The organism is Acinetobacter parvus DSM 16617 = CIP 108168 (assembly GCF_000368025.1).
GTDB lineage: Bacteria > Pseudomonadota > Gammaproteobacteria > Pseudomonadales > Moraxellaceae > Acinetobacter > Acinetobacter parvus.
The window spans coordinates 126,377-168,373 of the sequence record NZ_KB849212.1 but is presented as its reverse complement, the minus strand read 5'-3'; the positions used below and the strand labels follow the sequence as shown (position 1 = coordinate 168,373).

Genomic DNA, 41,997 nt, shown 5'->3' with positions numbered 1-41,997 from the left:
TGGGAAAAAAGAAGAGTTTAAGGAAATTTTGGCAATTTTAAGAAAGCAGAATCCTGATAGGATAAGGGTTCTGTGAAATTTGTCGTGTACAGAGAAAAATTTATTATGACTGGATGACAGTGAATAATCGACACTTTCCATTATTTGCTGTAGATGCTAGACAAAAAGATGATGTTTTATTGATCATTGAAGCGCTGATTGCTTCATTAGAAGTGCAATCTGTGACAACAGAAATTGAATAAGGTGATTTATGCTCGCGTTAAATAATCAGCGCCAAATTCCACAAGAACTGACAGATCAAGCATTTAAACAAACCCATGAATTATTAAACATGGTGAGTGGTGTGGACTTTGTTATGCTGTGCTCATCCGATGGTTTTGAACTTGCATTGGCCAGTAAAAAAAATCTGGGTAACAGCGGTAAGATTGCTGCAGTGAGTAGTTCTATCTTAGCAATGGTTTCTGCATTTATTTCAGAAATTCATTTGGCTGGATGTAAAACCATTACTTTAGATGCAGACAACGGCAAGGTGATTCTCACTGCGGTTGAGCATCCACAACATCCAATGGTGTTAGTTGCTGTGGCATCTAAAGATGTGCTCATTGGTCAGTTGCTCTATGCCATTAAGAAAACAGCAGAAACATTGGCTCAAGCTTAATCATAGGCGAATTGTACAAATAATAGGGTGCTTTTCATCTTCTTGTTCAAGAATTTAGATGGGTTTAATCGTGATGAAAAATGCATTAAATGTGGCAATTTTTGGTTTAAATTTAGAAACGCTAGACCAAATGAAAAACCAATTATTGCTTTCAGTACCAACAGACGTAAATGTGCAATGGGTGAATATCTCAAGTAATGAGATTGATCTATTACTCGTGAATGATATGTTTTTTGATTCACCGAACATTCAGCGTGTGGTTCAGCAGCAAAAGTCATATTTGCGTTTGGTCAAAGATGTAAACCAAGCGGGTAGTATTATTGGCGATAAACTTTTTTACCCATTCACTTGTATGAATCAACTCGTAGAGTGGTTACAACAGCGTTATTTTAGTTACGCAAGCCGTCCGAGCCATAGTTTTGAAAGTCGTACAGTCGTAAATACACCACAATATTCTGTGGCGGAATACTCGCACACAAAGGTAGAAAATCAGGTAGTGTTTAATGAAATTTTCACACCACGAAATGGCTATATTCAATTGTATGACCACACGGGTTTTTTAGCGCTGATTGATACCCGCACAGAACGCGTTTGGTTTGCAGATGATCAGGTGCTGTATGGTTTGAGAAACAGCATTAATCAAACCTATGCAAAAAATTCTTTTGTGCAAGACATGATTAAGGATAAAACACCTTACGATTTAAGAGCTTGGTTATGGCAAGCTATCTCGCATTCAGGTGATTTAGATTTGCCAGAGGTAGATGCTGACCATGTTTTTAAATTGAATATTTGGCCACAATTTGAAAAAAGTTTAGATCGTAAAGATAACTTAAAGATCGCAGCTTGTTTTGCCTTAGGTGCAAAAGTGCAAGATGTAGAACAATATTTAGGTTTGTCTTCAGAACGAATTAAAAAATTTGTAGCAATGGCTCAAACCTTAAGACTAGGTGAGTTGATTGATGCAGATCAAGCGAAATTCAGTATTGAACAGAAGCAAGATAATTCTGGTCAAGTGAATAAATTACGTAGTTTCTTTGGGAAACTGCGGAAAAAACTAGGGTTATAAATTAAATTCTAATGGGGAAACCCCTTAACTTGAGGTATGAGAAATGGCGCGTATTAGTTTAGATACTTTAACGAGCATTGATGGATTCGTTGCAGCAGCTTTAGTTGACAGCGAAAGTGGTTTGGCTTTAGCTACTCAAGGTAGCGGCATAGATTTAGAACTTGCTGCTGCAGGTAACACTGAAGTTGTTCGTGCTAAGCGTAAAGTGGCTAAAGCTTTACAACTTAACGATAGCATTGAAGATATTCTAATTACTTTAGGTAAGCAATATCACTTAATCCGTCCATTGGACAGTAACGAAAACCTATTCTTGTATTTGGTTTTAGACCGTTCTAAGTCTAACCTTGCAATGGCTCGTTATGAATTAAAAGCATTTGAAAAAGAATTAGATTTTACTTAATTGCTAGTACTACTTATTCAATTTGAAAAGTGGTTTGAGTCAAAAAAATACCAGCATTTTTGCTGGTATTTTTTGATGCTAATTTTTAAAATTATGAGTTACATGGAATTTGTATAGTAAACTTGATGCGCTATTTTTATGGTTTCCACATGCAGCTGTACTAAAGGTTCAAGTGCCTGATAACCCCCAGCAAGTACAAACATTAAAGGAATACCGTGTTTTTTTGCTAATGAAAATACCATACGCTCGCAGTGCTGAATATATTCTGTTTTAAACCAACTTGAACCGCATGGGTCATCTTGGTGACAATCCATCCCTGCCTGATAAATAATTAAATCTGCTTTCCAATCTATTGCAGCTTGAAAGGCTTCATGTATGGCAATGATATATTGCGCAAAAGTCCCTTTATCTTTATGGATATGTCGCGTTTCAGCACGTGGATAGCTTGGACAGCCAAAAGCCAGACCATAAATACTGAAATTAAATAAATTATCAAGGCGCCGTGTAAATTCGGCAGTACCGTTGCCACCGTGTTGATCACAGTCTAGTACAAAAATGCGCTTATCTGGAAATTGTTGGGCAATCAAGGCGAGGCCATTAAAGGTACAGAAGGAATTGCCAAACTCATAAACAGCATGGTGAAAACCTTGGGCAAGATTAGCTGAGATTTGATGTTCCCACGCCAATTCAGCAGCTAAAATTTGACCTGCATTGATTCGTAAAACAGCGTCACGTAGTTGTGTATTCCATGGTTTGAATCCCTGAAAGGTGGCTAGTTTTTCAGGTGTGCCTGTCATAAAAGCATCTACATAGGTTGGGTCATGCAGCTGTTTTAGAATCTGAATATCAATCGGTTGTGGTTCATGCAGCCTTATAAAATTGCAATCATGTAAATCATCTGCAACGGCACTGAGTTTTTCCATACTATTGGTGTGAGTATGGGCAAAATATTCAGGTGAATAGCAAATATTTAACATGACTTTAATTCACTTATTTGTCGCTGTGCCAAATCAACTAATTGCTGCAATTGCGTGCTGCCAGGGCTATATAAACCATTGGCAACCTGTTGTGCATAGTGGGTGCTAAAAGCACGTGCACGATTTTCAGGAGAAATTGCCAAGGTGGTCAGTCTTAAGAACCAAAAGCCTTGAATAGCAGTATAAGGAATGATATGTCCTTTAAAATCTGGACAGGCTGGGAATGTGGAAATTGTGTCTGCATCATAATGTATTGAAAATAGTGCGCCAGCAGGAATACGCACGCCATTCATTAGTAAGGGCTGTAGACTGATGCAGGAATGATCATCTCCCATATTAATTTTTTCTAATAATAAGGGTGTGTTTTGTTCATCTACAATAATATTGATTCGACCTTGTCTAAGAATTTTACCGTGTGCAATTTTTAAGAAAAAATTTTCAGCCATTGGGCAAGAGCCAACTTTAGGTTTTTCTTGCAATGTGTGTAGCTGAGTCAGCATCGTATCATGACAATTGTGGGGTAAAATCACATCTGCAATCAGCTGACTCAGCACTTGGCTTTCTTCAAGTTGAGCATGCTGTGCAATATGACGTAAATTTTTTTGAAAACTGACAGCTTGTTCTAATTGTTCAGCAAAGGATTCGTGGCAGTGTTCCGCTAAAAATGTAACGATCTCTAGGTTTTGATCAAGGTTGTGCCAATCAGTGATATGAATTGGCTGGATGGATTGCTGCTCAAGTAATTGCTTTAAACTTTTAGTATCGAACTGGTTAAAAAGATTTAGATCATTTAACTCCTGCGCATCACGCGGGATATTAATATATTCCCCCAACACCCGTGTTGCTTGCGTATAACCACAACCACGACGTTCAGTTTGATGCGTATAATGCTCATTTAGCATTTCTGTCAATTTATTTGACAGTGGATAGACGTGATTTCTAAATATTTGAATAATTTCATGGTCATTTAACGTGGACACGAATATTTGCTCTTGAATCATTTGTTTTAATTGTGTAAGTGTACTGCTTTTTTGAATTTTTAGTAAGATGTACTAGCTCAAACCTGATCGGACAGTTACCCATTTTTTATTGTGCCTGTCAGGTTAAATTTGGAGACTGTAAATAAAACTGTATTTACACAGAATTATTTACACACTCGATTGCTGCTATTTACAACATGGAATTGATTAAAAAATGATTTTTGCAAGAGGTTTATTGCTTATCATTTTCAAGGTCTGGTCTTGTTTATGAAGCTTTAAATAACTTCATTTTTATTTAATTTATATGTATGATATGAATAGGAAAAATAGTGAAGCTAAACTCTACCATTTTTATAATTATCTTTCACTTTCACATAATGACGTGCTGAGTAGGGCAAAAACTCCAGTTCTTTTTCAGTGAGTGGACGGACTTTTTGAACAGGACTGCCGACATAAAGATAACCGCTTTCCAGACGTTTACGTGGTGGAACAAGACTGCCTGCACCGATCATCACATCATCTTCAATAACCACATCATCCAGAATCACGGTTTTAATACCCACTAGAACACGGTTGCCAATCGTACAACCATGTAGGGTTACATGATGCCCAACCGTCACATCTTCGCCAATTACAAGTGGAGAGCCATTTGGTTTAGATTGATTTTTATGACTGACATGCAACATACAATGATCTTGCACGTTACTATTTTTGCCAATCTGAATTGAGTTGACATCACCACGAATCACGGCAAAAGGCCATACTGAAACATTCTCTGCCAGTTTTACATCACCAATGACCACAGACATTTCATCAATATAACAACTCGTATCAATATCAGGGTAATGATCTAAATAAGGGCGAATGTTTTTAGCCATGAGAAAATACAATAAATAATTTGCATGAATTATAAAATAAAAAGGCACCCAGACTAAAGTGTGTGGGTGCCTGATTTGGCAATTCTAAAATTAGAACAAGTTGCTAAAGAACATCTTGATATGGTCGATCATACGAGCAAAAAAGCCTGCTTCTTCAACAGGTTTTAATGCAACTAGTGGTTTTTCAGCAATCACTTTTCCATCAAGACTCGCAACTAATTTACCTACAACTTGACCTTTAGCCAAAGGTGCATTCAGTTTTGGTTGAACGACGATTTGAGTTTTGATTTTATCTGCTTGACCTTTCGGCATGGTTACGTTGAAGTTTTCAGCTAAACCAATCTGAACATCATCTTCCTTACCAAACCAGACCTTGGCTTTGGCAAGCACCTGATTGGCTGGTTGTACATTAGCCGTTTCAAAGTTTGCAAAACCCCACGCTAAAAGGGTACGTGTCTGGCTGGCACGCTCATTCATGCTTGGAGTACCAAAGATCACGGAAATCAAGCGCATTGGACCACGTTTGCTTGAGGTAGTGAGGCAGTAACCCGCTTCTTCGGTATGTCCTGTCTTGAGGCCATCAACGCTTGGGTCAGTGTAAAGCAGGGCATTACGGTTGCCTTGCTTGATGCCATTAAAGGTAAATTCTTTTTCAGAATAGATTGGGTAGTATTTAGAGCTATCTTTGATAATGTGCTGAGCAAGAACAGCCATATCTTTAGCTGTTGAATAATGACCTTCAGCAGGCATACCTGTTGAATTGATGAAATGTGTATTCACCATACCAACACGTTTTGCTTCTTGGTTCATCATATGGGCAAATGTACCTTCATTGCCTGCAATGTGTTCAGCCATCGCTTTAGAGGCATCATTTCCTGACTGGATAATAATACCACGCAACATCTCTAATACGGTTGCTGTGCCATTTAATGGAACATACATACAGGATTCAGTGCTGCTACCACGGCACCATGCAGATTCATTCATCCGCACCTGTTCATCTTCAGTCAATTCACCCTTTAAAAGTTTCTGCTCTATGATGTAGCTTGTCATCATTTTTGTCATGGAAGCGGGTGCAAGTTTTTCATTTTCATTTTTGGCAGCGAGAATCTGTCCTGTCTCATAATCCATGAGCACATAGGATTTATTATTTAATTCTGGTGGAGCAGATAGGACAGTTGCTGCATATGAAAAGCTTGGCAAAAGTAGTAATGCAGCAAGAGCGCTTTTTTGAGTCATTCTAGGTGGTTCCAATATCTTGTATGAAGCAGAAGAGCCTAGCATTTTAGGACAAAGCAAAGCCGACTGCTATGGGCGAAGTCGGCTTTTTATCATGCTATTGTAGCAAATCGGTTACTTGGAATAATAATTACGGACATCATTACAGATTTGACGGTTATCTTCGTCCGAGGCTGCCTTGGCAATCTCACGGGCTTCTTTCAAGGGTTGCTTATATTCCTTGGTTTGCATGCGTTTGCTGAGAATCTCAACCGCATTTTTTTCATTGGATAAATAGGACTTGACCAGTGTATCGTAGGCCTTGTTGAACTTTAAATCCTTGCCAATTAGGGTTGGGCAGGTTTCAGACAATACATAAATGACCGCAAGTTCCTGTGGAGACACTTCATCAGACATTGGGGTGACTTCAATCTTTTCAGTTTCAGGCTGTTTGTCTGCTGCGAATGCGGTAGGAACAAAAGTGCTGGCAGCGATGAGGAATGATAAACCTAGTGTTTTTACAACATTTTTCTTCATAAGAAATCAAACTCAAAACAAGACTTAAAGAATTTGAACAATTTATAGCATAAAAACAGATAAAAATTTGTATGTTTGCTGTAGGGAATATGGAGAAACTGTGGTTTTAAATATCAATATCTAAAACCATTTTAAGGTCTGAATGGCCTGTTTAGCCCTCAAAATTCAATACCTCTTCACATACCGCTTTCTGTTCAGCCTTATCAACCTCTGTGGCAGCTTGACGGGCATCTTTTAGTAAAGTGTTGAATTCAGCATCTTTTTGCAGGCTTTCAAGCGAAGCAGACTTGTCTGAGTAACTACCCAAATAAGAACCCACCATTTTTTTGATATTCTGGTCAAATTTTGCATTCTTACCGATCAGGTTAGGACACATCTCAATCAGCACTTGTGCATTGGCAATATCATCCTTAATCAATGCATCCGCTTCTTTTACTGAAGCTGCGTCAGCAAAAACTGCTGGTGCCACAAGAAATGTGAAACTAACCGCTAAAACTCGAACAAAACTGGATAAATGTCTCATGGCTGCATAAATTTCTCATACTATGAAGATATAAATATATATAATTCAATGAATATTTCAATTGAAAAAACTGCACAGTAATTTTTGAAGAGACAGAACCTTAGTGAATATATTAATCGCAAATGATGATGGTGTGTTTGCACCTGGACTGCAAGCCTTGGCGCAGGCGTTAAAACCTTTGGGGCGGGTGGTGGTTGTTGCCCCTGAAAGTGAGCGTAGTGGTTATTCAAGCGCCTTAACCCTGGATCGGCCCTTACGTCCCATCCCCATTTCCGAAGATGTCTGGGCTGTCAATGGCACACCTGCGGACTGTGTATACTTATCCATGAATGGCCTGTTTGATTTCGAGTTTGACCTTGTGGTGAGTGGAATCAACAGTGGCGCCAATCTGGGCGATGATGTTCTATATTCAGGTACGGTTGGGGCTGCATTTGAGGGAAGATTGATGAAACATCCAGCAATTGCCGTGTCTTTGGCGGGTGCAAATGTACGTTGCTATGAACATCCGCAGCATTATGCGCAAGCGGCACAATGGGTACATGACTTCATTGCCAAAGGGCTGCCTGTGTTGCCACCGCGTCATATCTTTAATATTAACATTCCCGATGTTGAGCAGATCAAGGGGGCACAGGTGACTTATCAGGGACGCCGTGCGCAGTCCAAGCCAATCAGCAGCCATGTTGATCCGCGTGGTCGTCAGGTGTACTGGATTGGGCTTGCTGGAGAGGCGGTGACTGATCCACAGTCGGCTTCCAGCCATATCCAGTCTGATTTTTTTGCGGTGTCGAATGGCTATGTCAGCATCACCCCAATTCAGATGGATGCGACCAATTATGCGGTACTGGACAATCTACATAGCTATGTGAATGGACCTGAATAAGCACCTAAATGTTATAACTTTGTGAATATGGAAAGTGAGAACTCGTTTTTTCTCACTTTTTTGGTACTCTTAGGCGCAAATAAGTTAAGGTTTTTTCGATGAGGGCGAAGATGCACTTAAATCATGTTTCGATTTTTCTATCACAAAAAATGATGAAAACAATCGTGCTGTCTACGGTGGTAACACTCACAGCGCTGGTTACTGGTTGTGCATCTAAACCGCAGGTGAATGGTGGCGTTCGCAATGTGCAGGCACCAAATTACTATACAGTGCGTTCAGGCGACACCTTGAGTGGAATCGCAAATCGTTATGGCCTGAATTATCTGGATATTGCCGCATTGAATGACATTGCGGCGCCGTACCGCATCTATGTCAACCAGTCTCTACGCTTAAAGGGCTCTGTAGCGCAACGTACCACCTCAACCCAGGTGTTTACCCAGGCGGCTCCAATCCAGCGTCAGAGCATTAATTTGCCAGCGCAGCAGCCAGTGGTTCCAAAACCGCAACCTGTGGTTCCTAGAACTCAGCCTGTTGTTCCAGTGGCTCCCCTAAACCCATCTTCTTCAACTCTGGCATCCAGCCTGCGTTGGGTAAAACCATCAAATGGTGCGGTCATTCAGGGTTTCAATCTCACAGGTAATGTGAAAGGCATTCGCTATGGTGGAAATGAGGGAGATCCTGTATTTGCCGCTGCAAATGGTCAGGTGGTTTATGCTGCGGATGGTCTGAAAGAATATGGAAACTTGGTGCTGATCAAGCATATTGACGGTTACATCACAGCATACGCCCATAACAGCAAGATGCTGGTGAAGAGTGGGGACAATGTCACGGCAGGACAAAAAATCGCGGAGATGGGCTCTTCTGGTGCTAACCGTGTGATGCTGGAGTTTCAGGTTCGTCTGGATGGTAAACCTGTGAATCCAGCGACTGTTTTACCGAATTAATCTATCCCCTTTAACACATTTTCAACAAATTGTTAATAATCTCTAGTTTACAAGTAGACTTCTCTGTATAATAAGCTCCTTTGCTTTTATTAGAACAATAAGCATATTAATAAATTACGAGGGAAGTCTATGTTAGATCAATTGCGTGCAATGGGGGTCTTTGCTTGCGTTGTAGAAAAAAATTCTTTTAGCGGTGCAGCGAGAGAACTGGGCATCACAACCAGTGCGGTCAGTCAACAAATCCGATCTTTAGAACAAGAAATGGATGTCACCTTACTTCATCGTTCAACCCGAAAACTCAGCCTCACCGAGGCGGGTCAGGCATTCTTTTTAAGCTGTCAGGAAATGCTGGCAGCAGCAGAACGTGGCAAAATCCGTATTAACGAATTGCGTGATGATCTGGTGGGAGATTTGCGTATTGCAACCACGCCTGAGCTGGGTGCGCTGCATGTCATTCCAGCCTTGTCACACTGGATGTCTTGGGCTGGCACGTATTTTATACATGGACATCCAGAAAGAGCTGATTAATGGCACACTGGTTGAGGTGTTGCCTGACTGGCACATGCCTGCCTATACCTTGCATGCCTTAACCTCCAAGCGTGAACAGTATCCAATGAAAGTACAGCGCTGTATTGATGCATTGAAACAATACTTTGTGCAGTTACCTGGTGGTCGCTCTTTGCAGGGCGTTGCTTGAACTGATCAATAAAACCAAAAAGCCATGCTTGAGAGAGCATGGCTTTTTTTATGGATTATTTACGTTTTTTAGCTAAGGTATTGAGAGTTTCAACTTCGACTACAGTTTCATCCGCGGCTTTGGCTTCCATTTCATCCTTTTTGCTTTTCTTACGTTTTTTCTTTTTCTTGGGCTGTTCCGTTTCAACGGCTTCACCATCCTCAATGGCTTGCCAATATTCCAACTGTTCCATCACTGCAGCATAAATGGAGTTTTTGCTGTATCGACCTTTTTTATCGAGGGTGCCAACTGGACGGGCCATCAGAATTTCCAGCGCCTGATCAATGGTGTCAATCGCATGGACATGGAACTGACCAGTTTGTACCGCTTCAATCACATCCTGACGGAGCATCAGGTGCTGCATGTTCTGGCGTGGAATAATCACCCCTTGTTTGCCTGTAAAGCCTTGCAACTTACAGGCATCGAAGAAGCCCTCAATTTTGGCATTCACTCCACCAATTGGCTGTACCTGACCCAACTGGTTCATCGAGCCTGTAATAGCCCATGATTGGTCAATTGGAATTTGACAAATGGCAGAAATTAACGCAGAAAGTTCTGCAACAGTGGCACTATCACCATCCACTTGCCCATAGCTTTGCTCAAACGCCAAGGCGGCAGAGAAGTGCAGGATTTGTTCACGGCCAAAGTGTGCTTTTAAGAAGCTCGACATGAGCAATACACCTTTGGCATGCAATGAGCCACCTAGCTCCACACTGCGTTCAATATCTAAAATATCACCGCCGCCTTGATATACAGAAGCTGTTAGACGCGACGGTAATCCAAATTCGACATCAGCATAATGAATCACTGAGAGGGCATTGATTTGACCAAGACGATGCCCAGAAGTTTCAATCAACTGCGTACCGCGAGACAGGTCTTGCCAGTAGAGCTCACGTAAATAGCCTAAGCGATATTGGCGATGGTGCAGGGCCTGGTTGACATGCTGGTCGGTGACAATCTTGTCATCCGCTTTAAAGGCATGGTGATGCGCTTCGCGGATCAGGTCACCAAGGGTTGAGGCATGTAATGATAAAGAGCTTTGATCCTCAGCCTGACGGCTGGAATCAGTAAGCAATGCGGCTAGTGCAGAACGGTCAAACGGAAGTAATTTATCTGCCTGAACATAGTCGGCAATTAACTGCATATAAGCCTGTTCGTTACTGTCATTACGTTGTAATGTATCGGTAAAGTCGGCACGGATTTTAAAGACACTGCCAAGCTCAGGTTCCACTTCCAGAATTTCATAATAAATTTCAGGTTCGGCCAGTAAAACCACTTTAATATCAAGTGGAACGGAAGCGGGTTCAATGGAGATACTGCCTGTGAGGGTGAGCATATGTTCCAGTGAAGAAAGCTTGAGTTGTCCAGATTTCAAGGCACGTTTCAGGCCTTGCCATGCATAAGGTTGCTCCAGCAATTGTTCCGCTTCCAGCATCAAAAAGCCACCATTGGCCCGATGCAGTGAACCAGGACGAATCAGGGTGAAATCAGTGGTGATCGTACCATTGTGAGTCAGTTGCTCCACATGACCCAATAAATTGTAGTGTGTTGGGAAATCTTCAAAAATAACGGGTGCGCCACTATTTGGTTTATTGGCAATAATCACATTGGCCTGATAACGAGAGGGTACGCGGTTGAACAGTGCAGGAGTAAAGTCATCTTCCTCTTGCTCTAAAATCAACTCAACGTTGTCAATAATGTCTTCGGCGTACTGCTTTAAATAGATATCGAGACCTTTAACCTCTTTGTTCTTATTTAAAATCAGTTCAATACGAGGCATCACCACCTGGGTGGCAATATCACGGTTTAAGCTGGACACCTGATCCCGCGCATCATCTTCCAGATCGCCCAGATGTAAACCCAGACGTTCAAGTTTTTTCTCCATATAACGCATATTGGAGTTGATTTCAGCACGTTCCTTGCTAGTTAATGCGTTCAGGTCATTTTGGGTGAGTTCATGATATTCATTGTCTTTCAACTGCATTGGAATAAAGACATGCTTGTCATTACGGGAAATCAATTTTAAATCGAGTTCTTCACCCTCTTTGGTCAGTTCAACCAATGCCTGTTGCTGTACATCACCCGTATCCTGACGGATACGTTCAATACGGTTGTGATAGGTTTCCGCACTAAAACGGCGTTCCAGCTGCTTTAAGATAATTTGCCATGCCTGCTGCAAGGCATTTTGAAATTTGCTGCCTTGTCCCGCTGGGAAGCGCAGAGCAATCGGTTGTCTTGGGTTCTTGAAATTATTGACATAGATCCAGTCATCAGGGGTAGCCATGGTTTTGGCGTGCTGTTGGAGCAAACGCTTGATCATGGTTCGTTTACCAAGACCAGCCGTACCCACGGCAAAAATGTTATAGCCTGAATAGGGTAAAGAAATCCCTGCCTCGACTGAGGCACGGGCGCGGTCCTGTCCTAAAAAATTATTCAGTGGTTTAATGCGTTTGGTTGAACTTGGAATTTCAGCCAAATCTGGCGTATGTGTCAGTTGGTGTGCATGTAATGCCGTTTTAAGTAGAGTTGCCTGGATGTCGGTCTGTTCAAAAGCACTTGGAAATGAATTGATTTTTGCTGTAATCGTGTTTGTTGGTGTCGAGGATAAAGTTGTTGCGGTCATTTGATCGAGTTTTTGGGTCACTATTGCTATCCAACAAAGAAACGAAAGTTAGGTAATTAAAGGTATACAGTTTTAGGTCCAAAGATCAAGCGAACTTGTGTTTTTTATCGACAAAACAAAACAATAATTTTATTTGATTGCATAAAGCAACTTGCAAGCAGGCGCAAGACACGATTGAATAGGCACATTCACGCATGTTCATGGAAAATAATAACCAATGACAACTCAAGCCACTGGCTGGGCATCCGCATTTAAGGCATTTTGGGATCGCCGTGCCCTGATTATGTTATTTCTGGGTTTCTCGGCAGGGATTCCGATTCTGCTGATTTTTTCCAGTTTATCGCTGTGGCTGGGTGAGGCTGGTATTGATAAGAGTGCGGTGACCTTTTTTAGTTGGGCGGCATTGGGTTACTCTTTTAAATTCGTTTGGGCACCATTGATTGATGAATTGCCTGTTCCATTATTAACGAAAAGTTTAGGCCGTCGCCGTGCCTGGTTGTTGATTGCACAGTCTTTGATTATATGTGCAATTTGTATCATGGCATTTTCCGACCCAGCACTTGGACAAAGCTATTTAATTCAAATGGCAGTTGGTGCCGTTTTATTAGGATTCTCGGCAGCGACTCAAGATATTGTCATCGATGCTTATCGTATTGAACTTGCTGAAAGTGAGATGCAAACGGTTTTAGCTTCAACTTACAACGCAGGTTACCGTATTGGGATGATCGTTGCGGGTGCAGGGGCTTTATTTCTTGCTGCTTATTTAGGTACAGCTAAAGGCAATTATATCTATGAAGCATGGAAATATACTTATCTAACCATGGCAGCAGTTATGGTGGTTGGTATTATTACAACTTTATGCATTCGTGAACCTCAAGTAAATCGTGTTTATAAACATTATAAAACTACAGATTACTATCGCTTAGTCTTTGTATTCTTTATTGCTGTTGCAACTTTTGTTGTCAGTTATATTTACTCTGGGAATGTAACAGATGCTACCGCTAAAGCCGCAAATATTAAAGACACCGCAGCTTTATTTGGTTTAGAAGCCCTACGCTTTTTAACTGCTACAGCCACAGCTTTATTGGTTGGTTTGGGTTTAGTTAAAATTGGCGTCGTGAATCAACAAATGGCAAAAGAAACTTGGGTTGCCCCAGTTTTAGAATTCTTCAAACGTTACGGTATTAAACTTGCCTTAGTGCTTTTGCTGCTGATTGGTTTTTTCCGCATCTCAGACATCATTGCAGGAGTGATTTCCAATGTGTTCTATCAAGATCTAAATTTCAGTAAAGAACAAATTGCTGAGGCTGTGAAAATCTATGGTGTGATCTTTAGTTTAGTTGGTGGTTTTCTCGGTGGTTTGTTAGCGCAACGCATGAACATTATGAAACTGATGTTCGTGGGCGCAGTGTTGGCCAGTTCAACCAATTTAATTTTTATCGGCTTGGTCAAATCAGGAAAACCACTTGCTCCAGTTGAGGTTCAGGTCGGAAATAAACATTATCAAGTGCAAACCGATGATGTTGGATATTGGAAATTACAAGTGCCGAATGACGTCTTGGCAAAAACAAATTCGGTACAGGTAAGTACTCAGTACCAAAATCAGAGCGATACCAATGTAACTCTTGCAATACCATATTTAGTAAATGCCCAGCACGCTCAGATTCAATTATTACCAATCAGTGGTGATGATCAATTAACGGAAAAAGAATTGAAGCAAAGTCTAGTCGTTAAAGGGCAATTAGCAGGGCTTAAAAATGAAGATTTAAATCAGGATAAGCCTGTTATTCTTAAATTAGATAATCAAGAGTTTGCTGCGAAACTGGATGATAAAGGAATATTTACTGGTGCTGTAGATGGAAAGCTATTACAAGCATCTCCCACTAAAACCATTAAAGCTTTTGTTAATTTCAAAAATAATAGTGCAAGCCAGTTATTTGCAACAAGATCATATCGTATTAATACTGCATCACATGTTGAAACCACACTCGATGTCGATATTCAGCCAATTGCTGTGGTCGATCCAAGTCAGTCAGGCACAATAGAAATTTCTGGCAAAGTGATAAAAGGCTATAGCTCATTGTGGCTCTATTTTGCCATTATTGTCGATAATTTAGCCTCAGGTTTAGCGGGTGCTGCATTTATTGCCTTTTTATCTAGCTTAACGAGTGTGTCATTTACTGCGGTTCAATATGCGATTTTTAGTTCTTTAATGACGCTCACACCCAAATTATTGGGAGGATATTCAGGAACGATTGTGAGTAATATTGGCTACCCAAATTTCTTTTTAATGACGACTTTAATTGGAATTCCAATTTTGATTCTTGTGGTTTGGGTTGCTAAACTATTACGTGACCATGAAAACCAAACAATTCAACAGACAGGTGAATAACTATGCGCATGTTACATACGATGTTACGAGTAGGTAATTTAGAACAATCTTTAAAGTTCTACACTGAGGTACTTGGTATGAAATTACTACGTCAACGTGATTATGAAGAGGGGCGTTTCACCCTGGCTTTTGTGGGCTATGGTGATGAAGAAAATAACACTGTGCTTGAGCTGACTCATAACTGGGATACAGCAAGCTATGATTTAGGCAATGCTTATGGTCATATTGCGATTGGTGTTGATGATGCCTATAAGGCATGTGAGGAGATCAAGGCACGTGGTGGTAAGGTGGTGCGTGAGGCTGGCCCAATGAAAGGTGGGGTGACCGTGATCGCATTTGTTGAAGATCCAGATGGCTATAAAGTCGAGTTGATTCAGCAGGATTTAAACGCACGTAATAATTAGTATGGTGTATATTGAGTCATATAGGGTTGATTTTTATTAAGCCTTTTACTTAAAAACTGCAATATGATGTTTTTAATCTCATATTGCAGTTTTTTTATTTAATCAGCAAATTAAGTTATTTTGCTAGATATTTATATTCAACATTAACTTTTTGATTCGCTTTAGGAATAGCATTACCAAAGAAGACCACAGAAGTTCCAGTATTACTATAAATTAAATCGAAGCCATTTTGATTACTTACATCACGAGCAACATTCTGTCCTTCAACGGTGACTTTCACTGATGATGGAATTGGTGTTTGTGTAAGGGTAAAACTACTGGCTAGACCAGAAGCAGATTTAATAATCTCATCAAATACAACGGACCAACTTGCTGCATCTGTACAAATAGAAGCAGAGCTGCCGCCTGTCAAACGTGAGATTTCTTTAAAGTGTGCACCACCATAGGCACTACCACCTTGACCATCACAATAAAAATTTGGATCGTCTGGTTGGGTAGTGGTGAAGTCTGGTCTAAGTAAAGTTCCTGTACCTACAATGGAGAAGTAGGTTGCACCTGTTTTGACGAAATAGTCTTTATAATCATTAAAACTTCGTATTGTATAATTAGTAGATGATGTTCCATTTGGACGACTGATGTGGTTCTAGGATTTTAGACCACGTCTATAAGTGATAATCTACTCCCCAATAAGCATGGGAAATGCTTGTTTTTGGAGTCAACCATGACACGAAGAAAACGTCGTAATCATTCAGCAGAGTTTAAAGTTAAAGTTGCTCTCGCAGCAATTAAAGGCGACCACACACTCGCTGAACTTTCTACTCAATTCGATTTACATCAAAACCAAATCATCGATTGGAAAAATCAACTGCTTGAGCAATCAATCAATATTTTTTCACGACCAACAGCACAACAAGAACCTGAGATTGACCTCAAAGCTCTACATGCCAAGATAGGACATCAGGCATTGCAAATTGATTTTTTAGAAAGTGCGCTCAGAAAAATAGGGCAGCTGAGCGGCAAAAAATGATCGATAAGACCCATCAACTTTCGGTACGACAACAATCGCAATTGATTCAAATCAATCGCAGTACGTTGTATTACAAGCCCAAAGAGATTTCATCAACTGATTTGAGTTTGATGCGTCTGATCGATGAAATTCATCTCGACTACCCATTTATGGGCAGTCGAATGATACGAGATATGCTACAGCGTCAAGGGCATCAAATAGGTCGGCGTAAAGTCCGACGTTTAATGCGCTTGATGGGAATACATGCCTTGTATCCAAAACCCAATACCAGTAAGCCTAATCTTGCACACCGTATTTTCCCATATCTGTTGAAAAACATGGTCATCGATCACTCTAATCAAGTCTGGTGTACAGATATCACGTACATTCCTATGGCTAAAGGCTTTGTCTATTTGTGTGCAGTTATAGATTGGCATAGTCGTAAAGTACTGGCTCATCGTGTATCGATCAGTATGGAAACAGACTTTTGCATAGATGCGTTGCAAGAAGCAATTGTGAAATATGGTTGTCCTGAGGTGTTTAATACAGACCAAGGCAGTCAATTCACAAGCGAGGCATTTTTGAATGAGTTAAAATTGCGAAATATCCGTATCAGTATGGATGGGAAAGGACGGTGGAGAGATAATGTGATGATTGAGCGGTTATGGCGCAGCTTGAAGCATGAGGAAGTCTATTTGAAGGCTTACGATACGGTTAAACAAGCGAAACAATCAATTGCTGAATATTTGGATTTTTATAACATGATACGTCCTCATTCAAGTTTGAATAAGGCAACACCAAATGAATTTTATGATCAACATTTACTAAAAGTAATGGCAGCATGATTTAAATATTTAGAGCGGATTTATCACTTATAAAACTGAATTGAGTGGTCTAATTAACGGAACCACATCATAATAGAGCTGAAGTGTTATAAAAACGTTAGAATTTTTATACGGAACTTTATTAAACCTCTTGCGAAAGTATAGTTTTATCTGATTTTTTAATTGGCTAAAACCCCAAAAATATAGCTTTCGACTGCTTAAAATTTGACTAATGTAAAAACTCTATTGTAATTAGTGAAAAAAGTCAAATTATTTACAGGTTCGATTAGACCTCTTGTGAAAGTCGTTATTGCAAGTTCATCCAGTTTACCAGTGCAGCGATGAAGTTAATGCGTAAACCGAATCTTTTCCGTCTATTATAGCGTTCACTGAGTATTCTAAATCTTTTCAATGGACTATTAATGTTTTAATATCATGCTGACTGCCAGATGGTATATTTACTCCTATGATTTGTTTGCTGTTCGGATGATAGATCACTTGGGCTTTTAGCGTATGTTTCTTCTTTTTACCACTGTAGAACTTACTCTGATTTTTTTTTGGGACGTTCTATTGAACATTCTGTAGCATCAATAATAACCCAGTTAAATTGTTCGTCTGCTGTTGTAATGCTTCGTTTTGGCAGGGTAAAACGCCTTGATTTCATTAATGCATCTTCAACCTTTTTAATGGTTCGATTCACATTACTTTCAGCGATATGGTAATTTGCCACCAATTCCAATTGAGTGTTATAATTCCGTAAGTAATTGAGTGTTAATAATAATTGATCCTCTATAGCTAAAGTATAAGGACGCCCTGATTTCTTTTTAAGTGATTCTGCATCTTTTAAAACTTCGACCATTTCACTGAAAACTGGTCGAGGTACGCCAACCAAGCGCTTGAATTCAGAATCTGAAAAACGGTTTAATTTCTGATATTTCATGAAATCTATATTGAGGCAGTTTTTATTGTCGCAAGAGGTTTATTATATTGTGTTGAATCAAAATATTTTTTTATTTTATATACTTGTTGAATAAAAAAATATCTTAGATTCAGAATTTTTTTAGCAGTGAGCGTAATTATTATGTTGAAATTATTGGCATTGGATCGTTTTACAATATTATTAATTACAATGGTGATATTGGCGACCTTTATTCCAGTATCAGGTCAGCTTGCACATTATTTTAATATTCTCACAACTGTCGCAATTGCTATCCTGTTCTTTTTACATGGTGCAAAACTCTCACGTGAAGCAGTGGTTGAGGGGATGTTGCACTGGAAAATGCATGCCTTGGTATTTGTCTTTACTTTTGTGATTTTCCCAGCCATTGGGTTACTGGCAAAACCCATTTTGGAACCTCTTTTAGGTCAGCAGTTGTATTGGGGTTTCCTGTTCATGTGCTTCCTGCCATCAACAGTACAGTCCTCCATTGCATTTACCTCAATGGCAAAGGGCAATGTTGCTGGGGCAGTGTGTAGCGCATCTTTTTCCAATATCATTGGCATGTTTATTACGCCAATTTTGGTCAGCTATTTTATTCTCGGGCAAAGCCAGCATGGTTTTGATCCAACCAAGTCGATTATTCAAATCATCTTATTGTTACTGGTTCCTTTTATTTTGGGGCAGTTATTACGTCCTTATATTTTCCCTTATATGCTCAAGCTGCCGAGTCTGGTAAAGGCTTTTGATCAGGGTTCGATCTTGATGGTGGTATACGGTGCTTTCAGTAGTGCCGTGGTGGCTGGTTTATGGTATCAGGTGAGTGGCTTGACGCTGCTTTATTTAACGGTTGCATGTTCTGTTCTGCTGACTGTAGTGATGTTGCTTGCTTTATATCTGCCCAAATGGCTGGGCTTTAACCGTGCTGATCAAATCACCATTTTCTTTTGTAGTTCCAAGAAAACACTGGCCAGTGGTGTCCCAATGGCACAAATCTTGTTTATTGGGCAACCATTGGGGATGATTGTGTTGCCGATTATGATTTTCCACCAAATTCAGTTGATGGTGTGTGGGATAATCGCCAATCACTGGTCAAAATCAGGTCAGGAATAGTTCGCAAAATTGAATTTATTGGTGTATAATATTCGCCACTTGTTGGCTTTGCTCTGACCTGGAGTCTCGGTGAGTCAAAAGAAATGGTCTGTTGTGGTGTTGATCTGCGAGTGTGAAAACACTTAGCTTTCCTCATGTTGAGAGTGATCAATTGCGATAACAGCTTAAGCCTTTCTTGCTAAATAGGAGCATCGACCATGCGCGCCGATATTCACCCTAAATACCAAACATTAGTTGCTACCTGTTCATGTGGTAATGTGATCGAAACTCGTTCTGCGCTTGGTAAAGAAACAATTTACCTTGACGTATGTTCAGCTTGCCACCCATTCTATACTGGTAAACAAAAGAATGTGGACACTGGCGGCCGTATCGACAAATTCAAGCAACGTTTCTCTGGTATGTCGCGTTCTATCAAGCGTTAATATCAAGAAAACAAAAAACGGGCAATATGCCCGTTTTTTTTATGATTATAATTTCTAGATATAGGGCGTATTGAATACGCCCTATGTGAATTTATTGGTCTTGCACGTCCGTTAAACGGTCCAGTTTCTTCTGGAAATAGTTACCCTGTAGGAAACGGGCCTCTACATTCCATGCATTGGCAAACTGGTTCATATCATTGAGTTCAGTCAGGAAAATCTCAACAGGTTTTTGGGCAATAAAGTGTAGAATCTTTTCCTGTAGTGCCGCCATCTGTTTTTCAGACCCCAGCATTTTTGCCAGCTTGCTATGGAAGCTGAGATATTGGGTATCAATCTGTTGAAGTATGCTGTCACTATACAATGAGTCGCCAAAACCACGGATGGAAATCTCTGCCCCATGTTGTCGCAGTAAGGCAATTTGTGGCTGTGCCTGAGACAGGTTCTGCTGTAGGGCCTGTTCTGAGAATTGCAGAATCAGTGGGTGAGCCTGTTTACTACCAACAATGGTGAGTAACTTGGCAACCAGCTCAGGTAGTTTCTTGTCATTCAACAAGATATGGTGATTGAGGTTTACGATCAATTTCGCTTTAGGATACTGGGTAATGAAGTTGTGCAACTGCTTGCATGCCTCAACCAGTATCCAGCGATCCAGTTGAACTGATAATTCAGGATCATCCTTTAAATCACCCAGATCAGCGATATCCTGCCATTGATTGTTATGGATAAAACCACCCGACACTTCATAAGTATGGGTATGTTGATCCTGCTTGTCATAAAGCTGCTGGTATTTCAGATGGATATCGCCTGCATCCAGTTTTTGCCTGAGTTCCTGTAACAGGCTTAGCTCTACATTGCTTGGAATCTGTTCGGTTGTTAAACCAATATCTGCATCAATTTTCGGGCTATCAATGGTTGGCAAACCAAGTGAGAATGCCTTGGTCAGGATCTGTTCAAAACTGGCTTCATCCGCAATTGGCTGGGCAAGCTCACTGTAGCCCAGTTTTAGGTGAAGAGGGAATGTATAATTCTCAGTTACCAGTAACTGTGGTTTTTGCAGGCTATTCAACCCAATCAGAAGTGAGTTGAGTACATGGGTTGATTCTGCCTGAAACAGCGCAACATAAAGCGCATGGTCCACCTGGCAGACAGGAACATTGACCTGCTCCTTGATAAAGCCTGCAATGTTGGAGAAATAGGTCTTGGTGGCACGCCAGTCAGTCTGGAATACTTCGTTTGGACAGCTGTTAAGGCTAAATAAAACCAGTGCATTGGCATTGGCTGGATGGTTTGCAAGCTGTCGGTTGATATGTTGCAGTGCACTATTCAAGCCTGAAATTTTTTCAGAAGAAGTAACGGCTGGTATTGTCGCTGAAGACTGAATGGTGGACTCACATTCGATGTTCAGCTGGATTTCATCCTCATTTCCTGAAGGAAGGAACTCAACCTGTAATGCACTATTTTTTACATTTGGGTTTTGGGTGCGAAGTTCAAATCGCCCTTGTTCGAACTGTCCCTGTGAAATTTTCTTAAAACGCAGTTTAAACTGACCTAGTTCTTCAGGCTGCAAAACGTCCAGAATGGGTAGGCCAATTAAATCGTCTGCATTGCTGAATCCAAAAAGCTGTGCATATTCGGTGTTGGCCGTAATATGAATGCCTTCCTGCAAAATTGCGACCGCTTTATGGGTTTCTGCAACCAGTGACTGCGCCTGGGTTTGTGCCGCTTCCAATTCACTGAGTAGGCGATGTTCCGCCTGAACCAAGCGGCTATAGGACAGGGCTCGAATAATACTGATATAAAAATTTTCAGGTGATTTAAGATTTAGGACATCATAAATCCCTTTATGGATATACGTCTGATATTGATCAGCTTTGTAGTCATCTGGTTCAAGTAACAGTATAGGCAGGCTGGGCTGTGACGATGCCTGAATCAGTGAAAGAGTCTGTTCAATCTTTAGATCGTACGCACGTCCAAAAATGACGATATCCCAGGGAAGATTCAGTTGCTTCTCAAATGTCTTGAGGTCGTCAAGCAAGGTTGCCTTGACCTGATGCTCCTGATTGGCGAATAACTCCAGAATCTGGTTATAACGTAACTGGTTATCATCAATAATGAGTAAGCGGGTTTCAGTTCGTTTTAACTTTTTAGAGAGTAAAGAATTTCTCACTTCAATGCTTCCCATAAATCTTGATCATTGGTATCCATATTATTTAGTGCCATGAATTTATGAAGAATGGACTGTTCATCTTCATTTAGCAGTTCAAAATCAAATTGAACAAAACTCTGGGTAATTAATTGTGCGTTTAATAAGTACACTTTTACTTCCTCTTTCCCCAATCTTAAATAAATCCCCTGTTGTTCCCGAAAAATTTGTGAACCAGGTAAAATTAAAGTTGTTTTGGTTTCATCCAGATTCTGGTTTTTTAATAAAAGTGCTGGATGGTAGTTGCTGACATGCCGATCGGCCTGAATGTGTACAGCACATGGGAAAATTTCCTGAGCAAGAACCTCCAATCCCAGTTCCAGACTTTTCTCGGTTGACTGTTTAAGCCAGCGAATCACGCCGCCACGCCAGTGTCCATGTGAGGTCTCCTTGACCAGGATATATTCACCTGTTCTTAAGTTTTTAGGGGCTTCTCCTGACCATTTAATGCGGTAACCATTGACACTGATATCCAGTATGTCGGATTGGTAAACGACCTTGCTTTCACGGCTTAAGCGCTGGATGCTTGATTCCTCATTGTTTTCAGAAAGCTTTTTATCCCATGAGGACATAAATCTCGATTCGTTTTGTAAATTGAAGTGATGCTCCAGCAACAAGGTCTCATCAAAATTTTTGGCTTTGGATAGATAAAAATGTGCGGTTAGCAAACCAAAACAGATATGCAACTGGGCTGAATATTCATAACGTTCATGACGACGCTCTGCTGTGGTTCCAAGAATGGTCTGAACATGGAACTTGAGTGCAGGGGTCAGGTAGATTTTTTCATTCTTGGAAATATATTCAGCATTTTTATGTAAGGTTGCTGTGACATGGTCCAGCAAGGTATTGGTGCTGATAAAAACATTGGGATTAAACCCTGAGCTTTGCTTTTTATTATAGATGGGTGGGTGGTCTTTGCTGGTGTCTACCACATACTTGGTCAGGTCAGTCTCCTTAGACAGAATCTGAAGCATTTTTGCCCAGTCAAAACTACACTGGAACAATGCCTGAATTTCAGACTGGCGAATTTGATTGGTATTAAAAATATCCATCAAAATTAGTTGGGCATAGGCCTGGGAAATATTGCTGAGAGAGTTGGGTTTACTGCCCTGAATCTGTTCCAGATTGGTCTGGTGGTATTTATGGGTGAGTGCAGCCTCATAAAGTTGATGGGAAATCAGCCATTGTCCTGCAACAGGTTCACTATAGAGCATATGTTGCTGATAGAGAAGTTGGGTCAGTTGCTGCAATGCCTGAAAAGTTGCCAGTGTTCTGGCGGTTTGTAAGTTCTTTTTCTGGTTTAGTGCAAAGATTGAAAATTTCTGATTATCGAGCTGGTCACTGCTGCGACGCACAATATTGATGTAGATAGCCGCAAAATAACAGCGTAACAACATGGCCAGTTCAATAATGTGTTCATTTCGATCAGAACTAATCACACCTTGATTGAAAAAGTTTTTCTCTAAACTGCCTAGAACATTTTCAATTGTTGGATGTAATACTTGAACCAAGTCAAAACGTAAAGTTTCAGAGCACTCTAACTCACTGAGTTCTAATAATGCGGCAAATAGGGCTTTTGATGTATCACCCAATTGCATAATCGATAGATTAGAAATCCACTCATTTAAACTTTTGGTATTGGTATCACAAAAGCTGAGTTTGTCCCGTCTTAAGACAGTTGGAATTTGAAAAATATCCGAAAAAGCATTATTCATCATTGTGTTATCAATCTCAGAACGTTTGAACCCCAAAAAGCGGTGTTTTATTTTTTTCGCCCGCAATTTCCCTCACAAGTTTAGGCACTAAATAGCCTGGCAAACTTGCTAATACATCACTGTATATATGGTCTATCTCTGAAGACCTTAGATCAAAATGTTGAGCACCTTTTACTTTATCCAAAACATGTAAGTAATAAGGCATTACTCGTGCATCAAATAAACGGTTACTCAACTCAGTCAAAGTTTTTGCAGAATCATTCACACCTTTGAGCAAAACCGCCTGATTTAGCACGGTAATGTGATGTAATGATAACTGTAATAACTTAGAGCAGGTGAAATCATCAAGCTCAGCTGCGTGATTTGAGTGTACCACTACTATAATGCGTAGCCTACTGTTTTTTAATATAGAAATCAGCCCTTCATCGACGCGGTTTGGAATAACGATGGGAACACGTGAATGAATTCTCAGTATTTTAATCTGTGGGAGGGAGGCAAGACGTTCCAGCCAAAGTGAAATTTTTCGATTTGACAAAGTTAGGGGATCTCCGCCACTCAAAATCACTTCATTGATCAGCGGATTTTGCTCAATATATTGTTTGATATGTGGCCAGTCATCATTTTTAGGCAAATTTTCCTGATAGGGAAAGTGACGGCGAAAGCAGTAACGGCAGTGAATTGCACATGCACCTGTTAAGGTCAGTAAAAAACGGGACTGATATTTATGTAGAACGCCAGCCATCTGGTTGGCTGCCTCTTCACCCAGTGGATCGGTGACAAACTCAGGATGTTCCTCAAGTTCTAGATGATGGGGCAGGACTTGTAGCAACAGCGGATCAAGTGGATCGCCAATGCTCATTTTTTCGACGAATGCACGCGGGACACGCAATTTAAACTTTTCAGAGGCGAGGATTGCCCCTGATAATAGCTGATCGGTGGATAACTCAAGTAGATTTAACAGCTCCAGAGGATCAGTAATGAGGTCACTCAGTTGTGATTGCCAGTTTTGCTCTTGATGTAAATAGTTTATCATGCCATACGTTAAAAATAGTGTGAGGACTATGCCTGTACTTGTAGTCTAGCATTAATAGAGTTGAGTTTTAAGTTTGGAGTGCGCCTTTCATGGCCTATTATTCTACAAATGATTTTAAAGCAGGCCTCAAGGTTATGCTTGATGGCAACCCATGTTCAATCATGGAAAACGAATATGTAAAACCAGGTAAAGGTCAGGCGTTCAACCGTGTGAAACTGCGTAACCTGCGTTCTGGTAAGGTATTGGAAAAAACTTTCAAGTCAGGTGACTCTTTGGAAGCCGCTGATATTGTTGAAGTTGAAATGGATTACCTCTACAACGATGGCGAAATGTGGAACTTCATGGACCCTGTATCTTTCGAGCAAATCGCTGCTGACAAAACCGCAATGGGTGATGCTGCGAAATGGTTAAAAGACGATTCAAATGAAAAATGTACCATCATGTTGTTCAATGGCGTACCTTTAACTGTGAGTCCACCGAACTTTGTGGTATTGAAAATCGTTGAAACTGATCCAGGTGTACGTGGTGATACTTCTGGCGGTGGCGGTAAGCCAGCGAAACTTGAAACAGGTGCTGTGGTGCGTGTTCCATTGTTCGTACAGCAGGAAGAAAGTGTTCGTGTAGACACGCGTACAGGTGATTACTTAGAGCGTGCATAATCGTAAATGAGTAGCACTGCTACGTAAGATACACGATTCTCTAAGGGGTGATTAAACAATCATCCCTTTTTTATGCCAAAGTATTAGATAAATCATTTTTGATAAAAGATAAACTGACAAAGATATTTTTCTACAGAAAATAGAGAAAGCGAAATCAAAATAACCACAAATTATGTATTGGAGAGGTTTTGAATGGAGACAACACAAGCAAAATCAACACTCCCCTCAAAACTCCTATGGAGTTTGGTTGCCATAGTCGGGGCAATTTCATTTGGGATATTGGCGGTGAGTCGCGGTGAGCATGTCAATGCGGTTTGGCTTGTTCTTGCCGCAGTTTGTGTTTATAGCATTGCATATCGGTTCTACAGTTTATTTATTGCAACAAAAGTCTTTGAATTAAATCCTAAACGCTTAACACCAGCACATCGTTTGAATGATGGTCTGGATTATGTCCCGACCAATAAATATGTTTTATTTGGACATCACTTTGCAGCGATTGCGGGTGCAGGACCGTTGGTGGGACCAATTCTAGCAGCACAGATGGGTTATTTGCCTGGAACAATCTGGCTTTTGGTGGGTGTGGTGATTGCTGGTGCAGTGCAGGATTTTCTGGTTCTGTTTATTTCAACACGGCGTGATGGTCGTTCCTTGGGAGAAATGGCAAAGCAGGAACTCGGGACTTTTGCAGGTGTCATTGTTATGCTCGGTACATTGGGCGTGATGATCATTATCCTTGCGGTATTGGCTTTAGTTGTTGTAAAAGCCTTGGCACATAGTCCATGGGGTGTGTTTAGTATTGCCGCCACCATTCCAATCGCCCTGTTCATGGGTATATACATGCGTTATCTACGCCCAGGGAAAATTGCTGAGGTTTCGATCATTGGCTTTGTGCTAATGATGGCGGCGATTGTCTTTGGTGGTGATGTAGCAAAAGACCCTTACTGGGGGCAATTGTTCACCTTAACTGGAACTCAACTGACTTGGGCACTGATCATTTATGGTTTTATTGCGTCAGTATTGCCTGTGTGGTTATTGTTAGCGCCTCGTGACTATCTATCCACCTTTCTTAAAATCGGTGTGATTGCAGGTCTGGCTGTTGGGATTATCTTTGCCATGCCTGACCTGAAAATGCCTGCGGTGACTCCTTTTATTGATGGTACGGGTCCTGTATTTGCAGGCAGTTTATTTCCTTTCCTATTTATTACCATTGCCTGCGGTGCGATTTCAGGTTTCCATGCACTGGTTTCTTCTGGAACAACCCCAAAACTGGTTGATAATGAAGTCAATATCCGCATGATCGGCTATGGCGGTATGTTAATGGAATCTGGCGTTGGGATAATGGCCATGATCTGTGCAACAGTGCTTGATCCTGGGGTTTATTTTGCGATTAATGCACCAGAAGCAGTTCTGGGCACAACCGTGGATACGGCTGCGGAAGCGGTGCGTAATCTAGGTTTTATCGTCACACCTGAGATGCTGACTGTGCTTGCTCAGGAAGTTGGTGAAAGTTCAATCCTTTCCCGTATGGGTGGAGCGCCAACTTTTGCGATTGGTATGGCTCATATCATTTCGGAAATTTTCAATAGCCGTTCCATGATGGCATTCTGGTATCACTTTGCCATTCTGTTTGAAGCCTTATTCATCCTCACTGCGGTAGATGCGGGAACACGTGCCTGTCGTTTCATGGTGCAAGATACGGTCGGTATCGTGGTGCCAGCGGTGAAACAATCCAGCTCATTCTTTGGAAATCTGGTCGGAACTTTTGTTGCGGTTGCAGGGTGGGGCTTCTTTGTTTATCAGGGCGTGGTTGATCCACTGGGTGGTATTAATTCTTTATGGCCATTATTTGGAATTGGAAATCAAATTCTTGCTTCAATGGCATTGATTTTGGGTACAGTCATTTTGTTCAAGATGAAAAAAGAGAAATATGTTTGGGTCACCATTGTCCCAACAATTTTCCTGTTCATTACTTCAATGACCGCGGGTTGGCAAAAGATTTTCCATGAAAATCCAAAGATTGGTTTCCTTGCACAAGCCAACCGTTTTTCTGACGCGATTGCACGTGGTGAGGTGCTTGCTCCAGCCAAAACTGTTGCTGAAATGCAGACCATTGTTATGTCCAATCAGATCAATGCCGCATTGTGTGGCTTCTTTATGATTGTGGCGATTGTGATGGTAATTGCCTCAATTGGAATTGTACGCCGTGCATTGCAAAGTTCTGTACCTACTGTCAATGAGGCACCCGCAGTTTATTCAGAAACACCGATGACCGCGAATAGCATCAAGGGAGAGTAGGCATGGATTTTAAGATTGCTCGGCAAGGAAGTGCTGTGATTGTGAAGATTATTAAATTCACCATCATGTCGCAAAAGCACTTGCTTTTATCTCCGAAGAATTGGTCTCGTATTGCAACTTTATGGCAAAACCTGCAAAAAAGTTTTCGTTTGATGGTAGGTGTGCCTGATTATGAAAACTACGTAAAGCATATGCAAGCGCATCATCCTGATTTAACGCCTATGGATGCCAAGACATTTTATCGGCATTGTATCGATGCGCGTTATCCGTCAGCAGGCGGTAATATGAAGAAATGTCCTTGCTAGAAATCTTTTGATTTCTTTGAAAAAAAGCAAAAACAGTGTATGTTGAATCATGCACTGTTTTAGGTTGGGGGATTGCGTTATGTGGGGCATGGAAAAAGCTTCGGTTCAAGAGAAAAAACAACAAAACCAAGAATTAGAACAAGATATTAAAAGCTTTAGCCAAAAGATCGATAAATTTTTAGTGGAAGTGAACCAGCTTATTCTGGATAAACCACAACAGACTAAACTTGCCCTGACCTGTTTATTGGCAGGTGGCCATGTATTGTTTGAAGACTTACCAGGATTAGGCAAAACGACTCTAGCCAGTGCCTTGGCTCGTCTAGCAGGGCTGCATTTCCAGCGTATTCAGTTTACCAATGACATGCTGGCAAGTGATGTCATCGGGATCAATATCTTTAATCAAAAAGAACATTTATTTGAGTTTAAGAAAGGTCCGATTTTTACCCAAATTTTGCTGGCTGATGAAATTAACCGTTGTAGCCCCAAAACACAGAGTGCCTTGCTTGAGGCAATGGAAGAGGCGGCAGTCACGGTGGATGGGATTCATTATGACTTACCGCAACCATTCTGGGTGTTGGCGACCCAAAATCCCCTGTTTCAAAGTGGAACGTATGCCTTGCCTGAGTCGCAGCTTGACCGTTTCTTGATGCGTTTATCGCTCGGTTATCCGTCTCGCCAAGCTGAAAAATTACTGTTACAACAAAGTTCACGTCAGGTTTTAATTCATCAATTAGAAGCAGTATTTACGCAAGTTGATATTTTGCAATTACGTGAATTAGCAAAACAGGTTTTTCTCAGTGATACGGTGCTAAATTATATTCTTGATTTAGCGGCTGAAACCCGTAAGCAACGGCATGGACTTTCTACCCGTGGCGTTTTAGCACTCAAGGCAGCAGCTCAGGCCTATGCACTGGTTGAGGGACGAAGCTTCGTCACCACCGATGATGTGCAAACGGTTTTTGTGGCGGTGGTTGCGCATCGTCTAAGTCTGGGAGAGGTTGAGGTGAAACAGCTTTTGCAGTCAGTTGAAGTCTTATAGTTGAGATTGACCTATGCAGAATGGACTTAGGCAGCGAGTACAGCATTGGATTGCAAAACGCTTTCAGGTGGATGGCAGTAAAACACTGTTGCAGAAAGATGTTTTGGTTTTCATTTATAAGCAGGGTTTCTTATATCTCATTTTGATCCTGATTACCTTTATTGCTGGGATTAACTATGCCAATAACCTGATTTTAGGATTCTGCTTTTTAATCAGTGCCATTTTATGTATTAGTTTTTACCTGACTTTCAAACAGTTGCACGGCTTACAAATTGAAGTTGTGCCGCCAGAAATTGGGCAGGTTGAACAGGCTTTAATGCTCAAGCTGCTGTTTAAACAGCCAGCAAATAACAGTCGATATCTGCGTGTGCAATGGCAACAACAGGAACAGATTTTTTTTCTTGAGCAGGCTCAACAAACTTTAGAATTACCAGTTATTCCGCAAAAACGGGGTATCTACGATGTAGACTCAGTAAAAATCTATTCCACCTATCCTTTAGGGCTGGTACGGGCTTGGACTTACCTATATCCCAAACAAAAAGTCTGGATTGCACCCAAAGCCTATGAGTGGCAGAAAGAACATAAGCAGCAAACTACAAATGCACATGATAGTCTGGATGAGTTTAAAGAGTTGAGAGCATTTCAGCAGGGTGATTCCTATCAAAATGTCGCATGGAAGCAGGTTGCGCGTGGGCAGGGATTTTTTATCAAGATGTTTGAAGCTCAGGCCAATCATCAACATCTGGAAATTGATTATCAACAGATTCCAGCACAGGGGCATGAAGAAAAGCTCAGTTTCATGATGGGCTTGATTGAGCAATGTGAACAGTTGGGTGATGACTACGCGGTGATTTTGCCACATGCGCGATTGGAAAGTGGACAAGGGCAATCACAGCTCATCAAGGCTAAACTTTTACTGGCGCAGGCTTAATGATGACCAAGCAAATCTATTTCTGTATTTTGGCTGCACTGGCATTTGTCTTGATGGGGCAAGTCGCCTTTATTCCAGTCACCCTAAGTGGATTATGGGGTGTGGTTTGGTTAACACTGGTCTGGCGATATAGAAAACAAAAAATTTCACCATTTCCACGCTTATTTTTAGTTTTTTTCTCTTTATTGTCTTTAGGTCTTATTTATTTAAATTATCAAACTTTACTGGGAGTAGAAGCAGGAGTCGCATTTTTAAGCACCTGTTTATTTGCCAAAAGTCTGGAGGCTAAAAATACCCGGGATCTGCTGATCGTGTTCAACTTTGCTTTATTCGTTAGTGCGAGCTTACTGTTGCACAGTCAGGCATTCTGGATGGCGGTACTTGTATTCGCATCATTTGTGATGTGCCTGATGGGATTGTATCGGATTCAGACCAGCTTATTTAACAACAACACCATATCTACCAATCAACTGAAACAGGACATTAAACAGATTTTTAAGTTTGTTGGTATTGCAACGCCGTTCTTTATTTTACTGTTTATCTTCTTCCCACGTCTGCCTCCTCTGTGGTCAATTCCAATTCAGAAAGATCAGGCAATCACAGGGATTAGTGACCGCATGTCACCTGGGGATATTGCGGAGCTTTCGCAGTCCTCGGCATTGGCTTTTCGTGTGGTCGCAAATATGTATCAGTTGCCAAGTCGCAATGAATTATATTGGCGTGCTTTGGTGCTGGATGAATATGATGGCACCACCTGGACCAGTAGTTTTTTTAATCAGCAAGTCAAAAATATACAGTCTACCTCCCATAGTGTGCCATACCAATATCTGCCTGCCGATGAACAGGCAAACTGGATTATGGGTTTGGAATATTCGATTCCTCAGGGACGTTATTTACAGCTTTATCAGGATGACAGTATTCGACCAACCCGATTGATTAAACGTAATCAACCCATTCAAATGCAATGGTTGGGGCGAACATCAACAGAAGCTGTTTCTTTGTCACCACGTCAGCTTGAATTCAATATCAGGTTTAAAGAGGGCAGTGATAAAAAAGCCCAGCAATTGGCGCATGAACTGTTTGAGCAGAGCCAGCAGCAACCTGAAAAATACATTCAATCAGTGCTGTCTTGGTATCGTAAAAATGGCTTTGTCTATACCCTGACACCTGGCACTTTGGGTGGAGATCGCATCGATCAATTCCTGTTTTCAAGTCGAAAAGGTTTTTGTGAACATTATGCCTCCAGTTTTGTCATGCTGATGCGTTATGTTGGAATACCTGCACGCGTGGTGACAGGCTATCAGGGTGGGCAACTTGCACCTGATGGTCAAAGTTGGGAGGTTCGTCAACTGGATGCACATGCCTGGAGTGAGGTTTATCTCAATGGCAAGTGGAAAAGAATTGATCCGACTGCAATGATTGCCCCACAACGAATTGATACGGGGATGCAGGATTATCTGGCAGAAGATCAAACAGTTTGGGGCGATAATCAAACACAGGCTTGGCGTGTTCAGCAGTTTAAATTATTAAAAAATATGCGTATCTGGAGCGATTATTTAAGTTATCAATGGCAAAGCAAAGTCGTAGGATATGATGCCGAAAAACAGAAAAACTGGTTGGCTCGACTGGGGCTGGATTCAAGCTATGGCTATGCTGTGGTTCTCATTTTAGGAATCGGTGGTGTTTTAATGCTTTACGTTGGTTTCTATTGGTGGAAACAAAGCAGACGTCAACAGCAATATCAACGTATCATTTTTAAATTTCAAAAACAGTTACCGAAATATTTGCAAAAATATCCTGCTGAAACTTTCCATTGCTGGATCAAACGTTTGTCTTTACTTGTTGAGGATCAACAACCATTTGAAAAAGTAATTGTGTTATATCAAAAAATCGTGTTTTTAGAACAAAAGAATGGTTCCGATATTCATCAATTCACGAAGTTGCTTAAAGACTGCGCAATTGCACTCAAACAGTCCCAAAAAACTTGTGAACACGCTGAAAAATGAATATTATACTTCTCATTCTAGGTGTATAGCTCAGTTGGTTAGAGCGCTACGTTGACATCGTAGAGGTCAGCAGTTCGAGTCTGCTTATACCTACCAAAATTTTATACTTAATTATCAAATAGTTAAGTCGCTAAAATTAAGGTAATTTAAGAGTTTTTAATGCTAAATTGGTCAGCTTGATGGTTTAAAATCGTCAAAATCTGCGTCAAAAACACCTTATTATTTCCGTTTTAGCACCAAAACGCCCCCAAGTTTACACTTGGGTTTTGTGTCTGGTGCTGCTACGACACCAAGGTGGATTTATGCAAAAACCAGTGAAGCGCGGCAATGCTTGGCGTATTCAAGTACGCTATAAAAATCTTAGAGACAGTGTCACACGTGATACTGCACGAGAGTGTGAACAATGGGCTGCTATTCGTTTACTTGAAATGAAAGCTGAGTATGATCCTAAAAAAACTCAGATGCAAAAACCATATTTTTCATTCTTTATCCTTTGTCAAAAATATTATGATGAAGTTGGATATAAGAAAAGAGGTAAATCCTTCATAAAACAACAAATAAAAAGAGAAACATTTAAAAATTATTTTGGTGAACTTGCTGAAAAGTCAATTTATGAAATTAAACCTATTGACATAAAAAATTGGCGAGATAAACGTTTAGAGAAAGTCGCACCTGGGACAGTACATAGACAAATGTGTTTATACACATCAGTTTTTAATTATGCCAAAAATGAACTTTTCTTGATTGAAGACAATCCATTCGCACAGGTCACTAAGCCAACTAAACCTCCCGCACGCAATCGACTAATAAGTCATAGTGAAATTGAAATCATACTTAAGGCGCTTAATTATACAATTGGAACAAGGCCCCAAACACCAAGACAGTATGTTGCATGGACTTTTCTTTTTGCGATTGAAACTGCTATGAGAAAAGGGGAGATTCTAGGGATAACGTGTAACAATATCTATCCTGATTACATACATTTGCCAATCACAAAAAATGGTGATGCTCGTGATGTTCCCTTATCTAAAGAAGCACGTGATCTTCTCAATCTAATTCCCCATACAGATCGAGTAAAATTGATTCCACACAATTCCAATTCATTTCGATTAATCTGGCAAAGGGCAATTGGAAAAACTGAATTGAATAATATAGTTCACTTTCATGATACACGGCATGAAGCTATTACTCGACTTGTGAACAAGCGTAAACTACCAGTTGAGATACTTGCTAAAGTGACAGGGCATCGAGATATTAAAACTCTGATAAATACTTATTATAATCCGAATGCTTCAGACATTGCTAAAATGATGAATGCTTCATAAGTAATTGAGGGAGCAATTGCTCCCTATTTTTTTCTGTTTGCACCACGCCTGTTTGTTACCTTGAGATTCTCTAAAACTGGTATAACTTCATTTGGATCATAAAGATGCTTGTTATCAGTACCTCTATTAAAAATTCTCAATTTTTCAATAAGTGCTTTGCGCGAGATACTGAATCGTTCTTGTAACCAAGCAGCGTCTACACGATTAGGCAACTGTTCTGTTTTAAGTTCAATGACTTTTCCAATTTTGGGAATAGTCTCATTTAGAAAAACTTGTGGAGGTTGATCGGATTCAACTACCATGAAATATTTGTTTATAATTCCCATATTATGTCCAATTAAAAAATAGATTTAAAAATAATTGCAGAGGGTCAGCAATACAATTACTTATAAAATATAATTTAACAAATTAATTAAAAAAAAGATGAGATATGTTTAAAAAAACAAAAAAAAGACTTATTTTTTTATTATGTCAGTAAATAATCTTTTGTTAGTTTTAGGTAATAACAACGTTGACTGCTTATCTCATTTAAAATAAATGAGATAAACGTATACTGCTTTATCTTTTAATCTATATTTCTATTTAAAAGGATTTTTAGGATCAGATAAAATCGCGTTTTTCTTGTCGTTAAAGCTTCTACCTTGCTCTGAAAATTTAAATTCTTTGATTTCTGATTCTAAAAACAGCTCTTTTCTAAAATAATTTTTTATTTGATAAAGCTCTATCATTTTAAGTGTATTCTCAAGATAATTCATTTCAATATTTTGTGATTTAAAAAATGATATAAGCACACTTCCAAGAAAAAATTTCTCATGATTCTCTTGCTTTCGATCTTTTATCTTTTGTTTTACTTGTCTATAAGAACTATGAAATGAATTTTTGATTTCATCATGTGCTTTTTGTTTTATTAAATCAGGAACTCTTCGATTGTAGTTTTTTAGCATCCTTAAGGCTATTTTTAATCTTTCATCAGTCTGAGAGAAATGGTCTTCATATCCACTAAAATCAACAATGTCTTTTTCAATATCAGAGCGATCACTTTTTTTGATTGAGCAGATAGTGTCCATTACTTCTTCTAATCTATTTAATTCTAAAACTTTATGATATTTATTCCTCAAATTTTTAATGTCTTCTTCTGTAAATTGATTTGCAGTTTTTGATCGAATCAATTGTAGTATTAACTCATCTGAATGAGTGCGTCTTGCTATCTGTTTTAAGTGCTTTTCAACACTTAAAATCATTTCATCTACTGTTAATCTAGTTCTAGCCATTTTTAAACCATCTGCATTTAAGAAAATGTTGGTATATCACAGAGTCTTAAAAAAAATCGTCATATGTTGTGTTTTTCAAAAAAAACTACTCTTCTGTTAGTTTTAACTGTTAATTTATGGCTGTTAATGGTGGGGCAGATAAAAAATCTTTTTTGCGAATGCAAAAAAGATTTTTTATATCTCGTTTCCGTGTCTTTTAAATTTCGCTTCGCTCGCTTTAAAAGACACTTCTCCTCGTGCTGCGCAGCACTTTTAGTTTTAAGCAATTGATTATTATATAATTTATGCGTTACTCATGTTTTAGATTTACTGTTTCTACATATAAAAAACACACAACTAAATTATTGTTTTTATTATATAAATTGAAACTATGGGAGTGGTATTGCTCATGCGTTTTAATTGAAAAAATATTTTTTTTCATTTTTCTTCACGAAACGAATCATGAATTTTTAAAATTTTGTAGGATCCGATATTCCAATTAAATTAATATCGGAAGTAAAAATGTATTATTTTCATTTAAGTCATAACGTTAAAGGTGATAGTCAAATAAAATTGAGTGATGGTGATTCAAAGTATCGACTCTCAAAAAGTGCATATCACTATATTACGCGTACTTTATATTTTTCAAAGCATAAAAGTGACATTGAAGAGCTTGAATATTGTGCATCTTATAATATGCCGATTTGGTCTGAAAATAATCCTGAAAATTTTTGGTATGCAGCAGATCAATATACAAGTGAGACTAGACGAACCTCATCACATATTACAATCGCTTTGCCAAAAGAACTGGATAGAAATAAATGTATCGAATTATCTGAGAGACTGATGTATGAGTTCTGTGGTCAATATAAAATGCCATCAACAATCGCAATTCATAATCATGTGGCTGCGCTCGATGAGCAGTCAGAACAGCCACATTTACATTTATTATTTTCAGAAAAAAATATGTTGGATAATATTCAACGTTCCCCAGAGCAATTCTTTAAGCAATATCGTCAAAAAAATCCTGAAAAAGGAGGCGCATTAAAAATTACTGCGGATGTGCTTGGATTTGGTCGTAATATATTATTTCACTACCGAACACAAACTGAAAAAATAATAAATGAATTTTTAGAAAAATATGCACCCACAAAAATTATAGAAATTCATGGTATGGAAATCGAAGTGAGCAGTGCAGTATCGTGCTTATCTAATGAAGATTATAATAAAAAACATGGAACCAATTTAAAAACAGTCCCACAAATTCCAAGGTCATTACTCTATAGCACTGATCCTGAAGATCAAAACAAGGTAGCAGAATATAGAAAGAACATTCGGGAAATTCGTCAAAATAATCTGTATGAACTTTATAAAAAAGAGTATGAGCTAGCGTTGGCTAAAAAACGTGAACAGGAAAACCAGAATAAGCCACAACTTGATCAATCTAAAAAATTTGATTTTGACTTCTAACTGAAGTTACGCAGCCCTTTAAAAAAGCGCTATCATAACAAAAAAAGTAGTCAGCGAGAGTAAACAAATGAACAAAGACATGATAGAACTCTACAGCGACTACCTCATCGCAAGTTTTGGGCAAACCACCGCCACAGGACTTGCCAATCTACTACAAGGGAGCATCTACCATGACAGCATCACCCGCTTTCTAAACAGTGAAACACTCACCGCCAAAGAACAATGGCAACTGATTAAACCCATGCTAAGACAGCATGAAAATGCCACACCCAATGCCATCGGCTATCTCATCTTTGATGACACCATACAGCCCAAACCGCACACAAGCGTCGACGACATCAACTGCTGGCACTACGACCACACCCAAAACAAAAATGTCAAAGGCATTAACCTGCTTAACTGTCTGTATCATCGCAAAGATATCGACATACCCTTAAGCTTTGACATCATCACCAAACCCAATGTCTTTACCGATGACAAAGGCAAGGTTAAACGTAAAAGTGATAAAACCAAAAATCAGCGACTGCTTGATATGTTTGATAGGGCAATCAAAAACCAAGTCAAATTCGACTATGTATTAGCCGATTCTTGGTTTTCAGCCAAAGCAACATTCAAACATATTCGTAAAGCTAACAAGCATTTCATCTTTGCGTTAAAGTCAAATCGCTTGGTGGCTTTAACCCCGGATGATAGAGAAAAAGGTAACTTTGTACGTATTGATGAATCTAATCTACCCGATAATACCCCTGTTCACGGCTTTTTAAATGACTATCATGATGAAGTCTTGTTATTACGCCGAGTCTTTACAAACAAGGACGGTTCTACAGGGGTGTTATATCTAGTATGCTCAGATTTGCAATGCGACAAGGATAAATTTATCAACGGCTATCAAAAACGATGGCAGGTTGAAGTGTATCATAAGTCGTTAAAGCAAAATGCCAATTTGGGTAAGTCGCCTGCTCATAGCCAAAGGGCTCGGTTTAATCATATGTTTTAAGCCACGTATGCGGTGTTTAAGCTTGAGTGTTTGAAGATCAAAACCAAGTTAAATCATTTCGCTTTGCGTACGAAGTTACTAATTTCCGCTAATCAGTCGGCTTTTGCCCAGCTTAAGGCTATTAGCGGTGCGTAACTTCAGTGATAAATAAAATTTAATCAACAATAAAATGCTTACGGAAAACCCAACTCATGAGTAGTGAACCAACAACCCAGAATGATGCGCCAGCTGATGACAGCGATAATAAACCCACACAGGCGCCTGAAAAGATTATCAACCCTAGGGCGCTTACCTTAATTATCATGTTGGTGGTGTTTTGCTCGGTGTTGGGGTGATTTTATGGGCATGGCATTTGGGTCCGTTTAATACGCCACTGCAACAAACCGAAAACAGTTATGTCAAAGGCAATATCACCCTATTGTCGGCACAAATTAATGGTTATATCGAAAAAGTCTACGTCACCGATTTTGAGGACGTCAAACAAGGTCAGCCGTTAGTTAAAGTCAGCAGTGCTAACTACTCACAGCAAGTAGTACAAGCGCAATCAGGGCTGGAACAAGCGACCACCAATTTAGCCAACCAGCAACAAATCATCGAGCAGCGCAAAGCCGATGTCAAAGCCGCGCAGGCAAAAGTAGCACAAGTTAAAACCCAGCTAGCATTGTCTATCCAACAGCTTAAACGACTTGAATCCTTGGTCGGTGTTGGCGCCGTGTCACAAAATGAAGTCGATACTGCCAAAGCGGCAGTTAAAAACAATGAAGCACTGTTGAGCCAAGCAATCGCCAGTGTCAATGTCGCCCGCGAAGGTCAAAAGACCGCGGAAGTGGCAAAAATTGGTTTGGTGGCACAGATTAAAAGCGCCAATGCACAGCTAAATCAAGCCAATACCAACCAAGAGTATGGCTTAATCACCGCCCCGACCTCAGGTAAATTAGGGCAAATCAATATCCGTACCGGTCAGTTGGTGACACAAGGCACGCAGTTGGTTTACCTCATTCCAAAATCGATGTGGGTCATTGCCAATTTTAAAGAAACCCAAATTGATAAAATGAAAATCGGGCAAAAAGCGTGGTTTACTGTCGATGCCCTAGGCAAACAAAAATTTACGGGGGTAGTCAAAAGCATCTCCCCCGCAACAGGGTCAGAATTTAGTGTCATTAAAACCGACAATGCCACCGGTAATTTTACCAAAGTGGTACAGCGCATTTCTGTACGCATCGACATCGATGGCAACCAAAGTCGTCTGAATGAATTGATGCCAGGCATGTCGGTAGTGGCAACGGTAGATACGTCAAGTTAGCAAATTCACCCTTTTTTATTCTCCTCTGCCAAACGCAGTTTAGTCAGATAAGCTTAAAAAATCTTTCGCTAAATAAGCTGGGTTAGGATATTGATAGAACCCCTCACCCGTGGCTTCACCCAGTTTGTTGGTATCGACCAGTTCTGCTTTAAGCTTTTCAGCGGGCTGCTGCAAAGAAGGGTCCGTTTTTGCCAGTTCATTAAAGATGTTGTAGTTGGTTCTCATGCCATTTTTATCCAAAATCGCCATCGGTCCAAAGGGTGAACCCGTGGCTATCATCCACGTTTTATCAATGGTAGCGGCATCAGCAACGCCGTTTGCCCACAGTTTTAACCCCGCTACCAATAACGGAATCAATAAGCTATCAAGCACATAGCCCGATTGTTCTTTTTTCACCGCTATCGGTAACATGGCAATGGCTTTGGCAAATTCGATGACGTCAGCATAGACTTGTGGGTCGCAGCTTGGGGCCGCCATCAACTCCACCGTATTACGGATATGGATATGATTGGCAAAATGCAGCATCAAGAATTTTTCTGGACGGTTAGTAAAGGTCGATAACACGCTTGGCAATAGCGTCGATGAGTTACTGGCAAACACGGTTTTGGCAGGGGCGGCAGCTGAGGCTTTTTGATAAAAATCTTGTTTGATATCTAAGCTTTCTGGCACCGCTTCAATCAATAGGTCTGCATCTTTTAACGCCTCATTCAAGTCCGTGGTATAAGCTAAATTTTTGCTAGCTGCTGCCACTTGGGCATCGGTTTCACCTAGGTCATGCTGATGCTGATTGGCAAGGTCGGTAAAGCGGGTTTTCGCCTTAGCAATCGCGTCATCGTTAATATCATAAATAGTCACATTAAACCCATGAAACGCACATTGCACCGCAATTTGGTTGCCCAATACGCCACTACCTGCCACGGTAATATTTTTATAGGGTACTTTGGATAAATCCGCTTTGGGTGGTTTTAAAAAGTCAGGATTTTTAAAGGCGGGATTGGGGTATTGATAAAATCCTTCGCCCGTTGGCACGCCCAGTTTATTTTTCTCGATGTACTCTTTTTTGAGCATATCAACGACCGCTTGGTCTTGTTGTTTGCCCTTAGCCACAGCGAGCTTGTAAATATTGTAAGGGGTAGTCAGCCCCAGCATATCATAAAAAGCAAATGGTCCCATCGGCGAGCCTGTGCCAAGCATCCAAGTTTTGTCGATGGTTTGAATGTCAGCAATGCCTTGGATATACAGCTGCATCCCTGCATTTAACCAAGGATTGAGTAGTGAATTTAGTACATAGCCCGAGGTTTCTTTGTTGACGATAATAGGCACCATGCCGATTTGTTTGGCAAACGCGGTCACCGCATCAAATACATTAGGGTCAGTATCGGCATGCGACATAATTTCGGCAAGATTGCGCTTCCAAATCTCATTGGCAAAATGCATCATCAAAAACTTAGCAGGACGGTCGGTAAATTTGACCAAATCACTGGGCAACATGGTAGATGAGTTACTGACAAATACGGTTTTTTCGGGTGCGGCTGCTGAGGCTTTTTGATAAAAATCTTTTTTGATGGCGACATCTTCAGGCACTGCTTCAATCAACAAGTCTGCGTCTTTTAAGGCGGCGCTTAAGTCTGAGCTATAGCGCAAGTTTTGTTCAGCCTGTTTGGCTTGTTCGCTTGTTTCACCCAAATCATCCTGATGACGTTTGGCGATATCGGCAAATTTGGTTTTGGCTTTATTGAGCACCTCATCATTGATATCATACACAACGACTTTAAAACCATGAAACGCCGCTTGTACGGCGATTTGATAGCCCAAAACACCACTGCCTGCGACTGTGATATGGGTAAAATTAACAAGAGGATTCGACTCTGACATACAATACTCCTAGATTGATTGGCAAATACGCAACTTTATTTTTGGTATTATCGTATTTGCTAATCACTATGTTTAATAGCTTAAGTTTAATGAAATAAGTTTAATGGCGTAAAAAGGTAAAAAACCGTTAGCCCAGTCACAGGCTAACGGTTGTTGAATGATTGAGGGCGATGTAGTTTTTCACCCAATGGGTGAAATTTTACCCCAAACAATGCCCCCATAACCGCCCCGCTACTGGTTTTTTGCCAAATTTAAAGGTTATAAAAATCTTTATCAAATGCCTGTTTTAGATTGATTGGCTCGGCACGTTTTTTATGATTTAAACGATGGCGAGTGGTTGAGGCGGTTTGATAAGCACGCAGTCGCGCATGTTGCAAATTACCAATCGGACGGTTGGCTTCAATACAGCGAAACGGGGTAAATGACAAATGCTCCATAATGTCAAAGTTGCCGTCATCCGGCACATCTTGGCAAGGGATGGTAAGTTTTGCCACTGTCACAAACGGGGCGTCTTTTTCATCCCATTCTTTGGTCAAATCATTGATGGGTTGGTCTTTTAAGTTACGGCACAACTGGATTTGCACATCAAACTCATAATCATGCTCACGGATTTCTTGTAAAATTAGAGGACGAATCGCCTCGCTAGTGGCGTTGACATCTAGCTCACGGCGTTTGATTTTGGCTTGTGACGCTTTGGTCGGGGCGACACGGATTTTTGCCATATAGTCGCCATGACGCACCGCCCCTTGTGAATAAAAACTGTATAACAAGGTATTTTGCGGTTTGATGGTTTTAAACTTACTAAAAGCCCTAAAAGTCTTAAGAGATTCTTTGGATGGCAGTTTTTTGCCATTTTGGGTAAGCCAGTCAAAGGCAAACTTGGCTTGACCTTTCGCCCCTTTGGCAAAATAATCATTTAATTGTAAAAATAACCGTGAAATATAACTATAGTCTTGGATAGTATTACAAAAGAAAATAGGGAAATTAATCAGATTGTAGTCAAAGTTTGGGCTATCTGGCTCATCTGGCAGTAATTTGTCGCCTTTGACACCAAAGACTTTAATCGCCAACCCTTGAGAAAGCCCCAACTTGTTGTCGGCAGCCACACGAGATGAGCCGTTAGAAAAACGAATCACTGCTTCATGACGAGCGGGTTTGGCATAGATACCTTGGGCATATTCTTTGGGCAGTTTTGGTAAAATCTCAAAGTTGGCTTTTAATGCACAGTAGCCTTTAGCGTGGGCATCTCGGGTGTGATAATTGATTTTGCTAACCGTGTCTGATTTGCCGATATAGTCACGAATATCTGCGGTGATTTGGTCGATGGCTTTTTCATCGTCGCTCGTAAGCTGGTCGATGGCTGGGTCAAACTTGGCATAACGACCACCGAATAATTTATTTAACATGATGATTGTCCTCTGTTATTTTCATTATTTTATAAGGTTAGCAGTACTAAAAACGCCTAACCTTTTTTATTTAGTTTTACACTAATATGAATTTTCGTTAAGCTCACTAATCCATTTAAGTGCCGACAAGCTCGGTACAAAAAGATATTCACCGCCTTGTAGGGTATTAAATTGCAAAATATTGGTATGACGCTTACGAATTGGCTCATCGGGTACGGTGAACACATCGCTATCAGCGTCACTACCTGCGTGTACGCCTAGCATTGGGTCACGCTCTTCCCCAAGGTTCATAAAGTTACCGTCATTAATCCATTGACTTTGCAAAAACTCAAGCGTGTCCATGGCATGCGCGTTGATACCGATAAAAAATAGACCCCGCTCTTGACCATCGTCTTGGGTCACGTTGGGCGGCACGATATCGCCATACGATACGCTACGGCGGATGATACGGTGAAGACGCACATCGCTTAGAATAAAGTCTTTGGTATTACGGGGGTTCATACGGCGAGCATGGGCACCAAATGGGCAGCCTTTGCCATAGGGATCGTCCGTGTAGTCAAATTTATTGTTTGCTACATTGTCTTTACCGAGGGCTTCATCATCATGGTCTGGGCTTAGGGTGATGGGGGCACCCGAACGCCAGCGGCCAAACATTTTTGCCCCCAAT

General features: G+C 40.4%; 34 protein-coding genes, 1 tRNA gene and 5 pseudogenes (1 of these 40 running past the window's edge). 23 read left to right on the top strand and 17 right to left on the bottom strand.

The window, feature by feature from the left end; genetic code table 11:
• Nucleotides 1-95 precede the first annotated feature (95 nt).
• The 4 genes and pseudogenes from F988_RS15550 to F988_RS07190 all read left to right on the top strand — a co-directional run.
• Nucleotides 96-242: pseudogene (locus F988_RS15550) on the top strand (GTP-binding protein); the annotation flags it as partial.
• An 8-nt stretch (nucleotides 243-250) separates the two neighbouring features.
• A complete protein-coding gene (locus tag F988_RS07200) occupies nucleotides 251-658 on the top strand; it encodes a roadblock/LC7 domain-containing protein (protein ID WP_004682195.1) in 408 nt (135 codons plus the stop codon).
• Nucleotides 659-731: 73 nt separating this feature from the next.
• Nucleotides 732-1,724, top strand: coding sequence for a hypothetical protein (locus tag F988_RS07195; RefSeq protein WP_228127224.1), 993 nt, complete (start codon nucleotides 732-734; stop codon nucleotides 1,722-1,724).
• 43 nt (nucleotides 1,725-1,767) lie between these two features.
• On the top strand, nucleotides 1,768-2,124 hold the full coding sequence (locus F988_RS07190; RefSeq protein ID WP_004682192.1) for a roadblock/LC7 domain-containing protein: 357 nt from the start codon (nucleotides 1,768-1,770) through the stop codon (nucleotides 2,122-2,124).
• Nucleotides 2,125-2,222: 98 nt separating this feature from the next.
• Here F988_RS07190 and F988_RS07185 read toward each other — a convergent pair whose 3' ends face one another.
• From F988_RS07185 to F988_RS07160, 6 genes are all read right to left on the bottom strand, one after another.
• Nucleotides 2,223-3,101 (bottom strand): arginase family protein, encoded by an 879-nt coding sequence (locus F988_RS07185; RefSeq protein ID WP_004682190.1) that lies wholly within the window; start codon nucleotides 3,099-3,101, stop codon nucleotides 2,223-2,225.
• The gene (locus tag F988_RS07180) at nucleotides 3,095-4,102 is read right to left on the bottom strand and encodes a hypothetical protein (RefSeq protein WP_004682188.1); all 1,008 of its coding nucleotides are present in this window, start codon (nucleotides 4,100-4,102) and stop codon (nucleotides 3,095-3,097) included. The genes F988_RS07185 and F988_RS07180 overlap by 7 nt, the downstream gene beginning before the upstream one ends.
• A gap of 314 nt (nucleotides 4,103-4,416) precedes the next feature.
• Nucleotides 4,417-4,959, bottom strand: coding sequence for a gamma carbonic anhydrase family protein (locus F988_RS07175; RefSeq protein WP_004682187.1), 543 nt, complete (start codon nucleotides 4,957-4,959; stop codon nucleotides 4,417-4,419).
• A gap of 90 nt (nucleotides 4,960-5,049) precedes the next feature.
• Nucleotides 5,050-6,198 (bottom strand): D-alanyl-D-alanine carboxypeptidase PBP5/6, encoded by a 1,149-nt coding sequence (gene dacC / locus F988_RS07170; RefSeq protein WP_004682185.1) that lies wholly within the window; start codon nucleotides 6,196-6,198, stop codon nucleotides 5,050-5,052.
• A gap of 114 nt (nucleotides 6,199-6,312) precedes the next feature.
• The gene (locus tag F988_RS07165; protein WP_004682183.1) at nucleotides 6,313-6,714 is read right to left on the bottom strand and encodes an MCR_0457 family protein; all 402 of its coding nucleotides are present in this window, start codon (nucleotides 6,712-6,714) and stop codon (nucleotides 6,313-6,315) included.
• A 151-nt stretch (nucleotides 6,715-6,865) separates the two neighbouring features.
• A complete protein-coding gene (locus tag F988_RS07160) occupies nucleotides 6,866-7,237 on the bottom strand; it encodes an MCR_0457 family protein (RefSeq protein WP_004682181.1) in 372 nt (123 codons plus the stop codon).
• Between the two features lie 103 nt (nucleotides 7,238-7,340).
• Between F988_RS07160 and surE the strand changes: the two genes are divergently transcribed.
• From surE to F988_RS15710, 3 genes and pseudogenes are all read left to right on the top strand, one after another.
• Nucleotides 7,341-8,117: a 5'/3'-nucleotidase SurE gene (gene surE / locus F988_RS07155; RefSeq protein ID WP_004682178.1), complete on the top strand. Its 777-nt coding sequence runs from the start codon at nucleotides 7,341-7,343 to the stop codon at nucleotides 8,115-8,117.
• Nucleotides 8,118-8,227: 110 nt separating this feature from the next.
• Complete coding sequence (locus tag F988_RS07150) at nucleotides 8,228-9,061, top strand: peptidoglycan DD-metalloendopeptidase family protein (RefSeq protein WP_004682176.1); 834 nt, start codon at nucleotides 8,228-8,230, stop codon at nucleotides 9,059-9,061.
• A gap of 129 nt (nucleotides 9,062-9,190) precedes the next feature.
• Nucleotides 9,191-9,758 (top strand): annotated as a pseudogene (locus F988_RS15710) (LysR family transcriptional regulator).
• Nucleotides 9,759-9,813: 55 nt separating this feature from the next.
• Here F988_RS15710 and F988_RS07140 read toward each other — a convergent pair.
• Nucleotides 9,814-12,441 carry a Lon protease family protein gene (locus F988_RS07140; RefSeq protein ID WP_004682172.1) on the bottom strand — a complete coding sequence of 876 codons (2,628 nt, stop codon included), beginning with the start codon at nucleotides 12,439-12,441 and terminating at the stop codon, nucleotides 9,814-9,816.
• A gap of 196 nt (nucleotides 12,442-12,637) precedes the next feature.
• Here F988_RS07140 and F988_RS07135 point away from each other — a divergent pair, with 196 nt between their 5' ends.
• Both F988_RS07135 and gloA read left to right on the top strand, forming a co-directional pair.
• Nucleotides 12,638-14,812 (top strand): AmpG family muropeptide MFS transporter, encoded by a 2,175-nt coding sequence (locus F988_RS07135; RefSeq protein ID WP_004682171.1) that lies wholly within the window; start codon nucleotides 12,638-12,640, stop codon nucleotides 14,810-14,812.
• Nucleotides 14,813-14,814: 2 nt separating this feature from the next.
• Complete coding sequence (gloA, locus tag F988_RS07130) at nucleotides 14,815-15,216, top strand: lactoylglutathione lyase (protein WP_004682169.1); 402 nt, start codon at nucleotides 14,815-14,817, stop codon at nucleotides 15,214-15,216.
• A 115-nt stretch (nucleotides 15,217-15,331) separates the two neighbouring features.
• On the opposite strand, the gene F988_RS07125 is transcribed toward gloA, so the two are convergent.
• Nucleotides 15,332-15,628 carry a hypothetical protein gene (locus F988_RS07125; protein WP_004682167.1) on the bottom strand — a complete coding sequence of 99 codons (297 nt, stop codon included), beginning with the start codon at nucleotides 15,626-15,628 and terminating at the stop codon, nucleotides 15,332-15,334.
• Between the two features lie 309 nt (nucleotides 15,629-15,937).
• Here F988_RS07125 and F988_RS14555 point away from each other — a divergent pair.
• Nucleotides 15,938-17,067 (top strand): IS3 family transposase gene (locus F988_RS14555; RefSeq protein WP_154647840.1). Its coding sequence is split into 2 segments (ribosomal slippage): nucleotides 15,938-16,190 and nucleotides 16,190-17,067, totalling 1,131 coding nucleotides; the frame shifts between segments, so codons are not numbered across the junction.
• A 286-nt stretch (nucleotides 17,068-17,353) separates the two neighbouring features.
• Here F988_RS14555 and F988_RS14550 read toward each other — a convergent pair.
• Nucleotides 17,354-17,986 (bottom strand): annotated as a pseudogene (locus F988_RS14550) (transposase).
• Nucleotides 17,987-18,121: 135 nt separating this feature from the next.
• Between F988_RS14550 and F988_RS07105 the strand changes: the two are divergent.
• Both F988_RS07105 and rpmE read left to right on the top strand, forming a co-directional pair.
• Nucleotides 18,122-19,096, top strand: coding sequence for a bile acid:sodium symporter family protein (locus tag F988_RS07105; protein ID WP_171055719.1), 975 nt, complete (start codon nucleotides 18,122-18,124; stop codon nucleotides 19,094-19,096).
• 197 nt (nucleotides 19,097-19,293) lie between these two features.
• Complete coding sequence (rpmE, locus tag F988_RS07100) at nucleotides 19,294-19,518, top strand: 50S ribosomal protein L31 (protein WP_004679402.1); 225 nt, start codon at nucleotides 19,294-19,296, stop codon at nucleotides 19,516-19,518.
• Nucleotides 19,519-19,609: 91 nt separating this feature from the next.
• Here rpmE and F988_RS07095 read toward each other — a convergent pair whose 3' ends face one another.
• Genes F988_RS07095 through epmB form a run of 3 tightly spaced genes read right to left on the bottom strand, consistent with a single transcriptional unit; the run spans nucleotide 19,610 to nucleotide 24,469 of the window.
• Nucleotides 19,610-21,700, bottom strand: coding sequence for an EAL domain-containing protein (locus F988_RS07095; protein ID WP_004682159.1), 2,091 nt, complete (start codon nucleotides 21,698-21,700; stop codon nucleotides 19,610-19,612).
• Complete coding sequence (locus tag F988_RS07090) at nucleotides 21,682-23,439, bottom strand: hypothetical protein (protein ID WP_026040080.1); 1,758 nt, start codon at nucleotides 23,437-23,439, stop codon at nucleotides 21,682-21,684. Before F988_RS07090 ends, F988_RS07095 begins: the two co-directional genes overlap by 19 nt.
• A gap of 13 nt (nucleotides 23,440-23,452) precedes the next feature.
• On the bottom strand, nucleotides 23,453-24,469 hold the full coding sequence (epmB, locus tag F988_RS07085) for an EF-P beta-lysylation protein EpmB (protein WP_004682155.1): 1,017 nt from the start codon (nucleotides 24,467-24,469) through the stop codon (nucleotides 23,453-23,455).
• Between the two features lie 89 nt (nucleotides 24,470-24,558).
• Here epmB and efp point away from each other — a divergent pair, with 89 nt between their 5' ends.
• The 8 genes from efp (at nucleotide 24,559) to F988_RS07045 (ending at nucleotide 33,029) form a co-directional block, all read left to right on the top strand.
• Nucleotides 24,559-25,128, top strand: a complete 570-nt coding sequence (gene efp, locus F988_RS07080; protein ID WP_004652839.1) for an elongation factor P — start codon at nucleotides 24,559-24,561, stop codon at nucleotides 25,126-25,128.
• Between the two features lie 192 nt (nucleotides 25,129-25,320).
• A complete protein-coding gene (locus tag F988_RS07075; protein ID WP_004682153.1) occupies nucleotides 25,321-27,423 on the top strand; it encodes a carbon starvation CstA family protein in 2,103 nt (700 codons plus the stop codon).
• 2 nt (nucleotides 27,424-27,425) lie between these two features.
• Nucleotides 27,426-27,728 (top strand): YbdD/YjiX family protein, encoded by a 303-nt coding sequence (locus F988_RS07070; protein WP_004682151.1) that lies wholly within the window; start codon nucleotides 27,426-27,428, stop codon nucleotides 27,726-27,728.
• Nucleotides 27,729-27,807: 79 nt separating this feature from the next.
• Entirely contained in the window at nucleotides 27,808-28,767 is a 960-nt protein-coding gene (locus F988_RS07065) for an AAA family ATPase (protein ID WP_004682149.1), read from the top strand.
• Between the two features lie 13 nt (nucleotides 28,768-28,780).
• Nucleotides 28,781-29,698 (top strand): DUF58 domain-containing protein, encoded by a 918-nt coding sequence (locus F988_RS07060; protein ID WP_004682147.1) that lies wholly within the window; start codon nucleotides 28,781-28,783, stop codon nucleotides 29,696-29,698.
• A 2-nt stretch (nucleotides 29,699-29,700) separates the two neighbouring features.
• Nucleotides 29,701-31,704 carry a transglutaminase TgpA family protein gene (locus tag F988_RS07055; protein WP_004682146.1) on the top strand — a complete coding sequence of 668 codons (2,004 nt, stop codon included), beginning with the start codon at nucleotides 29,701-29,703 and terminating at the stop codon, nucleotides 31,702-31,704.
• Between the two features lie 19 nt (nucleotides 31,705-31,723).
• A tRNA-Val gene (locus tag F988_RS07050) sits at nucleotides 31,724-31,800 on the top strand.
• 206 nt (nucleotides 31,801-32,006) lie between these two features.
• Entirely contained in the window at nucleotides 32,007-33,029 is a 1,023-nt protein-coding gene (locus F988_RS07045) for a tyrosine-type recombinase/integrase (protein WP_004682144.1), read from the top strand.
• A gap of 23 nt (nucleotides 33,030-33,052) precedes the next feature.
• Here F988_RS07045 and F988_RS07040 read toward each other — a convergent pair whose 3' ends face one another.
• Both F988_RS07040 and F988_RS07035 read right to left on the bottom strand, forming a co-directional pair.
• Nucleotides 33,053-33,355 (bottom strand): hypothetical protein, encoded by a 303-nt coding sequence (locus F988_RS07040; RefSeq protein ID WP_004682142.1) that lies wholly within the window; start codon nucleotides 33,353-33,355, stop codon nucleotides 33,053-33,055.
• Between the two features lie 252 nt (nucleotides 33,356-33,607).
• The gene (locus tag F988_RS07035; protein ID WP_004682141.1) at nucleotides 33,608-34,300 is read right to left on the bottom strand and encodes a hypothetical protein; all 693 of its coding nucleotides are present in this window, start codon (nucleotides 34,298-34,300) and stop codon (nucleotides 33,608-33,610) included.
• A gap of 501 nt (nucleotides 34,301-34,801) precedes the next feature.
• On the opposite strand from F988_RS07035, the gene F988_RS07030 reads away from it, so the two are divergent.
• The 3 genes and pseudogenes from F988_RS07030 to F988_RS07020 all read left to right on the top strand — a co-directional run bounded on the left by F988_RS07030 (nucleotide 34,802) and on the right by F988_RS07020 (nucleotide 38,049).
• A complete protein-coding gene (locus F988_RS07030) occupies nucleotides 34,802-35,749 on the top strand; it encodes a MobA/MobL family protein (RefSeq protein ID WP_004682139.1) in 948 nt (315 codons plus the stop codon).
• Between the two features lie 67 nt (nucleotides 35,750-35,816).
• Nucleotides 35,817-36,881: pseudogene (locus tag F988_RS07025) on the top strand (IS701 family transposase).
• 56 nt (nucleotides 36,882-36,937) lie between these two features.
• Nucleotides 36,938-38,049, top strand: a pseudogene (locus F988_RS07020) (HlyD family secretion protein).
• Nucleotides 38,050-38,088: 39 nt separating this feature from the next.
• Here F988_RS07020 and F988_RS07015 read toward each other — a convergent pair.
• The 3 genes from F988_RS07015 to F988_RS07005 all read right to left on the bottom strand — a co-directional run.
• Nucleotides 38,089-39,924 (bottom strand): 3-hydroxyacyl-CoA dehydrogenase, encoded by a 1,836-nt coding sequence (locus tag F988_RS07015; RefSeq protein WP_004682132.1) that lies wholly within the window; start codon nucleotides 39,922-39,924, stop codon nucleotides 38,089-38,091.
• A 251-nt stretch (nucleotides 39,925-40,175) separates the two neighbouring features.
• Nucleotides 40,176-41,330 (bottom strand): catalase family protein, encoded by a 1,155-nt coding sequence (locus tag F988_RS07010; protein ID WP_004682130.1) that lies wholly within the window; start codon nucleotides 41,328-41,330, stop codon nucleotides 40,176-40,178.
• An 81-nt stretch (nucleotides 41,331-41,411) separates the two neighbouring features.
• Nucleotides 41,412-41,997, bottom strand: partial view of a Dyp-type peroxidase gene (locus F988_RS07005; RefSeq protein ID WP_004682128.1) — the 3' end only. The gene runs 1,004 nt beyond the window's last position; 586 of the gene's 1,590 nt are visible here — the last part of the coding sequence; its start codon lies beyond the right edge, outside the window; its stop codon occupies nucleotides 41,412-41,414.

Bases quoted from the DNA above. Each gene is read 5' to 3' on its own strand.
- F988_RS07200 (WP_004682195.1), top strand. From the start codon at position 251: ATGCTCGCGTTAAATAATCAGCGCCAAATTCCACAAGAACTGACAGAT.
- F988_RS07195 (WP_228127224.1), top strand. From the start codon at position 732: ATGAAAAATGCATTAAATGTGGCAATTTTTGGTTTAAATTTAGAAACG.
- F988_RS07190 (WP_004682192.1), top strand. From the start codon at position 1,768: ATGGCGCGTATTAGTTTAGATACTTTAACGAGCATTGATGGATTCGTT.
- F988_RS07185 (WP_004682190.1), bottom strand. From the start codon at position 3,101: ATGTTAAATATTTGCTATTCACCTGAATATTTTGCCCATACTCACACC.
- F988_RS07180 (WP_004682188.1), bottom strand. From the start codon at position 4,102: ATGATTCAAGAGCAAATATTCGTGTCCACGTTAAATGACCATGAAATT.
- F988_RS07175 (WP_004682187.1), bottom strand. From the start codon at position 4,959: ATGGCTAAAAACATTCGCCCTTATTTAGATCATTACCCTGATATTGAT.
- dacC (WP_004682185.1), bottom strand. From the start codon at position 6,198: ATGACTCAAAAAAGCGCTCTTGCTGCATTACTACTTTTGCCAAGCTTT.
- F988_RS07165 (WP_004682183.1), bottom strand. From the start codon at position 6,714: ATGAAGAAAAATGTTGTAAAAACACTAGGTTTATCATTCCTCATCGCT.
- F988_RS07160 (WP_004682181.1), bottom strand. From the start codon at position 7,237: ATGAGACATTTATCCAGTTTTGTTCGAGTTTTAGCGGTTAGTTTCACA.
- F988_RS07150 (WP_004682176.1), top strand. From the start codon at position 8,228: ATGCACTTAAATCATGTTTCGATTTTTCTATCACAAAAAATGATGAAA.
- F988_RS07135 (WP_004682171.1), top strand. From the start codon at position 12,638: ATGACAACTCAAGCCACTGGCTGGGCATCCGCATTTAAGGCATTTTGG.
- gloA (WP_004682169.1), top strand. From the start codon at position 14,815: ATGCGCATGTTACATACGATGTTACGAGTAGGTAATTTAGAACAATCT.
- rpmE (WP_004679402.1), top strand. From the start codon at position 19,294: ATGCGCGCCGATATTCACCCTAAATACCAAACATTAGTTGCTACCTGT.
- F988_RS07095 (WP_004682159.1), bottom strand. From the start codon at position 21,700: ATGGGAAGCATTGAAGTGAGAAATTCTTTACTCTCTAAAAAGTTAAAA.
- F988_RS07090 (WP_026040080.1), bottom strand. From the start codon at position 23,439: ATGATGAATAATGCTTTTTCGGATATTTTTCAAATTCCAACTGTCTTA.
- epmB (WP_004682155.1), bottom strand. From the start codon at position 24,469: ATGATAAACTATTTACATCAAGAGCAAAACTGGCAATCACAACTGAGT.
- efp (WP_004652839.1), top strand. From the start codon at position 24,559: ATGGCCTATTATTCTACAAATGATTTTAAAGCAGGCCTCAAGGTTATG.
- F988_RS07075 (WP_004682153.1), top strand. From the start codon at position 25,321: ATGGAGACAACACAAGCAAAATCAACACTCCCCTCAAAACTCCTATGG.
- F988_RS07070 (WP_004682151.1), top strand. From the start codon at position 27,426: ATGGATTTTAAGATTGCTCGGCAAGGAAGTGCTGTGATTGTGAAGATT.
- F988_RS07065 (WP_004682149.1), top strand. From the start codon at position 27,808: ATGTGGGGCATGGAAAAAGCTTCGGTTCAAGAGAAAAAACAACAAAAC.
- F988_RS07060 (WP_004682147.1), top strand. From the start codon at position 28,781: ATGCAGAATGGACTTAGGCAGCGAGTACAGCATTGGATTGCAAAACGC.
- F988_RS07055 (WP_004682146.1), top strand. From the start codon at position 29,701: ATGACCAAGCAAATCTATTTCTGTATTTTGGCTGCACTGGCATTTGTC.
- F988_RS07045 (WP_004682144.1), top strand. From the start codon at position 32,007: ATGCAAAAACCAGTGAAGCGCGGCAATGCTTGGCGTATTCAAGTACGC.
- F988_RS07040 (WP_004682142.1), bottom strand. From the start codon at position 33,355: ATGGGAATTATAAACAAATATTTCATGGTAGTTGAATCCGATCAACCT.
- F988_RS07035 (WP_004682141.1), bottom strand. From the start codon at position 34,300: ATGGCTAGAACTAGATTAACAGTAGATGAAATGATTTTAAGTGTTGAA.
- F988_RS07030 (WP_004682139.1), top strand. From the start codon at position 34,802: ATGTATTATTTTCATTTAAGTCATAACGTTAAAGGTGATAGTCAAATA.
- F988_RS07015 (WP_004682132.1), bottom strand. From the start codon at position 39,924: ATGTCAGAGTCGAATCCTCTTGTTAATTTTACCCATATCACAGTCGCA.
- F988_RS07010 (WP_004682130.1), bottom strand. From the start codon at position 41,330: ATGTTAAATAAATTATTCGGTGGTCGTTATGCCAAGTTTGACCCAGCC.